We start from the raw sequence: 56,206 nt of genomic DNA, 5'->3' as shown, positions 1-56,206 counted from the left end.
TCGTGGGATATTCCTTCGGCTCGCGCGTGGGCCTCTCGCTGGCCATCAAGCACCCGTCGATGGTGCGCTCGCTGACGATGCTCGGCGGAACCCACGCCATCGAGGCCCAGCACATCAGCACGCTCTTCTTTGACGGCTACCTCGAGGCGCTCAAGACGGGCGACATGGACGCCTTCATCGCCGGCATGGAAGCCGACGGCGGGAGGCTCGACCCGGCGACACGCCTGGCCTTCGCGTCCAACGACGCGCTGGCGCTGGCGGCGTACTTCGAATCGACCGAGGCCGGAAGCGCGGTGAGCGAGCTGTTGCTGGCGCAGCTGGACACCCCGACGCTGCTGATGACCGGAACCCGGGACAGGCCGCGCATCGAGCACTCGCGCACCATGGCCTCGGTGATGCCCAACGCCCGGCTGGTTGAGCTGGAGGGCCGCACCCACGGAGGCACGCTCTTCCCGCCACAACCCATCCTGGAGCAGTTGCTGCCGTTCCTGCGGACCAACACCTAGGCTTCCCGGGCGTCAGGGCATGGGCAGATAAGGTGTGTCCGTTTTCCCGGGCGAGGGCTGCGGCGGAACCACCAGCACCGGCACCGTGCGGTGGGAAAGCAAGCGGGCCAGCGTGGAGGCACGCAGCCGGGCGGAAGTGCTGCCGAAGGGCCGCCGGATGGGGGATCCGAGGACCAAAAGCGAGGCCCCCAAAGCCGATGCACACTCCTCAAGCGCACCCGCGGGAGCGCCCACCAGTATGCGCAGGATCCAGCGCACGGGTGAATCCTGCAACGCCGCCCCGAGGCCGGCCTGGAGCTCGCGGACAACCGTGACGCCGATTTCCTCCTGCGCGTCCCGACCCAGCGTCTCGAAATCGATGATTGCCTTCGCCTTCCACTCGGAAGATTCCAACCCCGTGACGGCGTAGGCACACACCAGATCCAGTTTCAGGGCCACGGCCAGGCGTGCCGCGGTGGCGACCACCTCCGGATGCTGGTTCCGGCACACTCCCACGAGCACGGGATGCGGGGTGGGAATGGTTCCTTTTCCGCGCGGCTCGTTCATGGCGCGCTCCTGGAGGTGGATGGTGACAGTGGGCGGGCAGCAGCCTTTCACCCAGTATGCCCGGACCGCGCCGGTCAACGATAGGGCGGCGCCGTGTCCGGGTGCCCAACCGCCCCCTTGACCGGGGCCGCCGCAGGGGCAAGACTCAAGAAATGGAGGCTGACACGGCGGCAATCTCGATCACCGGGCTGAAGGTGTCGCGCGGGAAGAACCTGGTGCTGCCCGGCCTTGACCTGCTGGTTCCGCACGGCGAGGTCGTGGGGCTGCTAGGTCCCAGCGGCTGCGGCAAGTCGACCCTGATGCGTGCGATCGTGGGCACCCAGATCGTCACCGGCGGAGATGTGACGGTGCTGGGAGACTCCGCAGGCTCCGCGTCCCTGCGCCACCGCGTGGGCTACATGACCCAGGAAGCGGGCATCTACGACGACCTGCCGGTGATCGCGAACCTGAACTACTTCGCCAAGATCCTCGGCGCCCCGCCCAACCAGGTCGCCGAAACCATCGAGCGCACCGACCTGGGGTCGGTGGCCAGGTCCATGGCCGCGGAGCTCTCCGGGGGCCAGCGCAGCCGGCTCTCGCTGGCCATCGCGCTGCTGGGTTCCCCCGAGCTGCTGGTGCTGGACGAGCCGACCGTCGGGCTGGATCCGGTGCTGCGCGTGGCCCTCTGGGAGCTGTTCGCCGAGCTCGCCGCCGAGGGCGTGACGCTGCTGGTTTCCAGCCACGTCATGGACGAGGCCACGCGCTGCGACCGGCTGATCTTGATGCGCGAGGGGCAGATCATCGCCCAGGAAACCCCCGGATCGCTGCTGGAGCGCACCGGAACCGACAACGCCGAGGATGCCTTCCTGGCGCTGATCCGCGGGGCACAGGAGCCGGGGAACGACACGCCGCACGTCCCCAAGCACCGCGCCGGGTCGGAGGAACCATGAGCCTTGCCCGCACCCTTGCCACCACCGCCCGGGTGCTGAACCAGGTGCGGCACGACCACCGCACCCTGGGCCTGCTGCTGTTGGTCCCCGCACTGTTGGTGGGCCTGGTCGCCTGGATCTTCACCGACACCCCGGTGTTCGGGCAGATCGGCCCGGCCATGATCGCGCTGTTCCCCTTCATCGTGATGTTCCTGGTCACCTCGATCGCCACGTTGCGCGAACGGCGCAGCGGCACCCTGGAACGGCTGCTCTCCCTGCCGCTGGGCAAGGCCGACTTCATCCTGGGCTACGCGCTGGCCTTCGGGTTGCTGGCGATCGTGCAGACCGCGATCGCGGTGGGCTTCGCCGTGTGGGTGTGCGGGCTGGACGTGGGCGGGAACCTGGGGCTGCTGTTCGCGGTGGCGATCGTCGACGCGTTGCTCGGCACCTCGCTGGGGCTTTTGGCCAGCGCCTTTGCGCGCAGCGAGTTCCAGGTCGTGCAGTTCATGCCGGCCTTCGTCTTCCCGCAGGTGCTGCTCGGCGGGATCTTCCTGCCCCGGGACCAGCTTCCCGAGGCCCTGGAGAAGATCGGCGACTGGCTGCCGTTGAGCCACGCCATCGATGCGCTGAACGCCGTGGCCCGCGACGACCAGGACGCCGGCTACATCTGGCTGCGCATCGGCTTCATTGCCGCCTGGATCCTGGCCGCAATCGTCGTGGGCTCGATGACGCTGCGCCGCCGCACGCCCTGATCCCGTCAACCGGCGGCAACACTGGATAATGGGGCGGGTGAGCACGCAGCAGATCCGGCAGGAAAAACCCCTACCCACCCACGACTTCGACCTGGCAGCCATCGGGCACGGGCTGGTCTTTGCCCAATCCCTGCCCGAACTCGCCGAGGTGCTGGAAGCGGGAGGCGCCAGCGCGACGGCCGTCATCCAGGCCCCGCCGGGCACCGGCAAGACCACCCTGGTCCCGCCGCTGGTCGCCAACGCCGTGGCGGCACGCACCGGCAGGCCCGCCCGCATCGTGGTCACCCAGCCGCGCCGCGTCGCCGCACGCTCCGCCGCCCGCCGCCTGTCCTTCCTGGACGGCAGCGGCCTGGGCACCCGGGTGGGTTTCACGGTGCGCGGGGAACACAGCGCCGGTGCCCACACGCTGGTGGAGTTCGTGACCCCCGGGATCCTGCTGCGCCGACTGCTGGCCGATCCGGGACTGGAGTCCGTGGACGCGGTGATCATCGACGAGGTGCACGAACGCGGGCTGGAAACCGACCTGCTGCTGGGCATGCTGCGAGAGGTCCACGAACTGCGCGGGGACCTCACCCTGGTGGCCATGTCCGCCACGCTCGATGCCCCGCGCTTCGCCCAGCTGCTGGGGGATGCCACGGGCACCGGGGAAGCACCGCTGGTTGACTGCCCGGCGGCGCTGCACGGGCTGGAGGTGCGCTGGGAACCGGCAGCAGCCCCGCGGCTGACCGACCGCGGGGTCTCACGCACCTTCCTCACCCACGTGGCGGCCGTTGCCGCCGAGGCCCACTCCCGGGCACTGACCCAGGATCCGGGCATCGATGCGCTGGTGTTCCTGCCCGGGGCCTGGGAGGTCGCCGACGTCGCGGCCCAATTGCGCTCCAGGGCCGCCGGCACCGAGGTGCTCGAACTGCACGGCCAGGTGCCCGCCAATGAGCAGGACCGCGCGGTTTCCGGGCGCGAACCCGGAGGGAAGCCGCGGATCATCGTTTCCACCTCGCTGGCCGAATCCTCGCTCACCGTCCCCGGGGTGCGGCTGGTCATCGACTCCGGGCTGGCCCGCGAACCGCGCCGGGATGCGGCCCGCTCCATGAGCGGACTGGTCACGGTCTCCGCCTCGAGGGCCTCGTGCATCCAGCGTGCCGGACGTGCCGCCCGCTTGGGCCCGGGCACAGTGGTGCGCTGCTTCGAGGAAAAGAGCTTCGCCGCCGCCCCGGCACACCCGCGCGCCGAGATCACCGTGGCGGACCTGGCCTCCGCAGCCCTCATCCTGGCCTGCTGGGGTGCCCCCGGCGGGCAGGGGCTGGCGCTGCCCGAGGCGCCACCGGCCTCCAGCCTGCAGGCCGCCACCACGGTGCTCGAACACCTCGGCGCGATCGAGGGCAACGGACAGGCCACAACGCTGGGCCGGCGCCTGGCCTCGATCCCGGCGGACCCGCGGCTTGGGCGCGCACTGCTCGACGGAGCCCCGATGGCCGGGGCCGCCGCCACCGCACGCATCGTCGCGCTGCTGGCCGGTGACTACCGGGCCCAAGGCGCGGACCTCGGGGCGCTGCTGGCCTCCCTGCGCAACGGCCGGCATCCCGGCTCCGGTGCCTGGAAACGCGAAGCCGCCCGCCTCGAACGCATCGCCACGCAGGCTGCCGGCCAAGCGGACCGGTCCGCCGGCCCATTCACCGGCGACCCGCTGGGCCTGATCACCGCGTTGGCCTTCCCGGGCCAGGTGGCCCGGCGGGTGGAAGGCGCCGCGGGAACCACCTACCTGCTGGCCTCCGGCACCCGGGCCGGGCTGCCGGCGTCAAGCCCCGTGGCACACCACGCCTGGATCGCGGTGGCCGAGGTGGCCCGGGCCGCCGGCCGCGACGCGGCCGGCACCGGCGCGCTGATCCGCGCCGCGGCCCCGCTGGATGAAGCCACCGCGCTGCTTGCCGCAGCCCACCTGGAAACCGAGGACACGACCACCGTCTTTGCCCACGGGAAGCTCACTGCCAGGGACGTGCACCGGCTCGGTGCCATCGAGCTGGCCAGCACCCCGGTGGCACCCACCCGTGCCCAGGGACGCGCCGCGGTGCTTGTTGCGTTGCGGGCCAACGGCCTGGGCATGCTCAGGTTCTCCGCCTCCGCCACGGCATTGCGCAACCGGCTGGCCATTGTCCACCGCGAGCTCGGGGACCCGTGGCCGCCCATGGACGACGCCGCGCTGCTGGAAGCGGCCGAGACCTGGCTGGCCCCGGAACTCGAGGCGCTCGCCGGGGGCAAGTCCGCCGGCTCGCTGCACCTGGCCGATGCGCTGCGCCGGCTGCTGCCCTGGCCCGAGGCCACGGAGCTGGACGCGCTGGTGCCCGAACGCCTCGCGGTGCCCAGCGGCTCGAAGATCCGCATCGACTATCCGGGCGTCGATGCCCCGGACGCGCCGCCGGTGGTCGCGGTGAAGCTGCAGGAATGCTTCGGGCTCGCGACCTCCCCGGCACTGGTGCGCGGGAGGGTGCCGGTCCTGTTCCACCTGCTCTCCCCGGCCGGACGCCCGCTGGCCGTCACCGACGACCTGGCCTCCTTCTGGTCCGGGCCCTACACCCAGGTGCGGGCGGAGAACCGCGGCCGCTATCCCAAGCACCCGTGGCCCGAGGACCCATGGACCGCTCCCGCCACCCGCCACGTGAAAAAGCGCATGGGCCAGCCCTAGGCACCTCCATGGCACACTGGTGGGCATGAGCCCGCGCAGACCCATTCCCCTCGCCACCAGGCGCCGCCCGTCCGGGCTGCTGCTGATCTGCCTGGCCGGAATCGCGTGGGGGACCATCGGCCCGGCCGTCCAGCTCGCGCACCGGCCCTCAGGGCTCTCACCCTCGCTGCTCGGCTCCTACCGGGCCGCCGCGGCAGCCCTCGCATTGCTGGTGGCGGCCTTGGTTGCCGGTCGGCTGCGCGAGTGCTGGGTGCTGGGCCGGGCGAACCCCGGGCGCGCGGTGGCCGTGGGGTCCTTGACGGCGGTCTTCCAGTTCTTCTTTTTCCTGGCCGTGGTGTGGGCGGGGGTCAGCGTCGGAACGGTGGTGGCCCTGGGTTTGGCCCCGGTGTTGTTGCTGGTGCTCAAGTCCGTCCGCTCCAGGGCCTTGCCGCGGCCCGGGGCGCTGGCCACGGTGGCCGTGGCGCTGGCGGGGTTGTGCCTGGTGAGTCTCGCCGGTGCCGAGGTTTCCGCCGCACCGCACCCGGTGCCGGGAATCCTGGCCGCGCTGGTCTCGGGGACGGGGTTTGCGCTGGCTGCCGATGCGGCCGTGCCGATGGCCCGGGTGCTGGACCCCTTCGCGTTGACCGTCATCACCATGGTGCTGGCCGCCGCCTGCCTGGTCCCCGCCGGCCTCGTGCTGGCCTGGGTGAATGCCGAGCCGCTGGGTACCACCGATGCCGGATCGTGGTGGCTGGTCATCTATCTGGGTGTGGTGACCATGGCGCTGGCCTACGGCCTGTTCTATGCCGGGCTGCGCACCACCTCGAGCGCCAACGCCGTGGTGGCCACGCTGCTCGAACCTGCCACGGCAGTGCTGATCGCGGTGCTCTTCCTGGGCGATGAGCCAACGGTGGCCTCGACCATGGGGTTCTTGATGATCATCGCCGCCATTGCGACGCTCGGACGGGGACCCGGCACTGCCCGGGCCCGTGGACGGGATGCCGAAATCAAGGTGCCCGACTGACGGCGTTCGCCGGAGGGCAGACCGGGTGGCGGTGCCACCGAATCAATGCGCAACAGCCCTCAAGGCCCCGGGCAGCAAGGCGTTCGGAGCGAAGTGCCATGGTGCGGTGATGGTGAACGGGGTGTGGGTTTGCGATCCCGTTGACCGCGGCCATTTCCCTGGTTTCGCCCTCGGCGAGGGCCACCCGGATCGAGGTGGCGCCGAGCACGGCTCGGGTGCCGCGATAGCGCAAGCCGGCCGCCACCTCGTGGGTGCCCGCAGGCAGCCGAACCGTGCAGGGTTTGCCCCATGCCCCGGGATGCTCGATGCCATCAACAAGGACAACGGGCCGGGCCGCGGGGCGCAGGAAACATGCGGCCACCTGGTGCGGGCGGACGGTGAGGCCCAGGTAGACGGCAGGCTTGGCCGAAGCCTGGGTCCGGGACTATCCGCGGGTCGAATCCTCCGACCACATGGTCCGCTCTTGGCCGGGCCACAGCGGGGTCAAATGCGTCGGGCCTAGCGTGGGAAACCAACCCACCACACGCCGGCATCCGGCGCACGACCCGCCCCAAGGAGCACCCGACCATGGAGAACCAGACCCCCCACCGCACGCCGAGTTCCGGTCATCCCACTTACCGGGGCAGGACCCTGCCGCGGCCGGCCGAGGACCTCGAGGACCAGGGGCTCGGGTTCGACGTCCAGACGCTCCTGGGGCGCCGCAGTGCGCTGAAGGCCTTCGGCGTCGGCGCCCTGGCGCTGGGCCTGGCCGCCTGCAGCGCCACCGCGGACGCGGAAGCACCCGCCGGATCGGGCGGAACCTCCGCCGGGGAGATCCCCGATGAAACCGCCGGCCCCTACCCGGGCGACGGGTCCAACGGCCCGGACGTGCTGGAGCAAAGCGGCATCGTGCGCTCCGACATTCGCTCCAGCTTCGGGGACTCGACCACCACGGCCGCAGGCATCCCGATGACACTTGAGCTGAACATCAAGGACCTGGCCAACGCCTCGGCGCCCTTCGCCGGGGTTGCGGTCTACGTATGGCACTGCGACCGGGAAGGCAACTACTCCATGTACTCCGCCGCCGTGGAGAACGAGAACTACCTGCGCGGGGTGCAGATCGCCGATGCCAGGGGCACGGTGCGCTTCACCAGCATCTTCCCGGCCTGCTACACCGGACGCTGGCCGCACATCCACTTCGAGGTTTATCCCGACGCGGCCTCGATCATCGATTCGTCCAATGCCATTGCCACCTCCCAGATGGCGCTGCCCGCCGACGTTTCGGCGAAGGTCTACGCGGGCACCGGGTACGAGTCCTCGGTCAAGAACATGGCCCAGCTCTCCCTGGCGACCGACAACGTGTTCGGCGACGATTCGGGTGCCAGCCAGCTCGCCACCGTCACCGGGGATATCTCGAACGGGTACAAAGTGGTGCTGGACGTCGGGGTGGACACCCGGACCACGCCCGCCGCAGGCGGCGGTGCCCCGGGTGGCGGCCCGGGTGGAACCCCACCCGGTGGACCCGGCGGAACCCGTCCGAGCGGTGCACCCGGGGGTTCCGGCAGCTAGCCGGTCGGGTCCCCGGGCTCAGGGAAGGGTTAGGGCTGCAGCATACACGGCGCAGCCGACCACCAGACCGGCCAATACCTGTGTGGAGGTGTGGTCCTTCAGTTCGATGCGCGACCAGCCCACGGTTGCCGCCAGGACCAGCGCCAACGCGGCTCCAACCTGCCCCACGGGCGTCAGGAGTTCCAAACCCACAAAGGCCGCCACCGCGCTGTGGACCGAAAGCTTCCAGGCCAGGTTGGCCAGCAGGCACACGAGCAGACCCAGGAAGATGGTTCCCACGGCGCTGAAAAGCCCGGCGGGAGCATCAAGCACGAAGAGCAGGACGGCGCCAACCAGCAGGGACGTTCCGGCCATCATCATCACCGGTGCCCGTTGGCGGCGGTCGCCGACGTGGTGGTCGGTGACCTTGCCCCGGTGCTTCATCCACAGCAGCACCGCAAAGGGCAGCCCCGTCACGAAGAAGAAGGCCACCACGGCCTGGGGCCAGGTGGTGCCCGGGGTGAGAAACGGCTGCAGCAGCAACAGCACGCTCACCAGGATCGCCGGTGACAGGGTTTCGGTCACGTACCGGGCTGGGCGCAGCGTGGGGGTTTCACTCATCCAACGATCATACGAAAGATCGTCGATCGGCAGCGGGCCGGGGCGGGCGGTGCTGGCGGCCGGGGCGCCGTCGTGGTGCCCCGGCCGTTCGCCCGTCCCTAGGCGAAGGCGGAGATCCCGGTGATGGAGCGCCCGATGATCAGCGCCTGCACCGTTTCGGTGCCCTCGTAGGTGTGGATCGCCTCGATGTCGGCGATGTGCCGGGCCACGCGGTTCTGAAGCAGGATGCCGTTGCCGCCGAGCAGGTCGCGGGCGTTGGACGCGATGGTCCGGGCGATGCGCGTGCAGGTGAACTTGGCCAGCGAGGCCTGCACCGGACTCAGCGTGCCGGCTTCCTCGCGCTTGGTGGCCTGCATGACCGTCAGCTGCATGGTCGCCAGCTCCGAGTGCATCCGGGCCAGGCGTTCCTGGACGATCTGGCTGGCGGCCAGCGGGCGGCCGAACTGGATGCGCTGGGCAGCGTACTGCACCGCGGTCTCGTAGCAGGCGGTCGCGTGGCCGACGGCTGACCAGGCGACGCCCAGCCGGGTGGCGAAGAGGACCTTGGCGGTGTCCTTGAAGCTGTTGGCCCCGGGCAGCACGTGGGAGTCGGGAACAAAAACGTTTTCCATGCGGATGTGCGCCTGCCAGATGGCGCGCAGCGACAGCTTGCCCTCGATGGTGGTGCCGGTGTAGCCCTCCCACTCCTGCTGCACGATGAAGCCACGGACCTTGTCGTCCTCGTCGCGGGCCCACACGATGGTGATCCCGCCGGTGGAGCCGTTGCCGATCCACTTCTTCTCGCCGTTGATCCGGTAGCCGCCCTCAACCCGCACGGCGCGGGTTTCCAGCGAGACCGAGTCCGAGCCGTGCGTCGGTTCGGTCAGCGCGAAGGCGCCGAGCACCTCGGCGGTGGCAAGCTTCGGCGCCCAGTGGGCAATCTGTTCGGGGGAGCCGCAGTAGACGATGGATCGCAGCGCCAGCCCGGCCTGCACGGCGGCGATGGTGCCCACCGATCCGTCGGCGCGGGACAGTTCCATGTTCACCAGCCCCGCGGCCAGCACGCTCATCTCCGGGTAGCCCTCGAGGGCGAGTCCGTCGCGCAGCAGGTCCAGCTCGCCCAGGCGCGTGGCCAGGTCCAGCGGATAGTCGGAGTTGTCCCAGTATTCGTCGATGACCGGGCGCACCTCGTCGAGCCCGAACTTCCGGGCGCGGTCCCAGTATTCGCGGTCCGCCGCGTCGATGTCCTCGAAGAGCCCTGCCGGATCGACGTCCACCTCGCCCCAGAGTTCGTACTCGGGTTCAACGACCCCGGCGGGGAAATCGGTGCTGAGGCTGGCTTCGATGCTCATGGAAGGTGGTGCCCTTTCGTCGGCGGCGGGAATGTCGCTAGGGCACCAGCATACTGGAACTGAGTATCACGTCAAGAGACTGAGGTTCACCTGTGGTTGCGGTCCAGGGCCTCGCGCACCTGGGAGAGCACGGCCTCGGTGTCCGGGGTGCCGCCGGAAATGGTGATGACCACCGTCGTCGGCTGGGGTTCAGGGGCCGATTCCTGCGGCTCGAGCACCGGGGCGAACAGCGTGCCCAGCGCGGTCAGCTCGCGCTCCAGCTCCGGGCGGCGGGTGTCCTCCGGATGGCGCAGCCAGCGCCGCAGGTGGTCGTTGTGCACCGAGACGATCCCGGAGGCGAAGGCGATGCACATCGCCCGCCCGTTGGGCAGCGAGTACAGCCCGCGGTCGCGCAGGTGGTTGCGGAAGACCCGCTCGTAGCGGTGGATGGAGACCAGTTCGCGGTCGCGCAGCGAGGGCACATCCAGCAGCAGGCGGTGGCGCAGGCCCGCGGCCTCGGGCCGGGCGGTGTGCTGGTCGAAGACCGTCAGCCCCGCGTGGACCAGCGAAGCGACCGGTCCGGCCGAGGAGGTGGCCAGCACTGTTTCGAGGTGGTGGATGATCGTTTCCATGTCCGCGAAGACCATTTCTTCCTTGGAGCCGAAGCGCCGGAAGAAGGTGGAGCGCGAGATGCCCGCGGCCTGGGCCAGCGCATCGACGCTGGTGGCGTCGAAGCCCTTTTCGACGAGCAGGCGCAGTGCGGCATCGGGAACCGCAGAGGAGGTGATCATGCACGAGAATCTAGCACGCCGCCCGATTTCGGTGCCCCCTTGGTGACGCGTGATTTCGCGAATGTGCGACAAGCCACAGCCCGCGCGTGCGCCTGCAGCCGCCCCGCGCCACACCGGGGGAGCTATAGCCGTAGCGGAGGGCCAAACCATAGGGTGGGGTGAGAAGTAGCAAGACCGCGACCCACGACCAGGAGAAAACACATGGGCTTCAACATCGCCAACGCCGCACTACGACTTGTCTCGGGTGCCTACATCCTCAACAGCGGCATCGGGAAGCTGCGGCTGCCGGCAGAATCCGCCCAGGGCCTGCACTCCATGACAGCCAACGCCATCCCGCAGGTCGAAAAGCTGGAACCTGCCGTCTTCGGCAAAGCCGTTGCCGTCGGCGAGATCGGCCTGGGCGCCGCCCTGCTGACCCCGTTCCTGCCCTCGCGCCTGGTGGGCCTGGGACTGGGAGCCTTCGCCGCGGGACTGGTGGCGGTCTACCTGAAGACCCCGGGGATGACCGAGTCCGACGGCATCCGCCCCACCACCAACGGAGGAGCGATGGCCAAGGACTTCTGGCTTGCCGGCATCGCCGCCGCACTGGTCTTCGGCCGCGGCAAGGCCAAGACCAAGATCAAGGAAGTCGCCGCCAAGAAGTAGCGGGTGCAGCAACGGCGGGCCGGGCGCACGAACCATCGTGCGCCCGGCCCGCCGTGTTTCGCCCTGGAGGCTGTCCTACGGGGTCCGGTGCGCACCCTTGCGGAACATCAGGGCCACCAGGGCCGCGGCCATTGCCACGATGCCCGGCAGCAGCAGCGCCTGGCCCAGGGCCAGAGAGAACGCCTGGTGCAGGAATTCGGGCACCTGTGCCCCGGATCCCGGCTCCGCGCCGATCCCGGCCGGCGCCCCGGCGGCCCCGGCGGCCATGGACGCCACGACCTTCTCGGATTCCACGGCAATGCGCGATTCCATCATCAGCGCGATCAAGGCCGAACCCAGCACCGCACCGACCTGCCGGGTGGTGTTGTAAACGCCCGACCCGGCGCCGGCATTGGCCTGGCCCAGGTCGCGGGTGGCGGTCAGCGAGACCGAGGGCCAGATCATGGCCGAGCCCAGCCCCATGAACACCGGCGGAAGCAGCAGCACCCAGAACGGGGTGTCGGCACGCAGGATCAGCCCGTAGGCGGTGATCGAGGCGCCGAAGAGGAAGAATCCGGGGACCGCGAAGTACTTGGCCTCGATCTTCCCGACGTTCTTGCCGATGACCGGGGCCAGCACCCCGGCGACCACCGCCATCGGGGCGAGCATCAGGGCCGAGGCCGTGGGGGTCAGCCCGCGCACCGACTGCAGGTACAGGATCATCGGGAAGCTCATGGCGGTGATCGACAGGCCCATGAAGGCGATCGCGATGTTGGCCAGCGAGAAGTTCTTGTCCTTGAACAACCCCAGCGGCACCAGCGGCTCTGCCCGGGTGGCTGCCTGCCACCAGATGAACAGCCCCAGCAGCACCACGCCGCCGATGATCAGGTGCCAGGAGCCGATGGGGCCGATGAACAGTCCCCAGTCGTGTCCGTTGCCTTCCTGGATGCCGAAGACCAGCGCAAACATCGCAGTAGCGCTCAGGCCCACGCCGAGCCAGTCGAAGGAGTGCGAGTGGCGTTCGAGTTCGGGGACCTTCACCAGCACCCGCCAGATGGCCAGGATGCCGACCGGCACGTTGACGAAGAAGATCCATTCCCAGCCCAGGGTGTCGACGAAGATGCCGCCGGCGATCGGGCCCACCAGCGTGGCGATGCCCGCGACCGCGCCCCACACGCCCATGGCCGCGCCGCGGCGGGCGTAGGGGAACATGCGGGTAATGAAGGTCATGGTCTGCGGGCTCATCAGGGAGGCGCCCAGGCCCTGGACCACGCGCGCAACGATCAGCGTGTTGATGTCGCCGGCCAGCCCGCACCACAGCGAGGAGAGCGTGAAGACCACCAGGCCGACGAGGTAGATGGTGCGCGGGCCGAACCGGTCGCCCAGCCGCCCGGTGATCAGCAGCGGCACCGCGAAGGCCAGCAGGTAGGCGCTGTTGACCCAGATGACGCCGTTGATGTCGGTGTCCAGGCCGTTCATGATCGCCGGCATGGCCGTGGAGACGATGGTGGAGTCCACCAGGATCATGAAGAAGCCGATGACCAGCGCCCAGAGGGCACCCCATGCGCGCTTGTCCTCGGTCTTTGCCGCTATGTCCTGGTTCGCATCCACCGCCCGAGTGTACGCCGGGGCGCCGGGGTGCAACAGGGATTTGAGCCGCACCTCACAGTGAACCGTTTTTGGGTCCTAGGGCAGATTGACGAAGCCCTCGATGCAGGTGACCGACTGCCCGGCGATCCACACGCCGGCCGGGTCGCGGTTCACGTGCAGGATCGCGGAGCGGCCCAGCCGGGTGCCCTGGCGCACCGTGTAGGACTCCGGGGCCAGCCCGGAACCGGTCAGCCAGACCCCGAACCCGGCATTCAGCGACCCGGTGGCCGGGTCCTCGGGAAGCCCCTCGCCGGGGCAGAAGGCGCGGACCTCGTAGTCGGCCGGGACGCCGGTGACCACGTTGCGGAAGCGCTGGGAGCCGCGGCGCTCGTCGGCCTCGGAGACCGGGCGCAACTCCTCGCGCGCCCCGGAGGGCCGGTCGGTGGGCACGTTGGGGTCGTAGGAGCGTGCAGGGATGCCCGGGACGGTGTGCGGGCCGATGACCCCGACCTCCAGCCCGGCCAGGATCGAGTAGTCCGGTTCCAGGGAGAGCACCATTTCCGCGTCGCGCAGCAGCAGCCCGGCGAATTGCGGCCCGTTGGCCAGCCACTGGTGCCCCACGACGTCCTCTCGCGTGATGCCCAGCCCGGTAAGGGCCCAGTCCAGCACATCGTCCTCGAGCCCGCCGGTGCGCACCATGGGTGGTGCCTTGAACGCCAGCGACTCGGGATCGGACGGGTCCTCGCCCGGGACGCGGCGGACCTCGATGAGCCCGGCGTCGCATTGCTGGATCAGCGCGTCGGGGTTCTTGGGCACCCCTCCGGCCTCGAGCCACGCATGGGCCGCACCCAGGGTGGGATGGCCGGCGAAGGGCAGCTCGGTGGTGGTGGTGAAGATGCGCACGCGGTAGTCGGCCTCGGGGTGCGTGGCCGGCAGCAGGAACGCGGTTTCGGCCAGGTTGGTCCAATTGGCGAAGTTCAGCATCTGCGCATCGGACAGCCCCTCGCCGTCGAGCACCACGGCCAGGCCGTTGCCGGTGTAGGGGGAGGAGGAGAAGACATCGACTTGCTTGTACGGGCGGGCAATACTCATGAATGAATCGTGACACATCCGCCCGCCTGGCGCGCCGGATGACGCCGTTTTGTCATCCAACGACGCAATAAACCCCGGTGGGGGAACAGCGGGCACCAAGGCAGGGGCGCCGGCCGCACCCCACGGTTTCGTGAGGTGCCGCCGGCGCCCCTGCTGCCGGGAACGAGGCGGCCTACCAGCGGTGGGCCACATCGATCACCAGGCGGCTGGTGTTGTCCGGGCCCACCAGCACGAAGGTCCGGAACGGCAGCCGGGCGCGGACCCCCAGGCCGAAGGAGCTCTGGCCCTCGAAGCTGCCCAGGAAAGCCACCTGCCTGAAGGTGGTGTAGCCCGAGACGTTGCGCACGTTCAGCCGGTTGGCCGGGTAGTACGTCGGGGTCCCGGAGGTCGTGTAGGCCGGTGCCTTGACGATGATGCGCAGGTCGGCGGCCCCGGCAAGCGGAACGAGCTTGCCCTGGCCCTCGGTGTAGACGGCCGAGACGTAGCGGACGTCGTAGCCCTTCACCTTGCCCTTCAGGTCGATGACCATCCGGTCGAAGCAGTCGTGGCGGCCGGTGCGGACGTTGGTGACGGTGGCCGAGGAGTAGCCGGCGACCGAGTCGGCCAGCGAGCCCCAGGTGATGCCGCAGTAGGGTGCGGCCACCGCGGTGGGGGTTGCGGCGGGGGCGGCCGGTGCGATGCCGAGCCCCGCAATGAGCAGTGCGCCGGCCAGGCCGGCGGCGATCCTGGTTTTCATGGTGATCCTCGATTGGTGCGGTAAATCCGGGTGTGGGTGGATGGTGGAATCAGCATGCGCGCCGGGAAATCGGGCCGCAAGGGGGTATATCCACAATCCATTCCATTGCAATGCGCAGGAGATATGCCTTACGTCGACCGGTCATATCCAGCGTGCGCCCACGGGGGTGTGACAACCTTGTTGATATGCAGATCTTTGCCACCGGAACACTGGACGACGCCCTGAACGAGGTAGTGGAGAACACGAACGCATTACCGGATCCCATCCGACCATGGGTTGTGGTTGCGATCGGGTTACTGGCCGCGGTGCTCATCACCGTGGTCCTCTCCTTCATCTTCACCCGCATGCTCCGCCGGATCCAGGGGCACGCACCCGATCGCGCCCTGCGCCGCATGCCGCTGCTGCTGACCCTGGCCTTCGCGTTCACCAAGATCACCGTGGGGGTCTCGTTTGCCTCGAACCAATGGGTCACGGTCTGGCAGTTCCTGCTGCTGCTGGGACTGATCAGCTCCATTGCCTGGCTGCTGATCGTCGCCATGGGAATCCTCGAGGACATCCTCCTGGCCAAATACCGCGAGGACGACGGGAACCCGCGGCGGCTGGCGAAGATCCAGACGCAGGTCGGATTGCTGCGCCGGGTGGCCACCGCGCTGGTCATCACCCTGGCGGTTGCAGGTGCACTGCTCACGATTCCCGAGGTCAGGGCGCTGGGCGCGGGGCTGCTGGCCTCGGCCGGCCTGATCTCGGTGGTCGCGGCGCTCGCCGTGCAGTCCTCGCTGGCCAACGTGTTCGCCGGGCTGCAGATCGCCTTCACCGACGCGATCCGGGTCAACGACACCGTGGTGGTGGAGACCCAACGCGGCACCATCGAGGAAATCACCCTCACCTACGTGGTGGTGCTGTTGCTTGACGGGCGCCGGATGATCATCCCCTCGACGCACTTCACCACGGTCCCGTTCGAGAACTGGTCGCGCCGCAGCACCGAGATCAGCGGCTTCGTGCTGCTGGACCTGAACTGGAACGCGCCCATCGAGCACCTGCGCACGCGCACCGAGCAATTGCTCGCCTCCACGGATTTGTGGGACGGCCGCACCGGGTCCCTGAACGTGACAGATGCCATCGGCGGCATCCTCAAGGTCACGATTGCGCTCAGCGCCAGGAACCCCGGGGACCTCTACGACCTGCGCAACTACGTGCGCGAGCACCTGATTGCCGAATTGGGCAGGGACTACCCCGACGCACTGCCCAAGCCGATGATGCCGGGCGCCGCCCCGGCCTAAAGGCGCAGTGCCGCCGGCCCGTAGTCCTCGTAGGCCCGGGCCCGGGCGGTGCGTTCGCGCAGGATTGCCACCATCGCATCGGCCTTGGAGATCAGGTCGGCGATCTCGGCATCGTCACGGTCCACCCAGCGGGTCAGCGGCTCCCCGTGGACCGGGACGAAGTCCTTGTGCGGTTCCCACACAAAGAGCGTGCGCTCGGCGCCGAGCACATACTGCTGCCAGAACACCTGGCGCAGGTAGTTGCGCGGGATGGTCTTGAACGGCTTGTTGGTGGTCTTGATTTCCGCCAGCTCCACCCGCCCGTGCTCCCGGATGCCCAACCCGTCGGGGGTGGCCAGGTGGATGTGGTTCTCCGCGGCGTGGAAGAGCTGGGTGGAGGGCACGATCCCGTAGTTCTCCTGCACCCACGCGGCGATCACCGGTTCGCGGGCCCGCCCGTGGTCGGTGTACGGATTCCCGCCGAAGCCCGAGCCGTTCAGCTTGTCCCAGGCCGCGGACGCGATGGACTTCGGGGTGGAGAGCCTGGCCGCGTCGGTGGCCGTGATGCCCTGCGAGCGGGCCCGCAGCCAGGCGATTCGGTCCGAGGAATCGGCGACGATGCGCTGCAGGCAGGCGGCTGGGGCGGGGTCTAGCGGCGAGGGGATCACCTGACCCATTGTTCACAAAAAAACCGGGCACCGCGAACCGGCGGCGCGTCGGGAGCCGGTCCCCGCGGCCCGGCCGGACGAGAATGGATGCCATGAACGTCGAAGAACTCTTGTCCCAGGTGGAACGACTCAAGAAGGACCTGGTCGCCTACGCCACCTCGCCGGGGTTCGCCCAGCGGACCAAGGCACTGCTGGCAGCCAAGCGTGCCGAAGGCCCGGCCACCGAGGGCGATGCCATCATGGCCGTCGAATCGGTGATCTACGAACGCGATCGCCAGGGACGCGAACCGCTGCTCGAAAGGTTCCTGCGCGCCAACAATAACCTGGCCCCGGCGGACCGCGAGATGTATGGGCAATGGCTCGGGCGTTCCTTCCTCGAGGTGTTCAGCATCCGGGGGTACGACGGCACGCGGATGCTGTTGCACAACCTCATCGACGACATGGACTACGAGGTGTACCCCACCGTTGGCCCAGCGGAACTCGAACCGCTGCACCACGGCGATTTTGCCGTGGCCCGGCTGGTGCCCATGGGGCAGGCCTGGACCATCAGCGGAAACGTCACGAAGTTCCCCGCCAAGCACCGTGCCGAGATCTTTTCCATGGCGGCCTCCCTGGCCACGGGCAACCCGCTGCTCGTGCTGGCCAACCCGGACATCGCCGCCGAAAGCCGCGCACTGGTGGCCGACCAGCACCGGGTGTTCGTGAAACTTTTCGGGTCCCACATCGTGCGGGGCACCGGTGCGCAGGTCATTGCCGCCTACAGGCTCTTCCTCACCACCTACGCCGCCGAGGCCTCGTCCAAGAACCCCTCGGATGCGGGCGGGGAGCGAACCGGCGAGCAGCTGGCGCCGGACGCCATGTTCGCGGCGGAGATGTTCGGGAACGACGACGTCGCGATGCTGCACCACCGGTTGAAATCAGCGTCCTTCCTGCAGGGATACTCGGTGCTCGAAGACGCGCACAAGAACCCCGCGACGGATCCCGGCGACCCGAAGGCCGAGGCCATTCGGGCCTGCGTCCAGGAGCCCGGCAGCATCCCGGACATCCTGGAGGAACTGGCCGCACGCTTCCCCGGAACGGTCGACGCGGCCTACGAGGTGGCGTTCTCCCGGCCGGGCTTCTCCTGGGAGCGGGACGGCGAAGCGCTCTTGCGCAGGTACAAGCCCGAGGAGTTCCGCACCCGGGACCTTCCCTCGATCGCGGTGCTGCCGCCCTGGCTGAAGGATGCCGTCCGCGGCCGGGCCCAGGCCCCGCGGACCTGACGGGGCACCGCATCTTCGCCATCCCCGCATAATGTGCCTCGACAGCTGATGTGGATCCCCGGGGCACCTACCGGTTGATGCGACCGGGTTGGACACAGGCGTTGGATGTTGGCCTACGCCTTAGCGCCCGACCAGCGCGTCGATGCCCTCGGGGGACAAGGCGTGGTGCACCGCCAGGGCGCTGGCACCGAGCACCCCGGCGCGGGCCGCCGAGGTGGAGGGAACAATGTGCAGGTGTTCGGTGGCCAGCGGCATGGACCTGGAATAAACGACCTCGCGCACCCCGGCAATCAGGTGTTCGCCTGCCCTGGCCATGGAACCTCCAATGGCGATGACCGAGGGGTTCACCAGCGAGACGCAGGCGCTGAGCACCTCGCCGATGTCGCGGCCCGCCTGCCGCACGGCCTGGATCGCGAGCGTGTTGCCGGCCTTGACCAGCTCGATGACCTCCGTGCTGGAGGCGGCGTCGATGCCTTGGGTGCGCAGGGACGCGGCAATGGCCGGACCGGATGCCAGCGCCTCGAGGCAGCCGCGGTTCCCGCAGTGGCACAGCGTGTCCCCGCCGCGTCCCACCCGGATGTGCCCGATGTCCCCGGCGATGCCCTGGGCGCCGCGTTGCAGCCGCCCGCCGGAAATGAGCCCGGCACCGATTCCCGTGGCGACCTTGACCAGCATGAAGTGCTCGACGGTCGGGAAGTGCGTGGCGCGTTCGCCCAGCGCCATGATGTTCACGTCGTTGTCCACCAACACGGGAACCGACAGGTGCTGGCGCACCCAGCCTGGCACGTCGAATCGGTCCCAGCCGGGCATGATCGGCGGATTCACCGGCTGGCCGGTGTCGAAGTGCACGGGTCCGGGCACCCCGATGCCGATGGCCACCAGGTCCCGCTCGCTCAGCGAGAGCCGGTTCAACAACTCACGGGCGGTGTCCACCAGCCACGAAAGGATCGGCACCGGACCTGCGGCGATGTCCAGCGGCTCGTTGTGCTCGGCCAGCACCGTGCCGGCCAGGTCGGTGATGGCCACGGTGGCGTGGGAGGCGCCCAGATCCGCGGCGAGCACCACGCGGGCCTGCGGGTTCAGGGCGAACTGGGACGGCGGCCGCCCTCCGGTGGACAGCGCCTCGGAGACCGGAAGCACCAGGCCAAGGCCCATGAGTTCCTCCACTCGGGCGGTGATGGTGGAGCGGGCCAGGCCGGTCTCGAGCGCCAGCTGGGCACGCGTGCGCGGATTTCCGTCGCGCAGCAGCTGGAAAAGCTCCGAGGCTCCGGAAGCTCCAAGGGCCGACCCGCGGGTGTACTCGCTCATGGCTGTCAGTAAACCACAGCCACTTAGTGGAGCAAAACAACAGAAGGTGATTTTCAGCAATATACTTTTGTTCGTCTATTGACAGAAGTGGTGTGACCCATGCCACCATGGGGGCATGAGTCAGTCAGCGATGGCACCTCCGAGGATGTTGCAGGCAGCAGTGGTTGGCGCCGGTTTCATGGCAGCGGTCCATTCCCGTGCCATCCGCAACGCCGGCGGATCGCTGGCGGCAGGAACATCGTCCACCCCCGCAGGTGCCCGCGACGCCGCGGCACGGCTCGGCATCGCCACCGCCTACGACACGCTCGAAGACCTGCTGGCCGATGAATCCGTCGATGTCGTGCACATCTGCACGCCGAACACCACCCACCACGCGCTGGCCGCGGCCGCCCTGCGCGCCGGAAAACACGTCATCTGCGAAAAGCCGCTGACCACCACCTTGGCCGATGCCCTGGAACTGGACAGGCTTGCCGCCGAACGTGGCCTGCACGGCTCGGTCCCGTTCATCTACCGCTTCCACCCCATGGTGCGCGAGGCCCGCGCCCGGATTGCCGCAGGAACCACAGGCCGGCTGCTGACCCTGCAGGCCAGCTACCTGCAGGACTGGCTGCTGGGCGTTTCCGACGACGACTGGCGCGTGGACCCCAAGCGCGGCGGGCCCTCGCGGGCCTTCGCCGACATCGGCTCCCACCTCTGCGACCTCATCGAATTCAGCACCGGCCAGCGCATCACCCGGCTCAACGCCACCAAGCGCACTGTCCATGCCCAACGCGCCACGCACAGCAACATCGCCACCGAGGACGTGGTGGCGCTCGTGGCCGAATTCGACGGCGGGCTGCTGGGCACGCTGCTGGTCTCCCAGGTCGCCCCCGGCCACAAGAACGCCCTGGTCTTCGAGGTCGCCGGCACCGCCGAGTCGGTGCGCTTCGCCCAGGAAACACCGGAAGACCTGTGGATCGGCACCAAGGCCGGAAACCGGATCCTGCCCCGCGACGCGGCACTGCTCACCCCCGACGCCGCCCGGCTTTCCCTGGTCCCGGCAGGACACCCGATGGGATACCAGGACGCATTCAACGCCTTCGTCGCAGATTCCTACGCGGCAATCGCCGGGGAAACCCCCGACGGCCTGCCCACCTTCGCCGATGGGCTGCGTGCGGTGCGCCTGACCGAGGCGGTCCTGGAATCCGCGGCCACGGGGCACTGGGTCGAGGTGCCGGGATGACCACCAACATCTTCGATGCCCCGGTCCCCGACACCTCATCGAGCACCGCGCCGGTGCTGCGGGCCACGGACCTGTCCAAGGAATTCTTCGGTGTGCGCGTGCTGCACGGGGTCTCCATCGAGCTCTATCCCGGGCGGGTCCACGGCCTGGTGGGGGAGAACGGCGCCGGGAAGTCCACGCTCATGAAGATCCTCGCCGGGGTCTACCAGCGCGACGGCGGCACCGTGGAATTCAACGGGGAACCGGTCTCCTTCAGCCACCCCGTCCAGGCCATGGACGCCGGGCTGGCCACAGTCTTCCAGGAATTCAACCTGCTGCCCGAACGCACCGTGGCACAAAACGTGTTCATCGGACGCGAACCCCGCCGCGGCGGACTCGTCGACCAAAAGGGCATGGTCACCCGCACCGCCGCATTGCTCAAGGACCTGGGTATCGACTTCATCGACCCCGCCGCGCGGGTCTCGCGGCTCTCGGTGGCCGAGCAGCAGATCGTGGAAATCACCAAGGCCCTGTCCCACGACGCCAAGGTCATCTCCATGGACGAGCCCACCGCCGCACTGGCCGGGCACGAGGTCGAGCTGCTCTACGCCATCATCCGAAGGCTTGCCGCACGCGGGGTCGCCATCCTCTACGTCTCGCACCGGCTGCGCGAAATCTTCGATCTGTGCGACGAGATCACCGTGCTCAAGGACGGCGCGTTCGTCTCCCACACCCCCGCCGCCGAGCTGGACACCGCCGAACTGGTCCGCCTGATGGTGGGCCGCTCCATCAGCACCTACTTTCCCTCCGCGCTCGAGGGCACCGTGCCGGGGGACACCCGCCTGCAGATCCGCGGCGGCGGCAACGACTGGATCGACGGGATCGACCTTCAGCTGCGTGCCGGGCACATCACCGGTCTCGCCGGGCTCCAGGGCGCCGGGCGCACCGAACTGGCCGAGGCGATCTTCGGCGCTGCCCCCTTCACCCGCGGGACCCTGGCCATCGACGGGCGCGAAGCGCGCATCACCTCCATCCGCGCGGCGGTCCGCTCCGGCATCGCGCTGATCACCGAGGACCGCAAGGCCCAGGGCCTTGCCCTGGGCCAGTCGGTGCTCAACAACGCGCTGCTGGCGGTCCGCTCGGTCTTCTCCCGGCGCTTCGCCGCCGCTGCCGCCGCGCTGCCCGGGGTGCTGAACACCCTTGAACTCTCCTCCCGCGGCACCGACCAGGAGGTGCAATTCCTCTCCGGCGGCAACCAGCAGAAGGTCGTGCTGGCCAAGTGGCTGCTCACCAAGCCCCGGATCGTGGTGCTCGACGAACCAACGCGCGGCATCGACGTCGGCGCGAAGGTCGCCGTCTACCAGCTGATCCGCGAGCTCGCCCGCGACGGGGTCGCGATCCTGCTGATCTCCTCCGAACTGCCCGAGGTCATCGGCATGGCCGACACCATCCTGGCCATGCACGATGGACGCATCGTCGCGCAGCTCCCGGCCGGCTCCAGCGAACAAGACGTGCTGGCCGCCGCCGTGGCTGCACCGATCGGGGGAACGCCATGAGCACCGCAACCGGCCGCGGGCGCCGGCAACTGGACACCACCGCCATCGTCTTCATCGCCCTGGCCGCGGTCATGGCCATCGGCGCGATCCTGGTGGGAACCGTGGGACGGAACTTCCTGTCCCCGGGCAACATCCGCGACATCCTCACCTCCATGAGCGTGCTCGGATTCGTCGCCATCGGCCAGACCCTGGTCATCCTCGGTGCCTCCCTGGACCTCTCGGTGCCCTACGTCGTCTCGCTCTCGTCGCTGATCGCCGCCGACACGATGGCCGGATCCAACGCCAGGATCCTGCCGGCGGTGCTCGCCGCCCTGGGGGCGTGCGCGCTGATCGGGCTGGCCAACGGGCTGATCGTCACCAAGCTCAAGGTCCACGGATTCATGGCCACCCTGGGCATGGGCCTGGTCGTCAAGGGCTACCTCGACACCCAATACAAGGGCACCAGCGGAAACGTGCCCTGGAACTTCCAGCTCATCGGCGCCACCGGCATCGGACCGGTGCCGATCTCCACGCTGCTGATGCTCGGCTTTGCCGCGCTGGTCGCGCTGTACCTGGCCCGGACGCGCACCGGAAACCACCTCTTCGCCGTCGGCGACAACGTGGAGGTCTCCCGGCTCTCGGGCATCCGCACCGCCCGCCCGGTGATCGCCGCACACATGCTCTGCTCCGTCTTTGCGGGTCTGGCCGGGCTGCTGCTGGCCAGCCGGCTCGGCGTCGGCTCCCCGACCGTGGGCACCCAGGGCGGCTACGACCTGCTGTCCATCGCAGCGGTGGTGCTCGGCGGCACGCTGCTGATGGGCGGGCGCGGCTCGGTCTGGGGCACCATCGGCGGGGTGGCGATCTTCGCGGTGCTCGACAACGTCATGAGCGTGATGCAGCTGAACCCGTTCCTGAAGGAAGTGGTCCGCGGGGTGGTCATCGTGCTGGCCGTGGCCATCTACACCGGGCGAAGCATCGCCCGCCGGCGCGCCAGGTTCGGGCCCGACGCCCCGCCGCCCGCGCCCGGCCCGCGGGATTCCGCACGGGGCCCCGCTTCCGCGAGCGCCCCAAGCCCGGGCCACGATGCACGGGAGGCCCGGCGATGAACGTCATCCGCACCCTGCTCAGCCCGCGCGGCGCCGTCTTCCTGCTGCTGGCGGGCCTGCTCATCGCCGTCACCGTGATCAGCCCGTCCTTCGCCGAACCTGGCCAACTGATCCGCTTCATCCAGCGCGTGGCCCCCATCGCGATCGTGGCCATCGGGCAGTACTTCGTGATCGTCGGAGGCGAATTCGACCTGTCCATGGGCTCGCTGATCACCGCCCAGGTCGTGATCGCCGGCAACCTGATCGGACAGGACGCCGGCCGCATCTTCCCGGTGCTGGCCCTGATGCTGGTGCTCGGGGTGCTGGTGGGATTGGTCAACGGGCTGCTGGTCACCTTGCTGAAGGTCCCTTCCTTCATCGTCACCCTGGGGATGATGCTCGCGCTGCTGGGCGGGGTCATGTACTGGACCGGGGGAGCGGCCACCGGCAACCCGGTGGATTCCTTCCGGCAGCTGGGTCGCGGCGGAATCCGCGGCGTGCCGGTCATCGAGATCCTGCCCTACTCGGTGCTGGTCATGGCCGCCGTGTTGGCCGCGGCGATCTGGCTCACCCGCACCTCCTTCGGCCGCACCGTCATCGCCCTGGGTGACAACCCGCGGGCCGTCCGCTATGCCGGGGCAAGGTCCTGGTGGGTCACCACCTCCACCTTCGTGATCTCCGCACTGACCGCCACGATCTCCGGGATCCTGCTGGTCGGCTACGCCGGGGTCCATCCCAAGGTCGGGCAGGGCTACGAGTTCATCGCGATCACCGCGGTGGTCCTCGGCGGAGTGGTGCTCGGCGGCGGACGCGGCTGGGTGGTTGCCGCGATGGCCGGGGCGTTCGCGCTTGAGGCCCTGTTCACGCTGCTGAACTTCGCCGAGGTCCCCTCCACGCTGCGCGACGGCATCCAGGGCGTCATCATCATTGCCGCCGTCGCCTACTCCGCCTCCCCACTCGGCGGCGCCAAGCGCAAGGCCGCCCCGCCGGCCCCGCCACAGACTTCCCCGCCAGACGGGAAGGAGCCGGTCGCACCCGCGCACCTTGGCTCATGAAACACTCGCAACCCGGCCGGCACCACGCACCGGGACCAATCAACCTTTAGGAGGTTAGTGATGCGACGCAAAGCAGTAATGACCCTTGCGGTCGGTGCCGTGGCAGCTCTTGCCCTGGTCGGGTGCACCACGGATCCGACCGTCACCGGGCCCGGAGCCAGTACCACCCCGGCGACCACCGGCGCCGCGGCCGAGTCATCCACCGCGCCCAGCACCCCGTCGACCGAGTGGTTCGACCAGGCGGTCTACGACGAACAGTTCGCCCAACGCTCGGTCACCCCCGAAGGGCCCGCCGACAAGCCCTACCTGCAGCACATCAACGCGGAGATGGTCTCGACCGCCAAGTACAAGTCCACCGGCGCCAAGAAGGCCTGCTTCGCCAACGCCTCGATCTCCAACCCGTGGCGGCAGACCGGCTGGATCACCATGAACGAGCAGCTCAAGGAACTGCAGAAATCCGGTGCCATCTCCGAGATGGAAACCCGCGACGCCAAGGACTCCGACGACACCCAGATCGCCGACATCGACTACTTCATCAACGAGGGCGAGTGCGATGTCTTCATCATCTCCCCGAACTCCACCGCGGCGATGACCCCGGCGGTTGAACGCGCCTGCAAGACCGACAAACCGGTCATCGTCTTTGACCGCGGCGTGCAGACCGACTGCCCCGTCACCTTCATCCACCCCATTGGCGGCTTCGCCTGGGGCATCGACACCGCGGAGTTCCTCAACGACAACCTCCAGTCCGGCGACAAGGTCGTCGCCCTGCGCATCCTGCCGGGGGTGGACGTGCTCGAACAGCGCTGGGCCGCGGCGGAGAAGCTCTTCAAGGAATCCGGCGTCGAGGCCGTTGACTACTTCACCGGCGCCGACCCGGTGGAGATCAAGAAGATCATCTCCGACGAGCTGGCCAAGGGCGAGGTCAAGGGCATCTGGATGGACGCCGGCGACGGCGCCGTGGCGGCCATCGAGGCGTTCGAGGACGCCGGCAAGGCCCTGCCGGTGATGACCGGCGAGGACGAGCTTTCCTTCCTGCGCAAGTGGAAGGACACCGGCATCACCGCGCTGGGCCCGGTCTACTCCAACTTCCAGTGGCGCACCCCGCTGCTGGCGGCAGCCGACATCTTCGCCGGCAAGGACGTCCCGAAGGAATGGGTGCTGCCGCAGTCCCCGATCACCTCGGCCGACCTCGACTCCTACCTCACCGCAAACGACGGCATGCCCGACGGGCACTACGCCAAGTTCGGCGGCGAGGACCTGCCGGGCTACCCGCAGATCTGGCAGAAGCGCGTGATCCCGTAACCAACCACCCATCCGCACCGCCAACCCGCAGCACCAATCCACGGGACGCCACACCCGCGGTGCCACGCATGGAACCACCCTTCATGCGCGGCACCGCGGGTGCACGGCCCCCAGCCCTGGGCCGCGCACCCGCGCACAGCCCGGGGTATCGTCGAACACCACACAACACAAGGAGCAACGCATCGTAATGGAACGCAAGCTGGGCGTGAACACCTGGGTATGGACCTCCCCGCTGACCGATGACGCGCTGCCCGAACTCGCCGCCCGCATCTCGTCGCTGGGCTTCACCGCCATTGAACTCCCGCTGGAAAACCTCGGCGACTGGGACCCGAAACGCACCCGTGACGTGCTCGCCAAGCACTCCCTGGCCCCGGTCCTCATCGGCGCGATGTCCCCGGGACGCAACCTGGTCTCCGCGCCCGACGCCGAGATCGCAGCCACCCAAAACTACCTGCGCGGGCTCATCGACGCCGCCGCAACACTCGGGGCCACCACCGTCGCCGGCCCGTTCTATGCGGCCACCGGACGGACCTGGTCCATGAACGAGGTCCACCGCCGGGCCACCTACTCCCAGCTGCGCGAGAACCTCGCCCCGCTGGCCGCCCACGCCGCGGAGCAGGGCGTGGCACTGGCCATCGAACCGCTCAACCGCTACGAGACCTCGCTGATCAACACCGTGGACCAGGCCCTGGACGCGCTCGAGCCGCTGCTCGGGCCCGGGCTCGGCATCGCCCTGGACAGCTACCACCTGAACATCGAGGAACAAGACATCGCCGCGGCCGTCGCCCGCGCCACCGGGCACATCGCCCACGTCCAGGTCTGCGGGAACGACCGCGGCACCGTCGGGGCCGACCACTTTGACTGGCACGGGTTCATCCGCGCTCTTGACCTGGCCGGCTACGGAGGCCCGCTCTGCGTGGAATCCTTCACCCCGGACAACGCCTCGATCGCCGTGGCCGCCTCCATCTGGCGGCCGCTGGCCAGCACCCAGGACGCGCTGGCCGCCGACTCGCTGGGCTACCTGAAGAACCTGCAAATCGGAGGACTGCGCTAATGGCCACCCAACCAGCCACCCACCCGGTCACCCTGTTCACCGGCCAATGGGCGGATTTGCCCCTCGAGGAGGTCGCACGGCTCGCCGCCTCCTGGGGCTACGACGGGCTGGAAATCGCGGCCTCCGGGGACCACCTGGACCTGTTGCGGGCCGATACGGACGACGCCTACCTGCGCTCCCGCCTCGAGATCCTGGATAGGCACGGGCTAAGCGTGCACGCGATCTCCAACCACCTCACCGGCCAGGCGGTGTGCGACGACCCGATCGACTTCCGCCACCAAAACATCGTGCGCGACTACACCTGGGGCGACGGGGACCCCGAGGGTGTGCGGAAGCGCGCGGCCGAGGACATGAAGCGCGCGGCCCGGGTGGCCCGCAAGCTCGGGGTCGACACCGTCGTGGGGTTCACCGGCTCGAAGATCTGGCAGTACATCGCGATGTTCCCGCCCGTTCCCGCGGCGGTCATCGAGGCCGGGTACGAGGACTTCGCCGCGCGCTGGAACCCGATCCTGGACATGTTCGACGACCAGGGCGTGCGCTTCGCCCACGAGGTCCACCCGAGCGAGATCGCCTACGACTACCACTCCTCCATCCGCACCCTGGAAGCCATCGGGCACCGGGAGGCGTTCGGCTTCAACTGGGACCCCAGCCACATGATGTGGCAGGACATCGACCCGGTCGGCTTCATCTGGGACTTCAGGGACCGGATCTACCACGTGGACTGCAAGGACACCCGGATGCGCACCCCCAACGGCCGGGCCGGGGTGCTCGGCTCCCACCTGCCCTGGGGGGATCCGCGCCGTGGCTGGGACTTCGTCTCCACCGGGCGCGGGGACGTGCCCTGGGAGGACGCGTTCCGGGCGCTGCGCTCCATCGGCTACGCCGGCCCGATCTCCGTGGAATGGGAGGACGCGGGCATGGACCGGTTGCACGGGGCGAAGGAGGCGCACGACTTCGTGCGCTCGCTGCTCTGGGAAACCCCGGCAGCCGGCTTCGACGCGGCCTTCAGCAACCAGGGTTGAGTCCGGGACGGAGCAACGGCCCGGCCCGGGACGGCAATTCCCCCACGGCGCCCGCACCCGGTGCTCAGGTCCCGGATTCCAGCCTGTCGACGTAGCCCACCAGCGGGCTGGCCACGACGGTGACGGCCTGCCCGGGCCGCAGCCCGCGGGCCTTCTGCCGGTTCCGCAGGGTCCAGGCACGGGTCCCGTCTCCGGTGTCGATGACCAGCTCGTGGCGGACCCTGCGCCGCTCGGCCCAGGACTGCCCAACGTTGTTCTTCCGGTCCCACAGCGCGTTGTTCAGCGCATCGGGCAGGAAGTCCAGGAACTTGCGCTCGGAGATGCTCACGACGGTCCCGGGAACCGAGGTCCGCGGCACCAAATCGAGGATGCCCACGGCGACCTTCAGCAGCGCGGCCAGTGCCAGCACCACCAGCACGACCCCGGCCAGCACCAGGAATCCGCCCAGTTGGGCGGCCCCGGCATCCGCCGCCGCGAGCTGCCGCATCTCGGTGCGCATCCGGAAGCCCACCACCAGCAGCACGATGCAGATCGCCGCCTGGAGCGAGCCGCGCAGGACCAGTGAAAGGGGTGCATGCCCCGAAAACGGGCGCAGCGAAACCCCCAGGAACCGCGTCCACGACGTTGTTTTTTCCATCTCCAACCATTCCCCCTTGGCCATGCCCCGGCCGGGAGCGGACAACCACCCGCGGAACCGGAGCAGAACAGATGTTCACGCAGTGCGCCACACGTAAAATCCCCAAAACGCACTGGTCAGCACAGCATAGCCCGAAGCAGCAGGAAGGGGAACGGGTGCCCGCGCCGGCCTGGTGGGCGGGCTTCCAGCCTCCCCGGGCCCACGTGCCGACCGGCCCCGGACCCGGCGGCCGCTACTCCAGCGCGAGCGACGCCGCGGCCAGGACCTGGGCCACGCTGGGCACCCCCGAGGCGCGGAACACCTCGGCGCCGTCCCGGCGCACCACCAGCGTGGGCGTGGAGGAGATCCCCGCCTCCTCGGACTCGGCCAGGTGCGAAAGCACGTCGACCTCGCGGATGCTCGCCTGGGCCAGCAGCTTGCCCGCATCGCGGAGCACGGAGCGGGCGCGCACGCACGGCGCGCAGAAGGCGGAGGTGTAAAGGGTCAGTTCCATCACCGGGAGACAACCGCGCCCCGGCGCATTCGATTCCCCTTCGCCAAGCCACCCTGCTCCGGAAAGCTCCGATCGCCCCGCGCGGGCACCCCCCCCCGACGGCACCGGACCAACCAGGCATTGCGCAGGCGCGAAACGGGGAGGATCATCATTCCCACCACCGCACAGCGTGGTGCCTTGCCCAGGACGGAACACCCATGAACAAGCCACTACTCGGGGCGTCCGCCGGTCTGGCCTGGTCGGCGACCATGCGCGTCTATATGCACAACCTCGCCGGGAACCAGGCGGAGCTGGACCGGATGAAAACCGGGGTCGGCATCATGCTTCCCGGGGCGCTGACCGGCGCGCTGCTGGCCCGGGCTGCACAGCTGCGGGTGCGGGACCGGAATCGAAACCTCGACGCCTATGCGGCCGCCCCGCTGCTCTTCGCCGCGTGCACGCTGCCGCTGCCGGGCATGATGCGCAAGCTCATCGAGACCGGGGAAGGCTCCAACGCGGTGGCGATGCCACTGCTGGGCATGGCCGGCGGCATGGCACTGGCCGGCCGGGGACCGCGCTGGGCCCGACTCGCCTCCAACGCCGTCGTCATCGGGCACGTCCCGCTGATGGCGTTCCTGGGTCCAAAATTCTTCTTCCCTGAGCCCCCCACGGCGCGCCAGCGCGTCGGGTTCGCGCTGAACACGGTGATCTATGCCGCGGCGCTGGCCGTGCTCGCCGCCGGGTGCGCGGTCCCGCTGCGCCGGCAGGCATCCGAGCAACACACCGTGGTACCGGCGCAGGAGGCCGAACTCCACCCTGGGTAGGAGTCGGGCCGCAAACAGTTCATCACCTGCTCCGATGCCCCCGGGAACGGAAAAGGGAAAACTGGTTCCATGATCGACTCACATCCAGCACCCGGGACGGCCGCCGCCCTGGCCAACCACCCCTCCAACACCCCGGTGCTTTCCGCCCGGACCTTGCGCCGCGCCTATGGATCGACCTTGGCGCTGGACGGCGTGGACCTGGACATCCGCACCGGCGAGTCGGTGGCCATTATGGGTCCCTCGGGCTCCGGCAAGTCCACGCTGCTGCACACCCTGGCCGGCATCGAACGCCCGGACTCCGGCTCGGTGCTCTTTACCCCGCTCCAGGGGGCACCGCGGGAAATCACCGCGCTGGGGGAGTCCGAACGCTCCGGGCTGCGCCGCGGGTCCTTCGGCTTCGTCTTCCAGTCCGGGCTGCTGATCCCGGAACTCACCGCCGTGGAGAACGTGGCGATGGCGCTGATGATCAACGGGACCCCGCGCGCCGCGGCGCTGCTCCGGGCCACCGAATGGCTGGCCGCGCTGGGCCTGGGCGGGATGGAGGAGCGCCGCATCGGCCAGCTCTCCGGAGGCCAGGCCCAACGCGTGGCCATCGCCCGCGCCCAGGTGTCCGGCGCGCAGGTGACCTTTGCCGACGAACCGACCGGCGCCCTGGATTCGGGCACCGGGGCCGAGGTCCTGGCGATCCTCATGGATTCCACCGTCGGACGCGGGAACACCCTGGTCATGGTGACCCACGATGCCGAGGTCGCGGCACGCTGCGACCGGACCATCCGGCTGCGCGACGGACGCATCCTCGCCGAGCAGGCCGCGGCCCCTGCCGCCGGAAGCCCGCGGACCGCAACCCCGGGAACGATGAAGTGATGCACGCGCTGACCCTGGCCTGGATGCTGGGCCGGCCCGGCCACGGGCGCCGCGCCCCGCTGCTGCTGACCATGGGGGCCTATGCCCTGGTCTCCGCGCTGGTGCTCACCGTCACCGCCGGCGCCCTGTCCTTCACCCGCGTGCAAGACGAGTTGACCGGCATGTACCTGATGCTGGCCGGGCTCGCGGTGGTGCTGCTGCTGGTTCCGCTGGCGGTGCTCGGCGCGGCCGCGGCCCGGCTCTCGGCCCGCAGCCAGGACACCCGGCTGTCCACCGTCCGCCTGCTCGGAGGCATCCCGTCGCAGGTCGTGGGCATCACCATCATCGAATCCAGCGCCACCGCGCTGGCCGGTGCGGTGGGCGGGGTGCTGCTTTACGCCGCTGCCGCTCCGGCGGTCGGCCTGGTGCACTTCCAGGGCTCGGCCATCGGTTCGGCGATGTGGCTGGACCCGGGCATTGTCGCCCTGGTGGTGGCGGCCGTGGCGCTCATCGCCGCGATCTCGGCGGCCGTGGGCCTGCGCAAGGTCATCGTCTCCCCGCTGGGCGTGCGCAACCGCACCACCACCCCGAAGCCGCGCTGGATCCGTGCGGTGGTCGTTGCGGCCCTGATCCTGGTGGTTTCCCTGGCGTTCTCGATGCTCTCGGCCTTCGCGTCCATGGCCATCGTCCTTGCCGTGCTGCTCGGCGGCTTCGCGCTGGGCCTGGGCGCGTTGAACCTGGTGGGCCCGTGGGCGGTGCGGGTCATCGGCAACGCCAAGCTCAAGAAGGCCGAAGCCCCGGCCCAGCTGCTGGCCGCCCGGATGATCCTGGAAAACCCGGCGCAGGCCTGGCGGCAGGTCTCCGGCATCGCGATGACCAGCTTCGTCGCGGTGGTTGGCGGCAGCGGCGCCGCGCTGATGAACTCGGCGGGTGCCGAGTCCGACCCCGGCAGCCCGGACGCGCTGCTGGCCGCCGACGTGATGACCGGCGTGCTGATCACCCTGGTCGCCTCGTTCATTTCGGTGGCCTGCTCCACGGCCATCACCCAGGCCGCTGCCACCCTGGATCGGGCCGACCTGTACTCCGGGCTTCACCGGATGGGCATGGAGCGGGACACCATGGAAAAGGCGCGCGTCGGCTCCGTCATGGCCCCGGTCATCGGGGTCGGCGCCGGCGCGGTGCTCGTCAGCGGCGTGCTGGTCTTCCCGCTGGCCGGGATCGCCGTCATCGTCGCCCCGGTCTCGGTGGGCATCATCCTGCTGACGCTGCTGGCCGGGGTGCTGGCGGTGCGCGGGGCCGTGGCCCTGACGTCCCCCGGCGGCGTGCTGAAGCCGGGCAAGTCCGGCTAGGCGCGGCAAGACCCCACAAGAAACGCCGCTGCCCGGGCACCAGCCATTGGTGCCCGGGCAGCGGCGTGTGAGCGGCCGTGGCGCAGTGCCTACTTCCGGAGGCCGTCCCAGCCGGCGGCGAGCTTCGAGTGCCTGCGCCCGTAGCCCAGGTAGATGAAGGCGCCAACGACCATCCACACCCCGAAGACCACCCAGGTCGTCACCCCGAGGTTGGCCATCAGGTATCCGCAGAAGAGCATCGCCAGGATCGGGGTCAGCGGGTAGAGCGGCACCTTGAAGGTGCGCGGCAGTTCCGGCTGCGTGCGGCGCAGGATGATCACGGCCAGGGACACCAGCGAGAACGCGAAGAGCGTGCCGATGGACGTCGCGTCGGCCAGCTGGCCCAGCGGCACCAGGCCCGCGACCAGGGCCACGGCTCCGCCGGTGATCCAGGTGCCGGCCACCGGTGCGCCGTTGCGCGGGGAGATGCGCCCGAACACCTTCGGCACCATGCCGTCGCGGCTCATCGCCACCAGGATCCGGGTCTGCCCGTAGAGCACGGTGATCACGATGGAGACGATGGCCAGCACCGCGCCGGCGGCGAAAAGAAGCGCCACCCAGCCCTGCCCGGTGACCTCCTCGAGCAGCTGGACCAGCGCGGCACTCTTGCCCTCGAACCAGGTCCACTGGCGGGCGCCGATCGCGGAGATCGCCACCAGGATGTACAGCGAGGTGATGATGGCCATCGACAGCACGATGGCACGGGGCAGGTCCCGTTGCGGGTTCCTTGCTTCCTCGCCGGCGGTGGAGGCCGCATCGAAGCCGATGTAGGAGAAGAACAGGCGGGCGGCCGCGGCCGAGACCCCGGCGGTGCCCATGGGCAGCAGCGGGTCGAAGTTCCCGGAGGTGAACGCGCTGAAGGCTATCACGATGAAGAAGATGAGCACGGCGATCTTGATGAACACCAGCACGGTGTTGACCACGGCCGATTCGCGGGTGCCGCGCACCAGCAGCACCGTGGCAAACAGCACGATCAGCAGGGCGGGGATGTTGAACACCCCTCCGTCGGTGCCCGGGGGATTGGTCAGCGCCGCGGGCAGGTCGATGCCCAGCGAGCGGGCCATCTCGTTGAGGTATTCGCCGGCTCCCACCGCGATCGCCGCGACGGAGACCGCGTACTCGAGCACCAGGCACCAGCCGCAGATCCAGGCCAGGCCCTCGCCCATGGTCGCGTAGGTGTAGGTGTAGCTCGACCCGGAAACCGGGACCGCGCCGGCCATTTCCGCGTAGGACAGCGCGGCAAAAAGGGCGGCAAGCCCGGCGATGGCGAAGGAGATCCACACCGCGGGCCCGGCCATCGGCACCGAGGAGGAGAGCACCACGAAGATGCCGGTGCCCAGCGTGGCCCCGACGCTGATCATGGTCAGGTGCAGCAGCCCGAGGGTGCGGCGCAGCTTGGGTCCGCCGGTGCCGTTGCCGGCCTCGGCCATGAATGCCTCGATGGGCTTGCGTGCAAGCAGCTGTTGGCGCAGCGTGGGCTTGGATGTGCCCGTTGCAATGGTTTGCGTGGTCATGCATAAATCTTTGCATTTTTTGGCGGTCGGCCGCGCGCTGCGGAAGCCGCGGCAAGCCCACGAAATGCTCATGAAACTACAGGTCAAACGCACAGTTGTGCACCACCGGCACGGAGCGCACTGTGGCAAGACTTACCCCGGAAACCCGGAATCAGCACCCGGAAACATGCACGACGATGAATTGTTTTGCATCAGCGTGGCCGCCGCCGGGCAGCGCAACGAACCTCAGGCGAAGTACACGCCGATCCGGTTGCCGTCGATCTCCTCGATGCGGATGTCGATGTCGTAGATGTCGCGCAGCACCTCTTGGGTCATGATCTTCGACGGCGTTCCCTGGTGCACCAGCACGCCGCGGCGCATGGCCAGGATGGTGTCCGAGTAGCAGGAAGCGAAGTTGATGTCGTGGATGACGATCACCACGGTCTTGCCCAGGTCGTCGGCAAGCCTGCGGATCATCCGCATCATTTCCACCGAGTGCTTCATGTCCAGGTTGTTCAGCGGCTCGTCCAGCAGCAGGTAGTCGGTGTCCTGGGCCAGCACCATCGCGATGTAGGCGCGCTGGCGCTGCCCGCCGGAGAGCTCGTCGAGGAAGCTGTCGGCCATCTCGGCCAAATCCAGCTGGTCCATGGCGGCCTCGATGTGCGCCAGGTCCTCGGTGGTCGGGTGCCCGCCGGAGTGCGGGAAACGCCCGAAGCCCACCAGGTCGCGCACGCGCAGGCGCATGGTGATGTGGTTTTCCTGCCGCAGGATCGCCATCGAGCGGGCCAGGTCCTTGCTGGGGGTGCGCCCGATGTCCAGCCCGGCAATCGACACCGCACCGGAATCCATCGGGATCAGCCGCGAGATCAGCGACAGCAGCGTGGACTTGCCCGCACCGTTGGGCCCGATGATGGAGGTGACACCGCCGGCGGGGATGGTGGTGCTCACCGCGTCCACCACTGTCTTGCCGGAGTAGGACTTGGTCACCGAATCAATGCGGATCACTTCAGGGAACCCTTCAGGAGCAGGTAGAGGAACAACAGTCCGCCGGCGAACTCGATGATCACGCTCAGCGCGGTGGCGAAGCCGAAGACCCGCTCGAGCAGCAGCTGGCCGCCGATCAGCGTGATGGCCCCGAGCAGGCAGACAATGGGGATCAGGGCGGCGTGGGAGAACCTGCGGACCATCTGGTACGCCAGCGAGACCACCAACAGCCCGAAGAAGGTCACCGGACCCACCAGCGCGGTGGAGATCGCGACCAGGATCGAGCAGAGCACCAGCACCAGCGTGACGATGCGCCGGTGGTCCACGCCCAGGTTGATGGCCGTCTCGCGGCCGAGGGCCAGCACGTCGAAGCTCTTGCGCAGCTTCCACACCACGGCCGCGACCAGCACCACGATGACCGCGGAGATCCCCAGCAGCAGCGGCTCGACCTGGTTGAAGGAGGCGAAGAACAAATCCTGCAGCACGATGTACTCGCTCGGTTCCATCAATCGCTGCAGCAGCGAGGAGAACCCGCGGAAAAGCGTGCCGATGACGATGCCCACCAGCAGCATCAGGTGCAGCGACCCGGTGCCGCCGGTGAACAGCCAGCGGTAGAGCAGCGCGGAGAACACGATCATCAGCCCCACCTCCACCCCGAACTTCAGCGCGGGGGAGGCGGTGAGCAGCGTGGAGGAACCCAGCATGAACACCAGCGCGGTCTGGATCAGGATGTACAGCGCATCGAACCCCATGATCGAGGGGGTCAGGATGCGGTTGGCGGTCACGGTCTGGAACATCAGCGTGGACAGGCCCACCGCAACGGCGACCACCAGCATCGCGCCCACGCGGATGCCGCGGCGGGTCAGCGCGTAGGACATGTTCCCGCGCAGCTCGATCGTCATGAAGGCGGCGATGCAGCCCAGGGTGATCACGGCCATCACCGTGATCAGCGCGGCCGGGGAGATCCGCTTGGGCGAGAGCATGGCGGGGGAGAAGCTGCGCCGGGGCAGGGGCCGGCGGGTCCCGGCGAGGGCCGGCGAGGGTGTCTTAGGCATGTCGTTTCCTGGTTCGCAGCAGCAGGGCCAGGAAGATGGTGGCGCCGAGCACGCTCATCACCATGCCCACGGGGACCTCGTAGGGGAAGCGGATGGTGCGCCCGATGATGTCGCACACCAGTACGAAGCCGGCTCCGAAGAGCGCGGTCCACGGCACCGCGCGGCGCAGGTTGTCGCCGAAGAGCAACGAGACGATGTTCGGCACGATCAGCCCGAGGAACGGCACGGCGCCCACGGTGGTCACGACCACGGCGGAGATCAGCGAGACCAGCACCAGGCCCAGGCGCATGATCGCCTTGTGGTTCATCCCGAGGTTGGTGGTGAAGTCGGCGCCCAGGCCCGCGACGGTGAACCTGTCCGCGGCCAGGTAGCCGGCCAGCGTGAGCGCGGCGACGATCCACAGCAGTTCGTAGCGCCCGCGCAGCACCCCGGAGAAGTCCCCGATCATCCAGTTGCCCAGCGTCTGGAGCAGGTCGTACTTGTAGGCGAAGAAGGTGGTGACCGAGCCGATGACCCCGCCGAGCATGATGCCCACGATCGGCACCAGCAGCGTGTTGCGCGCCGGCAGCCTGCCCAGCACCGCCAGGAAGAGGGCGGTGCCGCCAAGCGCGAACACCGAGGCCACCCCCATCTTCATCATGATCGGGGCGGCGGGGAGAAGCACGGTGACGACCAGGATGCCCAGGGTCGCGGACTCAACGGTGCCCACGGTGGAGGGTTCGACGAAGCGGTTGCGCACCATCAGCTGCATGATCAGCCCGGCCACCGCCACCGCGGTTCCGGCCAGGATCACGGCCAGGGTGCGTGGCACGCGGGAGATCCACAGCAGGTCCCAGGCCTCCGGGTCGCCGGCCAGCAGCTGGGGAAGGCCGACGTCGGACACCCCGACGAACAGGCTCACGACGGCGAGCAGGCCCACCAGGACGGTGCCGGCGATCAGCCACGTGGTTTCGGAGGGCTTCTTGGAACGCCGTACGGCCACCGCGGGATCCTGCTCCGCGGCGGCCGAACGGCTGAGTACTGGTGCGCTCATGATGAGTTTGCGACTGTGGGCGGTGCCTACAGACCCGCAGCGACCTCGTCGATCATCTTTGCGGTGTTGTTCAGGCCGTAGCCGACCATGTACCAGGCGTTGGAATCCAGGTTCACGATCTTGTTGTTCTTGGCGGCGTTGGTCGAGGCGACCAGCTCGTTGTCCAGGACGGCCTTGGCAGCATCGCCCGAGGTGCCCATGGCCGAATCGCGGTCAATGACGTAGAGGGTGTCGGGGTTGTTCGTCTTGAGGAACTCGAAGGAGATCGACTCGCCGTGGGAGCCTTCGGACTTGATGTCGGCCACGGTGGCCACCCCGAGCACGTCGTGGATCAGGCCGAAGCGCGAGCCGGCGCCGTATGCGGTCAGTTCGCCGCCGGAGGTCATGATGATCAGGCCCTTGCCGGCGTCGGCGGTCTTGGCCTTGGTGTCGGCGATCTTGGTGTCGATGGCCGCGAGCTTCTCGGTGACCTTGGATTCGACGTCGAAGATTTGGCCCAGCTTGCCGGCCTGCTCCTTGAAGGAGTCCAGCGGCTTCTTGATGTCCACGGACAGGTCGACGGTCGGGGCGATCTTGGAGAGCTCCTCGTAGGAGGCGGCGGTGCGGCCGGTGATGATGATCAGGTCCGGGTTGCCGTTGGAGATGGCTTCGAAGTCGGGTTCCTTCATGGAACCGATCTTGGCGACCGAGGCGTCGTTGTACCTTGCCAGCGACTCGGGGTACTTGGTTTCCGGAACGCCGTCGGCTTCCAGGCCCAGGGCGGTCATCGAGTCGAGCACACCCAGGTCGAAGGTGTAGACGGTCTCCGGGTTCACCGGAACCTCGGTGGTTCCCTGCGCGTGGGCGATGCTCACGGTCTTGCCGGAATCGGCCTGGGCGCCTGCCTCGGTGGAGCCGCCGCAAGCGGTCAGGGCGAGCAGGGATGCGCCGGCGGCAAGTGCGCCAAGGACGACGCGAACGGGGGTCTTCACGATGATTTCTCCGATGGTGGGGCCGTTGCCCAAGGCCCGCTGTAATTAGCGAACGACCTTGTAGCGTAAATGAACTTAAGTGAAACGCTATAGATAAGGCGTGCCTATGTGCAAACCGAGCAACCTTGATAGGTTGTCGGCGCCGTCCGATTGCGAGGGTAGGGCTGCCTAAGAAACCCCTGCGACACGGGGAATCCGCGGCACCCTGGCCCATGGGGGTGATGTCGGTCACTCACGGTTTTGGGCGCGGTAAAAGGGCATGTCGTGACGATTCTTGACGTCCGGCGAAGGGTGGGTGGCCCGTGCGGGGTGGAAGGAATGCAGCGGCTGCGCGGCCGGCTCGGGGTGGGGCGGGCGGCTTGGCTAACGCCCGCGCCTGGCCAGGCGCTCCACCAGCGCATCGGGCGCGATCCGGGCCAATGCGGTAGCCAGCTTGTAGCGCACCGAGGGGATCGATACGGATTTGCCCGCGTCGCTGTCGGCCAGCGCCTGTCGCACCACGTTCGGGGCATCCAGCCACCCCCGGGCGGGGATCTTGGTCTTGTCCGCACCCATTCGGTCGTGGAACTCGGTGCGCACGAAGCCGGGGCACACGGCGGTGACGGAGATGCCCCGGCCGGCGTAGAAAACGTTGGCCCATCGGCTGAAGTTCACGATCAGCGCCTTGGCTGCCGAGTAGCTGCCGCGCGGGGTGAAGGCGGCGACCGAGGCGACGTTGATGATCCTTCCCCCGTCGCCGGAGCCCATGGCGTTCAGTGCCGCATGCATCAGTACCAGCGGGGCCTGGGTGTGGATCCGCAGGTGGTCAAGCTCCTCGCCGAGGTCATTGTCGGCGAAATTGCCGCGCAGGCCGTACCCGGCGTTGTTGACCAACAGATTGACGGGTCGCGCGGTTTGGGCCAGGCGGGCGGATACCCGTTCGGTTCCCTCGTCGGTCACCAGGTCCGCGGCCAACACTTCGACGTTGACGGCAAATTGTGCGTGCAGCCGCGCGGCGAGCTCCGCCAGTCGCTGCCCGTCGCGGGCCGTGACCACCAGGTCGTGTCCGCGGGCCGCCAGTTGCGCGCAGAATTCGGTGCCCAGCCCCGAGGTGGCGCCCGTGACCAGTGCCGTGCCCGGAGTGCGGTGCGGGTTTCTGGTTTCCGGCGGCAAGAAATCTCCCATGGTGTGAGCCTAGTCACCGAATGGCCGGATGGCCTGCGAAATGACGGGCATTTGTCATCCCCGGCCACGGAGGCGTGCGGACAATTAGGGCCGCGCCGTGTTGCGTAATCCGAATTGGTGAGGTTAGCCTTACTCGTCAGGTGTTGGCGTGACGGCCAATCCACAATTCCTGTCGACCGAGCACCTCCTCCTCCGTTTCCATCGCTTTCCACCGCTGAATCGCAAAGGATTCCACACCCACATGAAGTTCACTCGACGCGCCGGCCTCATCGCCGCAGCAACCACCGCCCTTGCCTTGACCCTCAGCGCCTGCGGCGGAACCGCCGACAGCGCCCCGGCCAGCAGCACCGCAACAGCAAGCGCCGCCTTCCCTGTCAGCATCAAGCACATCTACGGGACCACCGAGATCACCGAGAAGCCCGAGCGCGTGGCCACGGTTTCCTGGGTCAACGCCGATGCGGTGCTGGCACTGGGCGTCGTTCCGGTGGCCATGGCCGAGGACACCTGGGGAAACAACAAGCAGGGCTCCACCGATTGGAAGGATGCCAAGCTCACCGAGCTCGGCGCCCCGATCGGCAGCGAGAAGGCGCCGGTGCAGTACTCCGAGAAGGACGGCGTGAACTTCACCGCGCTGGCCGAGGCCCAGCCGGACCTCATCGTGGCTGGCTACTCGGGCCTGACGCAGGAGGAGTACGACAAGCTCTCGAAAATCGCCCCGGTCATCGGCCCGATGGCACCGAACTACACCTCCGGCTGGCAGGACGTGACCACCGCTGTAGGCCAGGCACTGGGGAAGGACGCCGAGGCCAAGGCCGTCATCACCGAGGTCGAGGGCAAGATCGCCGCTGCCGCCGAGGCGAACCCGGTCTTCAAGGACACCACTTTCATTGCCGGAAACCTGGAACCGTCGGACAACTCCATCAGCCTCTACGCCACCGGGGATTCGCGCCCGCGCTTCCTCACCGCACTGGGCATGACCCAGGCGGCAATCGTCGATGCGAACGCCAAGGACGGCGAGTTCTTCCTTCCATGGGCCGCGGAGCGCGCGAACGAGCTGGACTCCGACATCTTCTTCACCTGGGCCGCCGAGGGCACCGGCACCGATGCGATCGCCAAGAACAAGCTCTTTGCCCAGCTCCCCGCCGTCTCCAAGGGCGGGCTGGTGGCCGCGGCCAACGACATGGAGGTGCTCGCCATCTCGGCGGCGTCCCCGCTGTCGGTGCCCTACGCCGTCGACAAAGTCGTCCCGGCCTTCGCTGCGGCCGCGCAGGCGGCCGCCGGCAAGTAGCCGGCACGCACCACCCACGCACCGGCACCGATACAGGCGGGAACCACACGCAATGTCAGGAAGCTTCGGACTCCTCAAGGTAGCGCAATTGCGCTGCCACCGAGATCTCGGCTGCCCGTCGCACCCGCGGATCCACGTCGGCGTAGACCACGTCGGTGATCTGGGCGATGGTGGGCTCAACGGCGGAATCTGCCCGGATCTGCGCCAGGGCGGCGCGGATCTGGGCCAGCCGTTCGAACCGGTGCGCCCGGTATTCGCGCACGATCCCGTGCAGGGACCCCAGCACCGGACCGTGCGCCGGGAGCACCAGCGCATCGGGGCCGGCCTCCAGCTTGTCCAGCGAGGACAGGTAATCGCGCAGGGTCCCGTCGGGCGCATCCAGGATCGTGGTGCCGCGGCCCAGGATGGTGTCCCCGGTGAGCATCGAGCCCTTTGCCCCGTCGTCGGGCAGCAGGAAGCCGAGCGAGTCGGAGGTGTGCCCGGGGGTGGCCAACACGCGCAGCCGCAGGCCCGCCGCGTGGATCTCCTCCCCGTCGACCAAGACCCCGGCCTCGCGGCAATGCTCCGGCAGCGCCGCACGCACCGGGGCCCCGGTGAGCCGGTGCAGCGTGTCGATGCCCTCGGTGTGGTCGTGGTGGCGGTGCGTGACCAGGATCAGTTCGACGGATTCGGCGGCCAGCGCACCCAGGTGCCCGGCGTCGTCGGGACCCGGATCCACGACGATGGCATGCTCGGAACCCGGTGCGCGCAGGATCCAGGAATTGGTTCCCTCCAGCGACATCGGTCCGGGGTTCGGGGCCAGGTGGAAGGCTGCCTGCTCGGAGACGACGGTGGCTTGCTGCTTGCTCATGGCCCCCAGTCTAGGGCCATGACCCGCGCCTCCGCCCGGAACCGGGTGGACAATCCATGAGCGCTCCACCATCCGGATCACGAACGTCCGGGGCACTGCCGCTGTCCGCGCAGAAAACCGATTCCCCCGCGCCCGCCCGGCGCCCCGGACTCATGCCCGCGCCGGTGCTCGGACTGCTCCTGGCGGCGGCCCTGGCCCTGGGGCTCTTCCTGTCCCTGCTCATCGGTGCCCGGCCCATCGCCCCGTCCACGGTCCTCGATGCGCTGGTGCACCTGGACCCGGCCAACGGGGACCACGCGGTCGTCGCCTCGCGCATCCCGCGCACCGTTGCCGGGCTGCTCATCGGCGCCGCCCTGGGGCTCGCAGGAGCCGGGATGCAGGGCATCACCCGCAACCCGCTGGCGGACCCGGGCATCCTGGGCGTCAACGCCGGGGCCGCGCTGGCCGTGGTGGCCGGCATCCACTTCTTCGCCGTGACCACGCTGCACGGCTACATCCTCTTCGCCTTCGTGGGGGCCGCGGGCGCCTCGCTGCTGGTCTACCTGGTGGCATCGCTGGGCCGCGACGGCGCCACGGGGCTGAAGCTCGCCCTGGCCGGTGCGGCCATGGCCGCGGGCCTCGGCTCGCTGACCAACGCCGTGCTGATGATCGGCCAGGAGGCCCTGGACCGCTTCAGGTTCTGGCAGGTCGGCACCCTCGGCGCCCGCGAGGTGCCCGAGATGCTCTCCGTCGCCCCGTTCCTGGCGCTCGGCGCGATCGCGGTGCTGGCCGGTGCCAGGTTGTTCAATGCACTGGCCCTGGGCGACGACACGGCCGTGGGTCTCGGCTTCCGCGTGGGCCGCGGGCGTGCCATGTCGGCGGCGGGTGTGGTGCTGCTCTGCGGCGCGGCCACCGCGCTGGCCGGGCCCATCGGCTTCGTCGGGCTGATCGTGCCGCACGCGATCCGCGTGCTGGCCGGCGGGGACTACCGCTGGCTGCTGCCGCTGTCCATGCTGGCCGGCCCGGTGCTGCTGTTGGGTGCCGACGTGCTGGGCCGGGTCATCGCCCCGCCGGCGGAAATCCAGGTCGGGGTCATGACCGCGGTGATTGGCGCGCCGCTGTTCCTCTGGCTGCTGCGCCGCGGAAGGAAGGTCACGCTGTGAGCCGCCAGATGCTCTCCCGGGTTGGCGACACCGCCGAGGCTGCGCCGGCAATGAAGCGGGCCGAGGCTTCCGGCGCGCCATCCGGCGGACTGCCTCCGGGCGCGCCGCGGCCCAAGCCCCGGCGCATGCCCCGGGCCCCGCGCCAATCCACGCCCCGGACCAAGCGCCGCATTGGCCCGGTGGCCCGGGTGAACCTGCTGGCCACCGCCGGCATCCTGGTTGCGGTGCTCCTGAACCTGGTGGCCGGACGCCACCCCATCGCCCTCGACGAGCTGCTCGCCGCCCTGTCCGGCGAACGCGTTCCGGGGGTCTCCTTCATGCTCTGGGAGGACCGGCTGCCGCAGGCCGCCGTCGGGATCCTGGCCGGGGCCGCGTTCGGCGCCTCCGGGGCCATCTTCCAGCGCATGCTGCGCAACCCGCTGGCCAGCCCCGACGTGATCGGCGTCGGCTACGGGGCGTCCGCCGCCGCGGTGGCAGGGATGCTGTTCTTCGGCGCCCAGGGGATCGGGCTTTCGCTGATCGCCTGCGCCGGCGCCCTGGCCGTGGCGCTGCTGATCTACGCGATTGCCGACGCCGGGAAGCACACCGGGGCCCGGCTGATCCTGGCCGGAATCGCGGTCGCCGCGATGCTGCAGGGCATCATCTCCTACCTGCTCACCCGCACCGACATCCGCATGGCCTCCGACGCACTGCGCTGGCTCACCGGGTCGCTGTCCGCCAGCACCTGGGAGCGGGCCGGAATGCTTGGGGCGGCACTGGCGATCCTGCTGCCGCTGCTTCTGCCCGCCGCGGCGAAGCTGCGGATCCTGGAACTGGGCGACGACACCGCCGCCGGGCTGGGGCTGCGCGTGCGATCCACCCGGCTGGGGCTGATCCTGCTGGGGGTCGGGCTGTGTGCCGTGGCCACCGCGGTGACCGGCCCGCTGGCGTTCGTCGCATTCCTGGCCGGGCCGCTGGCGCTGCGCCTGTGCAATGGCCGCAGCCACCTGGGCTCCGCCGCCGGCATCGGCGCGCTGCTGGTCACCGCGGCGACGTTCATCGCCACCAACATCTTGCCCGACATACAATTACCAGTCGGCGTCGTCACCGGCGCACTGGGAGCACCATTCCTGATTTGGGTCTTGGTGCGCTCCAACAAGGAAGGAACCTGAGGGTTTCCATGGCACTTCTCGAAGCACAGGACCTCACACTCGCCTACGACGCGGTGAGCATCGTCGACGAGCTCTCGTTGCAGCTGCCCACCGGCGAGGTGACGATCATCGTGGGAGCCAATGGCTGCGGCAAGTCCACGCTGCTGCGCGGCTTGTCCAGGCTGCTGAAGCCCGCCGGGGGCAAGGTCCTGCTCAACGGCGAGGACATCCACACCCGCCCGGCCCGCGAGGTCGCCAAGATGCTGGGCCTGCTGCCGCAGACCCCGACCGCGCCCGACGGGATCACGGTGCGCGAGCTGATCGGCCGCGGCCGCTACCCGCACCAGGGCTGGTTCAAGCGATTCTCCTCCGAGGACGAGGCCGCGGTGGCCCGCGCCATGGCCGTCACCGGGACCACCGACCTGGCCGAGCGGCCCATCGACGAGCTCTCCGGCGGGCAGCGCCAACGCGTCTGGATCGCCATGGCGCTGGCGCAGGAAACCGAGCTGCTGCTGCTCGACGAGCCGACCACCTACCTGGATGTCGCCCACCAGCTGGAGGTGCTCGACGTGATCTCCGAGCTGAACCGCACCCGCGGCACCACCGTGGTGATCGTGCTGCACGACCTCAACCTCGCCGCCCGCTACGCCGACCACCTGATCGCGCTGAAGCACGGCAAGATCGTTGCCGCCGGACACCCCGCGGCGGTGGTCACCGAGGAGATGGTGAAAAACGTCTTCGGCATGCCGTGCCGGGTCATCCCGGACCCGGTGGCAGGCACCCCGCTGGTGCTGCCGATCGGCCGGCACCGGGTGCTGCGCGCCGAGTCGGTGCTGGCGGCCAAGGGCATCCACCGCACCACGAATCCCGACGCCCGGCTCGAAGCCGGTCCCGTGCCGTCAGAGGTGCCCGCGGCCGGTGCCGCCGCGGCCGCACCGGGAACCGCAGGCCCCGAGGCCGGCGGCGTTGCGGATGCCGCCACGGATTCCTTGGCCGAGGCAACCACCGGCACCGTGCCCGCAACCGCCGAAGCGGACACCCCGGCGCCCGCGGCACCGGATGTGCCCGAACGCGCCGAGGAGATCAGCGAGATGCTGGCCTTCGCCACGCACGTGGTCGCGGTGCAGGGCATCGGCGAGAACTTCAAGCGCATCACCCTGGCCGGGGCCGACCTGGCGCACTTCGGCGCCGGGGATTCCCCGCTGGATTTGCGCATCAAGCTGATGATCCAGCCGGCCGCCGAACCCGGTCTCCCGGCTGCCGGGCTGCCGGCCGAATTCGCATCGCTGCGCCCGGGCGCCTGGCTTTCCCGGGCGGAGGCCACGGGCTGGTACCGGCGCTGGCTCGCGCTGCCGGCCGAATCCCGCGGCGCCATGCGCACCTACACCGTCCGTGCCCTGCGCCCGGCGGGCCACCGGGACAACCGCGGCACGGAGGCGGAGATCGACATCGACTTCGTGCTGCACCTGCGCACAGAGAACGGCAAGCTGGCCGGCGGCCCGGCCACGGTGTGGGCGGCCCGGGCCAAGGCCGGGGACGAATTGCTGTTGCTGGGTCCCAACGCGGGCCTGTGCGGGCCCGACTACGGCGGCATCGAGTTCCGCCCCGGCTCGGCCAAGCGGATCCTGCTGGCCGGGGACGAGACCGCTGCCCCGGCGATCTGCTCGATCCTCGAATCGCTGCCGGCCGGGATCACCGGGCATGCGCTCATCGAGGTTCCCGACACCGGGGACATCCAGGGTTCCTCGACCCGCTCGGGCGTGTCCGTGCAGTGGCTGCCGCGCGGTTCCCACCCGCACGGCGAGCTGCTGGCGGCCGCGGTGTGCGACGTCGTGGCGATTCCCGCCGCCGGCGCGGTAATGCCCGGGGCCGACCCGGAGGACGTCGACGTCGACTCGCAGATCCTTTGGGAGACGGCCACCGCCTCCACCCAGCCGTTCTACGCCTGGCTGGCCGGCGAGGCGGAAATGATCAAGGGCATGCGCCGCTACCTGGTCCGCGAGGCCGGCATGGACCGCAAGCAGGTGGCGTTCATGGGGTACTGGCGCCGGGGCAAGTCCGAGAACTAGGATCCGGTCGCCGGGGAGTTCCCGCGCAACGCGTTCAGCGCTCCGGGTGGCCGCCGAGCTTTCCCAGGATGCGGGCCAGCTCGGCCCGTTCCTGCGCATCGATCCGGCCGAAGTAGCTCTCCGTGTGTTCGCGGCGTGCCGCACGGACTTCCTCGGTCAGCCTGAGCCCCTCGGCAGTCAGCGTGACCAGCGTGGCGCGGCGATCGACGGGGTCGGCGCTGCGGGCCACCAGCCCCTTGGCCTCGAGGTGGTCGATGACCTCGGTGGCCGAGCGCGGGGCAATGCGCAGGCGTTCGGCAACGTCCTTGAGCCGCATCCCCTCGGCGGACGCCGGATCCGCGGCATTGCGCGCGAGCGAGTGCAGGGCGCGGAACTGGTGCGGGGTCAGCTCGAAGGGGGCAAGGCGCTGCGACCAGGAATGGCGCAGCGAACGAAAAGCGCGGTGGAAAAGCTCCGAAAGGTCACCGGGAAGTGCCGGATTGTTGCTGGCTGGCATGCCCTCAAGACTACCGTCCGGCGGGTGGGGGATTTGACGGGCAGCCACATAGTGAGGTAACCTCATCAATGACGTGGTGCGAGTCCCGCACCCACGACCACCACGAAAGGTGGTGCATATGTTGGAATCGATTTCATCTTCCAGCACGGCCCGTTCGGGCCAGGGCCAATCGGCCGGGATTCCCGCCGGTGCCGATCGGGCACCCGGCGGCGGGGGAGGCCGCGGCGGTCCCGTCGCCCGCCTGAACCCCGCGGACCTCAAGCAGGTCAAGCTCCACCCGGTGCAACCGGCCCGGATCGCTGCGCTCTTCAAGCCGCACAAGTTCACCATCGCCGTCGTCGTGCTGCTCATCTCCGCAGCCTCGGTCATCGGACTGGCCCAGCCGTTCCTGATCCGCGCCATCATCGACGACGCGCTGCCGCACCAGGACACCGCGCTGCTCGCCTGGCTTGCCGGCGGGCTGGTGGCGGTCGCCGCCGCGACCGCGGCCATCGGCGTGGTCCAGACCTGGATGGCCACCAAGATGGGCCAGAAGGTCATGCACACGCTGCGGACCCGCCTCTTTGCCCACCTGCAGGCCCAGTCGCTGGGCTTCTTCACCCGCACCCGCTCCGGGGAGGTGCAATCGCGGCTGACCAACGACATCGCCGGGATGCAGTCGGTGGTGACCTCCACCGCCACCTCGGTGGCCTCCAACCTGACCACGGCGGTGGCCACCGCCATCGCGATGGCCGCACTCTCTTGGCGGATGAGCCTGCTCTCGCTGGTGGTGCTGCCGCCGGCGATCTGGCTTTCGCGCAAGGTGGCGTTGATGCGCCGCGACGTGACCAGTGCCCGGCAGGCCGAGCTTGCCGGGATGTACACGCAGATCGAGGAGGGGCTCTCGGTCTCCGGCATCCGCCTGGCCAAGACCCTGGGCACCACCGGGCGGGACGTGGAACGCTTCGCCGGGTCCTCGCACCGGCTCGTGGACCTGGAAATGCGCAGCCAGCTGGCCGGGCGCTGGCGCATGGCCACCATGGGCATCGTGTTCGCCGCGATTCCCGCGGTCATCTACCTGGCCGCCGGCTTCCCCGCCACCTCCGGGGGGATGACCATCGGCACGCTGGTGGCGTTCACTGCGCTGCAGGGCGCGATCTTCCGCCCCATCATGGGCCTGCTGAACGTCGGGGTCCAATGGGTCACCGCGATGGCCCTGTTCAGCCGCATCTTCGAGTACCTGGACATGGACCCGGAAATCAAGGCGCCGGCGAACCCGACGACGCTTGACCCGGAGACCGTTGCGGGGCGGGTGCGCTTCGAAGGCGTCTCCTTCGCCTACCGCGACGGGCCGAAGGTGCTGCAGGGGATCGACCTGGAGCTGGCCCCGGGCACCGCGACTGCCATCGTCGGGCCCACCGGATCGGGCAAGTCCACGCTGGGTTCGCTGCTGCCGCGCCTGCATGACCCAAGCCGCGGCCGCATCACCATCGACGGCATCGACATCCGCGAACTCGCCCCGGAAACCCTGAACAAGATCGTGGGCGTGGTGTCCCAGGAGACCTACCTGATCCACGCCTCGATCCGAGACAACCTGCTGCTGGCCGATCCCGAGGCCGACGATGCAACGCTGTGGAAGGCACTGGCCAGCGCACAGATCGCCGACCTGGTCGCCGGTCTGCCCGAGGGGCTTGACACGCTGGTCGGTGCACGCGGGCACCGTTTCTCCGGGGGAGAGCAGCAGCGCCTGGCCATCGCCCGCACCATCCTGCGCAACCCGAAGGTGCTGGTGCTCGACGAGGCCACCAGCGCACTGGACAACACCACCGAGGCGCTGGTGCAGGACGCGTTGGACCGCCTGGCCGTCGGGCGCACCACCTTGATGATCGCCCACCGCCTGTCCACCGTGGAAAACGCCGACCGGTTGGCGGTGCTCGAATCCGGAGCGATCGTCGAGCGCGGCAGGCCGGCCGAACTGCGCGAGGCCGATGGCCCCTTCGCCAGACTTGTGGCGGCCGGCGAGGAACGGGCCGCCGAACTGGTCCCCTGAACGGCGATTCCCGAGAGCCGACGGCACGCAAATCCAGGCCAAGGGGCCCCGCCTGCGGTGGGGGTCCCGTGGCAAACCCGGGCTCAAATCGGCCGATCCCCAGGCAGGCGATCTGGTCCTGAGGCGCCGAAGCCCGGGAGCGCCACGGTCACTTCGCGCGGAGCACGAAGAAGATGAAGCTCAGGAACGACTCCCGGTCCTTGAATTGCGGCGGGACGATGTCCGGGGGCGCATCGGTCGAGTACGGTGGTTCGCTGAGCACCTCGATCTGGAATCCGGCCCTGGCAAACGCGTCAGTCATGGCATGCAATGGCCGGTGCCAATACGTCAGGGTGGCCGGTTGGCCGTTGAAGGTGTGCTCATCCGAGTACTTCACGGGTTTGAAGTAGTCTGTGCCGGGGTTTGTCCAGGGATACAGGATCGGATGGTTGACGGACATGATGAGCCTGCCTTCCGGCCGCAGCACGCGCCGCATCTCGGTCAGCGGGCCCACCCAGTCTTCCAAGTAGTGGAAGACCAACGAGGCAACCACGTCGTCGAACGTGTCGTCGGCGAACGGAAGGGGCCGGCCAAGGTCGGCCACGAGCAGTTCCGCCCCTGCTCCCAGTCTTTTTCGGGCCAGCTTGACCATCGCTTCGCTGGAATCAAATCCCGTCACGGTGGCGCCGCGTTCACCGAGCGCCGCAGCCAGCGGCCCGGAACCGCAGCCGGCGTCAAGAATCCGGTGATTGCGGACATCTCCGGCGAGGTTGAGCATTGCCGGTCGTTCGTAGAATCCATTGAGCAGACTGGATTCGTTTTCGGCAGCGTACGCCTCGGCAAAGGTGTCGTAATTGGTGTCCTGCGGCATCTGGCAATTCCTCCGGATTTCAGAATGGGAACACGCATTTACCCGAGGCTAGCAGCCCTCGTTCCCTCCCACGGGGAGGAACCGCTGCCCTCACCGGCACGTTGCCCGCCGGGACGACTCGACGTATAACGGCCCGGAACGTCGTCTCCAGCGGGGACTCCCCATGCGTCCGTGGGGGGCGGCCCTGGGATCCGGATCCGAAGAGTGCCGATGGATCACCGAGCAGTGGCGTCGGCTGTCAGGAGTATCATCCGACAGGTTCCACGCCCTGAGGGGCCCAAGGCTCCGTTCACGGCAGAGGACACCGCACGACTCACCCTCGCTGCAACAGCTCCAGCACTTGTTCGACGACCAGATCGGGTCGGGAAATGAACGGATGGTGCCCGGTCGGCAGTTCGACGGAGTGCGTCGCCCGGCTCGCGTGGAAGCGTTGCAACTCGACCGACGTGCTGCGGTCCTGCCCGCAGACGATGTACGTTGAATCGATTCCCTCCCAGCCGGCAGCACTCGTCGGGGTCATGAATGCCCCGGCAGCCTGTGACGTCACCCGCTCCCACGCCTGGTGCTGGGTCTCGTCGTCTGCGTCCTGAAGGAATCGGGCTCCAAACGACGTTGCGTCGTAGCCGGACACGCTCAGCGTGCCGTCACTGTTGTCGCCGATGGATACCGGGTCGCCTTCGCCGCTCATGATCGCACCCTGGGACTGCCCGACCTCGGGCAGGTACGACGACACATAGAGCAGGTGCGCAATGGCCGGATGCTGGCCGGCTTCGGCGATGACGGTGCCGCCGTAGGAGTGGCCGACAACGATTGCGGAGTCCACCTCGGCCAATGCGCCGCGCAGCACCGCCGCGTCGGCAATGAGGCCGCCAGCAACCTCTTCAGGTGCTCCCTCGCCACAGGAGGGCAACGCAATGGCCCTGCTCCGGATCCCGGTGTGTTCGTGGAGCAGCTCTGCGGTCCGCTGCCACCACCACTGCCCGTCACGCACCAAAGCGCCATGCACAAAGATCAGTTCCATGTAGAGCTCCTCACCTGGACTATTCGTTGGGTCGGTCCGCATTGGACGCCCGGACCGGGACGCTGTCGTCCTGTCGGGTCTGCTGGCCGCAGCCGTGCAGGATATGCGCAACCGTACCTTGTGAGAGCTGGTGGTTGATAGGTAACCGCGGTCCGTTTCATGAACGGCATCCCCCGGTCTGCCGAAATGTTTTCAACGGAACTGCGATATCTTCGACTTGCCTTCGTGACCGTCCGCGCAGTTGCACCGGCGGCCCGTAAACGCAAAACGCCGATGGCGTGGGCCCCAGGCCATTCGGCTCGGGATCCACGCCATCGGCGGTGGTCGACGCGGTTGGCTAGACGGCGTCCAGGTCCGTTTCGAGCAGGGCCACCAGGGAATCCAGTGCGGCCTCGGCGCCATCCCCGGATGCGCGCAGCACCACTTCATCGCCCTTGGCCGCACCCAGCGTCATCAGCGAGAGGATGCTCGAGGCGTCGAGGGCATCGTCCTCCGGGGCTCCCTTGGGCGCGATGGTGACCTCGATGTCCAGGGCGCCGGCTGCTTCGGCGAAGAGCGCGGCGGGACGGGCATGCAGGCCGGAGGCGCTGGCGATGGTGGCAAGACGTTCGGACATGTGTTTTCTCCTGTGTACGAAGGTATTTGGGAAACAATGGGGGGCAGGCAGGATCAATCCTACGGTGCCGGGGTGTTGGCTACAGGCCCAGTTCGGCCAGTGCCGGCAGCGCCTCGCGCACCGCGGTGCGTGCTGTCTCGGCGCTCGGTGCGGCCAGGGCCAGCTGCGCCAATTCGCCGGCGCGTTCCAGCGTGACGGTCTTGAGCACCGCGGCCACGGAGGCCAGCGAGCGGGCGGACATCGACAGGGTCGAGACGCCCAAACCCACCAGCACCACGGCCAGCGCCGGATCCGCCGCGGCCTCGCCGCAGACGCCCACGGGCTTGTGGTTGCCCTCGGCCCGGGAGCCGGCAACCGTCAATTCGATCAGGCGCAGCACCGCAGGCTGCCACGGGTTGTTCAACGCGGCCAGCGGGCCGAGCTGCCGGTCCGCGGCCATGGTGTACTGCGTCAGGTCGTTGGTGCCCAGGGACGCGAAGGACACCTGGCCCAGGATGGCCTCGGAGCCCAGTGCCGCGGAGGGGACCTCGACCATCACCCCGGGGGTGGCCAGTCCGGCGTCGGCGCACATCGCGGCGAAGTCGGCGGCCTCGGACGGAGTGGAAATCATCGGGGCCATGACCCAGACCTCGGCCTCGGAGCCGGCCGATGCGGTGGCGATGGCGGAGAGCTGGCGGGCCAGCACCCCGGGGGAGGTGGTGTCGGTGCGGTAGCCGCGCACGCCCAGGGCCGGGTTGGGCTCCGAGGCGTCGGTGAGGAAGGGCAACGGCTTGTCGGCGCCGGCATCCAGCGTGCGCACCACGACCTTCTTGGACCCGAAGGCGTCGAAGACGGCCTTGTACTCGGCGACCTGCTCCTCGATGGACGGCTCGGTGTCGCGACCCAGGAAACAGAATTCGGTGCGCAGCAGCCCCACGCCCTGGGCTCCGGCCGCAGCGGCCTTCACCGCGTCCTTGCCGCCGCCGACATTGGCAAGCAGCGGGACCAGGTGCCCATCGGCCATCACGCCGTTGCCGTCGAAGACCGAGAGCAGCGCGGCGTTCTTCAGCCAGGCGTCCACGGCCGTGCGCTCGGTGTCGCCGGGGGAAGTGGAAATGGTTCCGGCGGCTCCGTCGACGAAGATCTCGGTGCCGGATTCCAGTGCCTCCAGGCCCTTGGCGGCGACGATGGCGGTCAGGCCCATGGCGCGGGCGATGATGGCGGTGTGCGACTGGGGCCCGCCGCCGGTGGTCAGCAGCGCGATGACCTTGGCCGGGTCCAGCGTGGCGGTGTCCGCCGGTGCCAGGTCCTCGGCCACCAGGATGAACGGGTCCGTCGAATCGGGGATGCCGGGGGCCGGGACCCCGCGCAGCGCGGCCACGATGCGGGCGCGCACGTCCAGCACGTCGGTGGCGCGTTCGGCCATGTAGCCGCCGAGGGTGATGAGCATCTGGGCGACGGTTTCGCCGGACTCCCAGATCCCGCGTTCGGCCGAAAGGCCGGTGTTGATCAGCTTGTTGGCACCCTTGAGCAGCATCGAGTCGGTGGCCATCTGCGCGGTGGCCTCCAGCACGGCCTTGGCCTCGGGGCTGGCGGTGGCGGCGCGGGTGCGCAGGTCCGCCTGCACGGACGCCGCGGCCTCCTTGAGTCTGGCGATGGCCTGCTCCGCGGTGACCGATGCATCGAGCTTCTCGCCGGCCGGCGGTTCGGAAAGCGCCGGGGGCATGTGCCGGATGGTTCCGATGACGCGTCCGGGCATGACGCCCACTCCGGAGAAGTTTTGCACTTGAGTTCCTCGTTCCCGTGGGTTGCTCTTGGGTTGTCCGTTGCGCGATGCAGACGATGATCACGCAGGACTCGAGCATAAACTCAAGCTGTGATCCCCTTCATATAGCAATGCTATAGGTGCTAGGGTAGCAGTCATGAGTCTAGACATCCAGCTTCCGCCGAGGGAGCGACTGCTGCAGGCAGCCGTCGAGCTCTTGGCCAATTCGGACGGGGCTCCGGTCTCCACCCGGAAGATCACCGAGCTGGCGGGGGTCACGGCGCCGACGCTGTACCACCACTTCGGGGACAAGGAAGGCCTGTTCGACGCGGTCGTTGCCGTGGGTTTCGAGCAGTACGTGGCCAGTGAAATGGACCTTGAGCCCACCGGGAAGCCGCTGGACGACGTGCGGCGCATGTGGGACCAACACGTGCGCTTCGGCATCGAGAAACCGCACCTCTACCTGGTGATGTTCGGCAAGGTCAGGCCCGGAAACCGATCCAACAGGGTCTCGGAGGCGGAAGCGCTGCTGCGCGGGAAGCTCGACCGGGCCGCAGAAGCCGGGCACCTGAACGTGCCCCCGGCCGACGCGGTGCGCAGCATCATGGCGGCGAACATCGGGGTCACCCTGATGCTCATCTCCGAGCCGGAGAAGGAGCGGAACTTCGAGCTGTCCGACATGACGCGCGATGCCGTGATCACCGCGGTGTCCTCGGAGGCCGGCATTGCCGACTCCGCCACCCCGGTGGGTGCCTCCTCGGTCGTCGTGGCCGCCATCGCGCTGAACGCCGCGTTGGAGTCCTCGAACCCGCAGCAACTTTCCAACACCGAAATGAAGATGTTCCTCGAATGGCTGCATCGCATCTCCAAGACGACATAACCGTCTTCACACGTCGGTTCCTTCCCTGCGACGGCGCAGGACTAACGATTAGGAAGAATCATGGCAACACAAACTGAGGCTGCCACCCGCGGCGGCCTGCGGGTCGGGGTGCAGAAGTTCGGCACCTTCCTCTCGGGGATGATCATGCCCAACATCGGGGCGTTCATCGCCTGGGGGTTGATCACCGCATTGTTCATTCCCGACGGGTTCCTGCCCAACGAACAGCTTGCCTTGCTGGTGGGCCCGATGATCACCTACCTGCTGCCGCTGCTGATCGGCTATACCGGCGGCAAGATGATCCACGGGGTCCGCGGCGGCGTGATCGGTGCGATCGCAACGATGGGCGTGGTGGTGGGCGCCGACATCCCGATGTTCATCGGCGCGATGATCATGGGCCCGCTCTCGGCATGGGTCATGAAGAAGCTCGATGCCGCTTGGGAAGGCCGGGTCAAGCCGGGCTTCGAGATGCTTATCGACAATTTCTCCTCCGGCATCGTCGGGGCGATCATGGCGATCTTCGGCATGCTGCTGGTCAACCCGCTGGTGGTCGCGTTCTCCAACGGTGCCGGCGCGGTGGTGCAGTTCCTGGTAAACCACGGACTGCTGCCGCTGACCAGCATCTTCATCGAACCGGCCAAGGTCCTGTTCCTGAACAACGCCATCAACCACGGCATCCTCACTCCGCTGGGCACCGAACAGGCCCTCGAGCAGGGCAAGTCCATCCTCTTCCTGCTTGAGGCCAACCCCGGCCCGGGTTTCGGCATCCTGCTGGCCTACGCGATCTTCGGCAAGGGCCTGGCCAAGGCCTCGGCACCGGGCGCGGCGCTGATCCAGTTCGTCGGCGGCATCCACGAGATCTACTTCCCGTTCATCCTGATGAAGCCGGTCATGATCCTGGCCGCCATCGGCGGCGGCATGAGCGGGATCTTCATGCTGGTGCTCACCGGCGCCGGCCTGCGCGCCCCGGCCGCACCGGGCAGCATCTTCGCCGTGTTCGCGATGACCTCCTCGGACAGCTACCTGGGCGTCGCGCTCTCGGTGGTTTCCGCAACGGTGGTCTCCTTCCTGATCGGTTCGTTCCTGCTGAAGATCTCCAAGGCCCCCGAGGGCGACGAGCTCGGCGAAGCCGCGGCCAAGATGGAAGCGATGAAGGGCAAGAAGAGCTCGGTGGGCTTCGCCTTCGCCGCAGATGCCGCCTCCGGCCCGGTGAACAACGTGGTCTTCGCGTGCGACGCGGGCATGGGATCGAGCGCCATGGGCGCCTCGGTGCTGCGCAATATGTTCAAGAAGGCCGGATTGGTCGACGTGAAGGTCACCAACTCGGCCATTGCGAACTTGACCGACACCTACGACATCGTCGTCACACACCAGGACCTCGCGGCCCGTGCCACGCCCGTGACGGCCAGCGCGGTGCACGTATCGGTGGACAACTTCATGAACAGCCCGCGCTACGAGGAAATCGTCGAGCTGGTGCGCACCCGCAACGCCGCACCGGCGGAATCCGTTTCCGTGGGCGCCGCGGCAGCAGGTGCCGGAGCCTCGGCAACCGACGAACACGCCGGTGCCGCGGCCCACGCGGCCAAGCATGCGGCCGCCCCTGCCGAAACCGGGGCCGCCGTTTCCGGTTCCCCGGAGCAGGAACCCGCGGCCCCGGCACGCGAGGTGCTGGTCGCCGACAGCGTGGTGCTCACCGGCACCGCCGCCTCGCGCGATGCCGCCATCGAGGAGGCCGGCGCCCTGCTGCTGGCACGCGGTGCGGTCAACGCGGAATACGTGGCCTCGATGCACACCCGCGAGGCCTCGGTGTCCACCTACATGGGCAACTTCCTGGCCATCCCGCACGGCACCAACGAGGCCAAGGGCGATATCGCCAGCTCCGCGGTGTCGATCATCCGCTACCCCGAGGGCATCGACTGGAACGGCAAGGAGGTCAAGTTTGTGGTCGGCATCGCCGGGTTGAACAACGAGCACCTGGCCATCCTGTCCTCGATCGCCCGGGTCTTCACTGACAAGGCACAGGTGGCACGGCTGGAAACCGCCACCACCCGCGAGGAAATCCTGGACATCTTCGGAAAGGTCAACGCATCGTGAAGGTAGTACATTTTGGGGCCGGGAACATCGGCCGGGGATTCGTCGGGCTGCTGCTGCACGACGCGGGCTACGAGATCGTGTTTGCCGACGTGGCCGACGCGCTGATCAGCGCGCTGGATGCGGCCGACAGCTACCAGGTGCACGAGGTCGGGCAGGATCCGAAGGTGCGCACCGTGGAGAACTTCCGCGCGCTGAATTCCTCGACCCAGGCCGATGCGGTCATCGACGAGATCGCCACCGCCCAGATGGTCACCACCGCCGTGGGACCGCACATCCTGAAATTCGTCGCCCCGCTAATTGCCGCCGGCATCGCCAAGCGCGATGCCGCGCTGGCGCCGCTGCAGGTCATGGCGTGCGAGAACGCCATCAATGCCACGGACATCCTTGAAGCGGCGGTGCGCGCCGACGGCGCCGCCGCTGCGGAGGCCATCGACGCCAACGCGATCTTCGCCAACACCGCGGTGGATCGCATCGTGCCGAACCAGGCGCCGGGCCAGGGCCTGGACGTCACGGTGGAAACCTTCTTCGAGTGGGTCATCGACAAGACCCCGTTCGGGGATGCCGTGCCTCAGATCGGCGGCGCGACGTTCGTGGAGGACCTGGGTCCGTACATCGAGCGCAAGCTCTTCACCGTGAACACCGGGCACGCCGCAACGGCATACCTGGGCTTTGCCGCCGGCCTGGAGAAGATCTCCGAGGCGATGGCCGACCCGCGGGTCTTTACGAAGGTTGCCGCGGTGCTGGCGGAAACCAAGTCACTGTTGGTGTCCAAGCACGGCTTTGCCGAGGGCGACCAGGAGGCCTATGTGCAAAAGATCCTGGCCCGGTTCTCCAACGAGTACCTGCCCGACACCGTGGTGCGCGTGGGCCGGGCGCCGCTGCGCAAGCTCAGCCGGCACGAGCGGTTCATCGGCCCGGCCGCCGAGCTGGCTGAGAACGGCATCAAGCCGGTGGCGCTGCTCGAGGCCATGGCCGCCGCATTGCGGTTCAACGACCCGGAAGACGCCGAGGCCGCCGAAATGGCTGTGATCCTGGCGGGAAACACGAGTGAAGCAGCCACCGAGAAGATCACCGGGCTGGCTGATGGGCACCCGCTCTTCGGATCGGTGAACGAACTGGTCAAGGCCGCGCAAGCAGGCTGATTCCACATCCGGGTCCGGGCCATGGCAAGGACCCTTGAACGGCCACGCATAGGGTGCCGGTTCCCTTCTCCAGCGGAGAAGGGAACCGGCACCCTATGCCGTTGGTGGACCATCGGGGAGCGGGCCGGATGCGAGGGACGGCATGGGCCGACCCGGCCGCGGGCAGCTGCCGGGGAAGCAGATATGCCCGAACCCCGGGTCACCGAGGCGTAAAGCAATGCAGCGCATGTCGACGTCGGTTGGAGACCCGCACCGAAGCGGTTACACGTTGGAGTGGTGGGGGCGGCAACTGCCGCGAGGGCCCCGATTCCGAGGATGCCGCCCGCGACCGCAAGAACACGTCCCAGGTAGGCGATGGGGGCTTGCATTGCGTCATCGAGTGCGGGCAGCAGCCTACTGCGGCATCACGGACTTCCCGCCGCGGGTGGGACCGCGTTTTCCTAGAAGAGGCTGGTTTGGTTTTAGAAGAGGGTGGTTTGGTTTTGCGGCCAGTAGGCGTTGCGGCGGGGGATCTGCTCGGGATCCAGGTGCCGGGGCAACAGGACGTGGGGGAGCCC

The 56,206-nt window shown here is 68.8% G+C and carries 50 protein-coding genes (1 of these 50 cut by a window edge); 27 read left to right on the top strand and 23 right to left on the bottom strand.

Translation table 11 applies throughout. The features are described 5' to 3' along the window. Positions 1–506 carry the 3' portion of an alpha/beta fold hydrolase gene (locus J2T21_RS10210; protein ID WP_307581068.1) on the top strand. Its footprint begins 286 nt before the window's first position, so 506 of the gene's 792 nt are visible here — the last part of the coding sequence; the start codon falls outside the window, past its left edge; it ends in the stop codon at positions 504–506. Positions 507–518: 12 nt separating this feature from the next. Here the strand turns inward: J2T21_RS10210 and J2T21_RS10205 are convergent, their stop codons facing one another. Beyond that, positions 519–1,052: a universal stress protein gene (locus J2T21_RS10205; RefSeq protein WP_307581066.1), complete on the bottom strand. Its 534-nt coding sequence runs from the start codon at positions 1,050–1,052 to the stop codon at positions 519–521. A 152-nt stretch (positions 1,053–1,204) separates the two neighbouring features. Between J2T21_RS10205 and J2T21_RS10200 the strand changes: the two genes are divergently transcribed. The 5 genes from J2T21_RS10200 (at position 1,205) to J2T21_RS10180 (ending at position 7,943) form a co-directional block, all read left to right on the top strand. After that, positions 1,205–1,981 carry an ABC transporter ATP-binding protein gene (locus J2T21_RS10200; RefSeq protein ID WP_307581064.1) on the top strand — a complete coding sequence of 259 codons (777 nt, stop codon included), beginning with the start codon at positions 1,205–1,207 and terminating at the stop codon, positions 1,979–1,981. Further along, positions 1,978–2,712 (top strand): ABC transporter permease, encoded by a 735-nt coding sequence (locus J2T21_RS10195; RefSeq protein ID WP_307581062.1) that lies wholly within the window; start codon positions 1,978–1,980, stop codon positions 2,710–2,712. Before J2T21_RS10200 ends, J2T21_RS10195 begins: the two co-directional genes overlap by 4 nt. Before the next feature lie 37 nt (positions 2,713–2,749). Continuing rightward, positions 2,750–5,392 (top strand): ATP-dependent helicase HrpB, encoded by a 2,643-nt coding sequence (gene hrpB, locus J2T21_RS10190; RefSeq protein WP_307581060.1) that lies wholly within the window; start codon positions 2,750–2,752, stop codon positions 5,390–5,392. A 25-nt stretch (positions 5,393–5,417) separates the two neighbouring features. Continuing rightward, positions 5,418–6,395, top strand: a complete 978-nt coding sequence (locus J2T21_RS10185; protein ID WP_307581057.1) for a DMT family transporter — start codon at positions 5,418–5,420, stop codon at positions 6,393–6,395. Positions 6,396–6,962: 567 nt separating this feature from the next. Continuing rightward, a complete protein-coding gene (locus J2T21_RS10180; protein ID WP_307581055.1) occupies positions 6,963–7,943 on the top strand; it encodes an intradiol ring-cleavage dioxygenase in 981 nt (326 codons plus the stop codon). Positions 7,944–7,961: 18 nt separating this feature from the next. Here the strand turns inward: J2T21_RS10180 and J2T21_RS10175 are convergent, their stop codons facing one another. The 3 genes from J2T21_RS10175 to J2T21_RS10165 form a co-directional block, all read right to left on the bottom strand. Further along, entirely contained in the window at positions 7,962–8,543 is a 582-nt protein-coding gene (locus J2T21_RS10175) for a phosphatidic acid phosphatase (RefSeq protein ID WP_307581053.1), read from the bottom strand. 98 nt (positions 8,544–8,641) lie between these two features. Beyond that, positions 8,642–9,874, bottom strand: a complete 1,233-nt coding sequence (locus tag J2T21_RS10170) for an acyl-CoA dehydrogenase family protein (protein ID WP_307581051.1) — start codon at positions 9,872–9,874, stop codon at positions 8,642–8,644. Between the two features lie 86 nt (positions 9,875–9,960). After that, complete coding sequence (locus J2T21_RS10165) at positions 9,961–10,644, bottom strand: TetR/AcrR family transcriptional regulator (protein ID WP_307581049.1); 684 nt, start codon at positions 10,642–10,644, stop codon at positions 9,961–9,963. A gap of 201 nt (positions 10,645–10,845) precedes the next feature. On the opposite strand from J2T21_RS10165, the gene J2T21_RS10160 reads away from it, so the two are divergent. Beyond that, complete coding sequence (locus J2T21_RS10160; protein ID WP_307581047.1) at positions 10,846–11,289, top strand: DoxX family membrane protein; 444 nt, start codon at positions 10,846–10,848, stop codon at positions 11,287–11,289. A gap of 75 nt (positions 11,290–11,364) precedes the next feature. On the opposite strand, the gene J2T21_RS10155 is transcribed toward J2T21_RS10160, so the two are convergent. The 3 genes from J2T21_RS10155 to J2T21_RS10145 form a co-directional block, all read right to left on the bottom strand. Further along, positions 11,365–12,879, bottom strand: a complete 1,515-nt coding sequence (locus J2T21_RS10155; protein WP_307581045.1) for a DHA2 family efflux MFS transporter permease subunit — start codon at positions 12,877–12,879, stop codon at positions 11,365–11,367. 75 nt (positions 12,880–12,954) lie between these two features. Continuing rightward, the gene (locus J2T21_RS10150; RefSeq protein WP_307581043.1) at positions 12,955–13,950 is read right to left on the bottom strand and encodes a PhzF family phenazine biosynthesis protein; all 996 of its coding nucleotides are present in this window, start codon (positions 13,948–13,950) and stop codon (positions 12,955–12,957) included. A gap of 172 nt (positions 13,951–14,122) precedes the next feature. After that, on the bottom strand, positions 14,123–14,686 hold the full coding sequence (locus J2T21_RS10145; protein ID WP_307581041.1) for an AMIN-like domain-containing (lipo)protein: 564 nt from the start codon (positions 14,684–14,686) through the stop codon (positions 14,123–14,125). 185 nt (positions 14,687–14,871) lie between these two features. Here J2T21_RS10145 and J2T21_RS10140 point away from each other — a divergent pair, with 185 nt between their 5' ends. Beyond that, positions 14,872–15,966: a mechanosensitive ion channel family protein gene (locus J2T21_RS10140; protein ID WP_307581038.1), complete on the top strand. Its 1,095-nt coding sequence runs from the start codon at positions 14,872–14,874 to the stop codon at positions 15,964–15,966. Here the strand turns inward: J2T21_RS10140 and J2T21_RS10135 are convergent. Further along, positions 15,963–16,622, bottom strand: a complete 660-nt coding sequence (locus J2T21_RS10135) for a YqaJ viral recombinase family protein (protein ID WP_307581036.1) — start codon at positions 16,620–16,622, stop codon at positions 15,963–15,965. The genes J2T21_RS10140 and J2T21_RS10135 overlap by 4 nt on opposite strands. A gap of 83 nt (positions 16,623–16,705) precedes the next feature. On the opposite strand from J2T21_RS10135, the gene J2T21_RS10130 reads away from it, so the two are divergent. Further along, positions 16,706–17,875: a hypothetical protein gene (locus J2T21_RS10130; protein WP_307581034.1), complete on the top strand. Its 1,170-nt coding sequence runs from the start codon at positions 16,706–16,708 to the stop codon at positions 17,873–17,875. 120 nt (positions 17,876–17,995) lie between these two features. Here the strand turns inward: J2T21_RS10130 and J2T21_RS10125 are convergent, their stop codons facing one another. Next, positions 17,996–19,183, bottom strand: coding sequence for an ROK family transcriptional regulator (locus J2T21_RS10125; RefSeq protein ID WP_307581032.1), 1,188 nt, complete (start codon positions 19,181–19,183; stop codon positions 17,996–17,998). A 115-nt stretch (positions 19,184–19,298) separates the two neighbouring features. On the opposite strand from J2T21_RS10125, the gene J2T21_RS10120 reads away from it, so the two are divergent. The 7 genes from J2T21_RS10120 to J2T21_RS10090 all read left to right on the top strand — a co-directional run bounded on the left by J2T21_RS10120 (position 19,299) and on the right by J2T21_RS10090 (position 27,437). After that, complete coding sequence (locus tag J2T21_RS10120) at positions 19,299–20,405, top strand: Gfo/Idh/MocA family protein (RefSeq protein WP_307581030.1); 1,107 nt, start codon at positions 19,299–19,301, stop codon at positions 20,403–20,405. Beyond that, entirely contained in the window at positions 20,402–21,940 is a 1,539-nt protein-coding gene (locus J2T21_RS10115) for a sugar ABC transporter ATP-binding protein (RefSeq protein WP_307581028.1), read from the top strand. The genes J2T21_RS10120 and J2T21_RS10115 overlap by 4 nt, the downstream gene beginning before the upstream one ends. After that, positions 21,937–23,025: an ABC transporter permease gene (locus tag J2T21_RS10110; protein ID WP_307581025.1), complete on the top strand. Its 1,089-nt coding sequence runs from the start codon at positions 21,937–21,939 to the stop codon at positions 23,023–23,025. Before J2T21_RS10115 ends, J2T21_RS10110 begins: the two co-directional genes overlap by 4 nt. After that, entirely contained in the window at positions 23,022–24,059 is a 1,038-nt protein-coding gene (locus tag J2T21_RS10105) for an ABC transporter permease (protein ID WP_307581023.1), read from the top strand. Before J2T21_RS10110 ends, J2T21_RS10105 begins: the two co-directional genes overlap by 4 nt. Positions 24,060–24,119: 60 nt before the next feature. Beyond that, positions 24,120–25,361: a substrate-binding domain-containing protein gene (locus J2T21_RS10100; protein WP_307581021.1), complete on the top strand. Its 1,242-nt coding sequence runs from the start codon at positions 24,120–24,122 to the stop codon at positions 25,359–25,361. Between the two features lie 187 nt (positions 25,362–25,548). Further along, positions 25,549–26,415: a sugar phosphate isomerase/epimerase family protein gene (locus tag J2T21_RS10095; RefSeq protein WP_307581019.1), complete on the top strand. Its 867-nt coding sequence runs from the start codon at positions 25,549–25,551 to the stop codon at positions 26,413–26,415. Next, on the top strand, positions 26,415–27,437 hold the full coding sequence (locus tag J2T21_RS10090) for a sugar phosphate isomerase/epimerase family protein (protein ID WP_307581017.1): 1,023 nt from the start codon (positions 26,415–26,417) through the stop codon (positions 27,435–27,437). The genes J2T21_RS10095 and J2T21_RS10090 overlap by 1 nt, the downstream gene beginning before the upstream one ends. Before the next feature lie 64 nt (positions 27,438–27,501). On the opposite strand, the gene J2T21_RS10085 is transcribed toward J2T21_RS10090, so the two are convergent. Both J2T21_RS10085 and J2T21_RS10080 read right to left on the bottom strand, forming a co-directional pair. Continuing rightward, a complete protein-coding gene (locus tag J2T21_RS10085; RefSeq protein ID WP_307581015.1) occupies positions 27,502–28,074 on the bottom strand; it encodes a hypothetical protein in 573 nt (190 codons plus the stop codon). A 232-nt stretch (positions 28,075–28,306) separates the two neighbouring features. Continuing rightward, the gene (locus J2T21_RS10080) at positions 28,307–28,567 is read right to left on the bottom strand and encodes a glutaredoxin family protein (protein ID WP_307581014.1); all 261 of its coding nucleotides are present in this window, start codon (positions 28,565–28,567) and stop codon (positions 28,307–28,309) included. A gap of 197 nt (positions 28,568–28,764) precedes the next feature. Here J2T21_RS10080 and J2T21_RS10075 point away from each other — a divergent pair, with 197 nt between their 5' ends. From J2T21_RS10075 to J2T21_RS10065, 3 genes are all read left to right on the top strand, one after another. Further along, complete coding sequence (locus J2T21_RS10075) at positions 28,765–29,370, top strand: hypothetical protein (protein WP_307581012.1); 606 nt, start codon at positions 28,765–28,767, stop codon at positions 29,368–29,370. Between the two features lie 69 nt (positions 29,371–29,439). Then, on the top strand, positions 29,440–30,234 hold the full coding sequence (locus J2T21_RS10070) for an ABC transporter ATP-binding protein (RefSeq protein ID WP_307581010.1): 795 nt from the start codon (positions 29,440–29,442) through the stop codon (positions 30,232–30,234). After that, the gene (locus J2T21_RS10065) at positions 30,234–31,562 is read left to right on the top strand and encodes a permease (protein ID WP_307581007.1); all 1,329 of its coding nucleotides are present in this window, start codon (positions 30,234–30,236) and stop codon (positions 31,560–31,562) included. The genes J2T21_RS10070 and J2T21_RS10065 overlap by 1 nt, the downstream gene beginning before the upstream one ends. A gap of 89 nt (positions 31,563–31,651) precedes the next feature. Here the strand turns inward: J2T21_RS10065 and J2T21_RS10060 are convergent, their stop codons facing one another. From J2T21_RS10060 to J2T21_RS10035, 6 genes are all read right to left on the bottom strand, one after another. Then, positions 31,652–33,115, bottom strand: a complete 1,464-nt coding sequence (locus tag J2T21_RS10060) for an amino acid permease (RefSeq protein ID WP_307581005.1) — start codon at positions 33,113–33,115, stop codon at positions 31,652–31,654. Between the two features lie 225 nt (positions 33,116–33,340). Beyond that, positions 33,341–34,099, bottom strand: coding sequence for an iron ABC transporter ATP-binding protein (locus J2T21_RS10055; protein WP_307581002.1), 759 nt, complete (start codon positions 34,097–34,099; stop codon positions 33,341–33,343). Then, on the bottom strand, positions 34,096–35,133 hold the full coding sequence (locus tag J2T21_RS10050; RefSeq protein ID WP_307581000.1) for an iron chelate uptake ABC transporter family permease subunit: 1,038 nt from the start codon (positions 35,131–35,133) through the stop codon (positions 34,096–34,098). Before J2T21_RS10050 ends, J2T21_RS10055 begins: the two co-directional genes overlap by 4 nt. Further along, positions 35,126–36,166 (bottom strand): ABC transporter permease, encoded by a 1,041-nt coding sequence (locus J2T21_RS10045; RefSeq protein WP_307580998.1) that lies wholly within the window; start codon positions 36,164–36,166, stop codon positions 35,126–35,128. The genes J2T21_RS10050 and J2T21_RS10045 overlap by 8 nt, the downstream gene beginning before the upstream one ends. A 26-nt stretch (positions 36,167–36,192) precedes the next feature. Continuing rightward, positions 36,193–37,137, bottom strand: a complete 945-nt coding sequence (locus J2T21_RS10040) for a siderophore ABC transporter substrate-binding protein (RefSeq protein WP_307580996.1) — start codon at positions 37,135–37,137, stop codon at positions 36,193–36,195. Between the two features lie 363 nt (positions 37,138–37,500). Continuing rightward, a complete protein-coding gene (locus J2T21_RS10035) occupies positions 37,501–38,301 on the bottom strand; it encodes an SDR family NAD(P)-dependent oxidoreductase (protein ID WP_307580993.1) in 801 nt (266 codons plus the stop codon). A gap of 241 nt (positions 38,302–38,542) precedes the next feature. Here J2T21_RS10035 and J2T21_RS10030 point away from each other — a divergent pair, with 241 nt between their 5' ends. Then, positions 38,543–39,589 (top strand): iron-siderophore ABC transporter substrate-binding protein, encoded by a 1,047-nt coding sequence (locus tag J2T21_RS10030; RefSeq protein WP_307580991.1) that lies wholly within the window; start codon positions 38,543–38,545, stop codon positions 39,587–39,589. 55 nt (positions 39,590–39,644) lie between these two features. Here J2T21_RS10030 and J2T21_RS10025 read toward each other — a convergent pair whose 3' ends face one another. Beyond that, positions 39,645–40,439 carry an MBL fold metallo-hydrolase gene (locus J2T21_RS10025; RefSeq protein WP_307580989.1) on the bottom strand — a complete coding sequence of 265 codons (795 nt, stop codon included), beginning with the start codon at positions 40,437–40,439 and terminating at the stop codon, positions 39,645–39,647. A gap of 56 nt (positions 40,440–40,495) precedes the next feature. Here J2T21_RS10025 and J2T21_RS10020 point away from each other — a divergent pair, with 56 nt between their 5' ends. From J2T21_RS10020 to J2T21_RS10010, 3 genes are read left to right on the top strand one after another with little or no spacing between them, the layout of a single operon-like run. Then, on the top strand, positions 40,496–41,581 hold the full coding sequence (locus tag J2T21_RS10020) for a FecCD family ABC transporter permease (protein WP_373457915.1): 1,086 nt from the start codon (positions 40,496–40,498) through the stop codon (positions 41,579–41,581). Next, positions 41,578–42,732, top strand: a complete 1,155-nt coding sequence (locus J2T21_RS10015; protein WP_307580987.1) for a FecCD family ABC transporter permease — start codon at positions 41,578–41,580, stop codon at positions 42,730–42,732. The genes J2T21_RS10020 and J2T21_RS10015 overlap by 4 nt, the downstream gene beginning before the upstream one ends. An 8-nt stretch (positions 42,733–42,740) precedes the next feature. Further along, complete coding sequence (locus J2T21_RS10010) at positions 42,741–44,780, top strand: SIP domain-containing protein (RefSeq protein ID WP_307580986.1); 2,040 nt, start codon at positions 42,741–42,743, stop codon at positions 44,778–44,780. Positions 44,781–44,814: 34 nt separating this feature from the next. Here J2T21_RS10010 and J2T21_RS10005 read toward each other — a convergent pair whose 3' ends face one another. Then, the gene (locus J2T21_RS10005; RefSeq protein WP_307580985.1) at positions 44,815–45,276 is read right to left on the bottom strand and encodes a MarR family winged helix-turn-helix transcriptional regulator; all 462 of its coding nucleotides are present in this window, start codon (positions 45,274–45,276) and stop codon (positions 44,815–44,817) included. Between the two features lie 118 nt (positions 45,277–45,394). Here J2T21_RS10005 and J2T21_RS10000 point away from each other — a divergent pair, with 118 nt between their 5' ends. After that, positions 45,395–47,305 carry an ABC transporter ATP-binding protein gene (locus J2T21_RS10000; RefSeq protein WP_307580983.1) on the top strand — a complete coding sequence of 637 codons (1,911 nt, stop codon included), beginning with the start codon at positions 45,395–45,397 and terminating at the stop codon, positions 47,303–47,305. A gap of 148 nt (positions 47,306–47,453) precedes the next feature. On the opposite strand, the gene J2T21_RS09995 is transcribed toward J2T21_RS10000, so the two are convergent. The 4 genes from J2T21_RS09995 to ptsP all read right to left on the bottom strand — a co-directional run bounded on the left by J2T21_RS09995 (position 47,454) and on the right by ptsP (position 51,557). Then, entirely contained in the window at positions 47,454–48,155 is a 702-nt protein-coding gene (locus J2T21_RS09995) for a class I SAM-dependent methyltransferase (protein WP_307580981.1), read from the bottom strand. Between the two features lie 313 nt (positions 48,156–48,468). Continuing rightward, on the bottom strand, positions 48,469–49,176 hold the full coding sequence (locus tag J2T21_RS09990) for an alpha/beta hydrolase (RefSeq protein ID WP_307580979.1): 708 nt from the start codon (positions 49,174–49,176) through the stop codon (positions 48,469–48,471). 337 nt (positions 49,177–49,513) lie between these two features. Further along, positions 49,514–49,792, bottom strand: coding sequence for an HPr family phosphocarrier protein (locus J2T21_RS09985; protein ID WP_071216729.1), 279 nt, complete (start codon positions 49,790–49,792; stop codon positions 49,514–49,516). A 79-nt stretch (positions 49,793–49,871) separates the two neighbouring features. Continuing rightward, complete coding sequence (gene ptsP / locus J2T21_RS09980; RefSeq protein ID WP_307580977.1) at positions 49,872–51,557, bottom strand: phosphoenolpyruvate--protein phosphotransferase; 1,686 nt, start codon at positions 51,555–51,557, stop codon at positions 49,872–49,874. A gap of 136 nt (positions 51,558–51,693) precedes the next feature. On the opposite strand from ptsP, the gene J2T21_RS09975 reads away from it, so the two are divergent. Genes J2T21_RS09975 through J2T21_RS09965 form a run of 3 tightly spaced genes read left to right on the top strand, consistent with a single transcriptional unit; the run spans position 51,694 to position 55,649 of the window. Beyond that, positions 51,694–52,416, top strand: a complete 723-nt coding sequence (locus J2T21_RS09975) for a TetR/AcrR family transcriptional regulator (protein WP_307580974.1) — start codon at positions 51,694–51,696, stop codon at positions 52,414–52,416. Positions 52,417–52,476: 60 nt separating this feature from the next. Continuing rightward, a complete protein-coding gene (locus J2T21_RS09970) occupies positions 52,477–54,507 on the top strand; it encodes a PTS mannitol transporter subunit IICBA (protein ID WP_307580972.1) in 2,031 nt (676 codons plus the stop codon). Next, positions 54,504–55,649, top strand: a complete 1,146-nt coding sequence (locus J2T21_RS09965; protein WP_307580970.1) for a mannitol-1-phosphate 5-dehydrogenase — start codon at positions 54,504–54,506, stop codon at positions 55,647–55,649. Before J2T21_RS09970 ends, J2T21_RS09965 begins: the two co-directional genes overlap by 4 nt. The last annotated feature ends 557 nt before the right edge of the window (positions 55,650–56,206 follow it).

It is taken from the genome of Paeniglutamicibacter psychrophenolicus (assembly GCF_030812255.1).
GTDB lineage: Bacteria > Actinomycetota > Actinomycetes > Actinomycetales > Micrococcaceae > Paeniglutamicibacter > Paeniglutamicibacter psychrophenolicus_A.
This window is presented reverse-complemented; position numbering and strand designations above follow the sequence as displayed.

Excerpts from the sequence above, each read along its gene's own strand:
- J2T21_RS10090 (WP_307581017.1), top strand. The coding sequence starts at position 26,415 with ATGGCCACCCAACCAGCCACCCACCCGGTCACCCTGTTCACCGGCCAA.
- J2T21_RS10175 (WP_307581053.1), bottom strand. The coding sequence starts at position 8,543 with ATGAGTGAAACCCCCACGCTGCGCCCAGCCCGGTACGTGACCGAAACC.
- J2T21_RS10030 (WP_307580991.1), top strand. The coding sequence starts at position 38,543 with ATGAAGTTCACTCGACGCGCCGGCCTCATCGCCGCAGCAACCACCGCC.
- J2T21_RS10165 (WP_307581049.1), bottom strand. The coding sequence starts at position 10,644 with ATGATCACCTCCTCTGCGGTTCCCGATGCCGCACTGCGCCTGCTCGTC.
- J2T21_RS09970 (WP_307580972.1), top strand. The coding sequence starts at position 52,477 with ATGGCAACACAAACTGAGGCTGCCACCCGCGGCGGCCTGCGGGTCGGG.
- J2T21_RS10020 (WP_373457915.1), top strand. The coding sequence starts at position 40,496 with ATGAGCGCTCCACCATCCGGATCACGAACGTCCGGGGCACTGCCGCTG.
- J2T21_RS10170 (WP_307581051.1), bottom strand. The coding sequence starts at position 9,874 with ATGAGCATCGAAGCCAGCCTCAGCACCGATTTCCCCGCCGGGGTCGTT.
- J2T21_RS09975 (WP_307580974.1), top strand. The coding sequence starts at position 51,694 with ATGAGTCTAGACATCCAGCTTCCGCCGAGGGAGCGACTGCTGCAGGCA.
- J2T21_RS10195 (WP_307581062.1), top strand. The coding sequence starts at position 1,978 with ATGAGCCTTGCCCGCACCCTTGCCACCACCGCCCGGGTGCTGAACCAG.
- J2T21_RS10105 (WP_307581023.1), top strand. The coding sequence starts at position 23,022 with ATGAACGTCATCCGCACCCTGCTCAGCCCGCGCGGCGCCGTCTTCCTG.
- J2T21_RS10000 (WP_307580983.1), top strand. The coding sequence starts at position 45,395 with ATGTTGGAATCGATTTCATCTTCCAGCACGGCCCGTTCGGGCCAGGGC.
- J2T21_RS10080 (WP_307581014.1), bottom strand. The coding sequence starts at position 28,567 with ATGGAACTGACCCTTTACACCTCCGCCTTCTGCGCGCCGTGCGTGCGC.
- J2T21_RS10180 (WP_307581055.1), top strand. The coding sequence starts at position 6,963 with ATGGAGAACCAGACCCCCCACCGCACGCCGAGTTCCGGTCATCCCACT.
- J2T21_RS10050 (WP_307581000.1), bottom strand. The coding sequence starts at position 35,133 with ATGCCTAAGACACCCTCGCCGGCCCTCGCCGGGACCCGCCGGCCCCTG.
- J2T21_RS10100 (WP_307581021.1), top strand. The coding sequence starts at position 24,120 with ATGCGACGCAAAGCAGTAATGACCCTTGCGGTCGGTGCCGTGGCAGCT.
- J2T21_RS10045 (WP_307580998.1), bottom strand. The coding sequence starts at position 36,166 with ATGAGCGCACCAGTACTCAGCCGTTCGGCCGCCGCGGAGCAGGATCCC.
- J2T21_RS09990 (WP_307580979.1), bottom strand. The coding sequence starts at position 49,176 with ATGGAACTGATCTTTGTGCATGGCGCTTTGGTGCGTGACGGGCAGTGG.
- J2T21_RS09995 (WP_307580981.1), bottom strand. The coding sequence starts at position 48,155 with ATGCCGCAGGACACCAATTACGACACCTTTGCCGAGGCGTACGCTGCC.
- J2T21_RS10160 (WP_307581047.1), top strand. The coding sequence starts at position 10,846 with ATGGGCTTCAACATCGCCAACGCCGCACTACGACTTGTCTCGGGTGCC.
- J2T21_RS10070 (WP_307581010.1), top strand. The coding sequence starts at position 29,440 with ATGATCGACTCACATCCAGCACCCGGGACGGCCGCCGCCCTGGCCAAC.
- J2T21_RS10125 (WP_307581032.1), bottom strand. The coding sequence starts at position 19,183 with ATGAGCGAGTACACCCGCGGGTCGGCCCTTGGAGCTTCCGGAGCCTCG.
- J2T21_RS10075 (WP_307581012.1), top strand. The coding sequence starts at position 28,765 with ATGAACAAGCCACTACTCGGGGCGTCCGCCGGTCTGGCCTGGTCGGCG.
- J2T21_RS10120 (WP_307581030.1), top strand. The coding sequence starts at position 19,299 with ATGAGTCAGTCAGCGATGGCACCTCCGAGGATGTTGCAGGCAGCAGTG.
- J2T21_RS10110 (WP_307581025.1), top strand. The coding sequence starts at position 21,937 with ATGAGCACCGCAACCGGCCGCGGGCGCCGGCAACTGGACACCACCGCC.
- J2T21_RS10140 (WP_307581038.1), top strand. The coding sequence starts at position 14,872 with ATGCAGATCTTTGCCACCGGAACACTGGACGACGCCCTGAACGAGGTA.
- J2T21_RS10150 (WP_307581043.1), bottom strand. The coding sequence starts at position 13,950 with ATGAGTATTGCCCGCCCGTACAAGCAAGTCGATGTCTTCTCCTCCTCC.
- J2T21_RS10010 (WP_307580986.1), top strand. The coding sequence starts at position 42,741 with ATGGCACTTCTCGAAGCACAGGACCTCACACTCGCCTACGACGCGGTG.
- J2T21_RS10205 (WP_307581066.1), bottom strand. The coding sequence starts at position 1,052 with ATGAACGAGCCGCGCGGAAAAGGAACCATTCCCACCCCGCATCCCGTG.
- J2T21_RS10060 (WP_307581005.1), bottom strand. The coding sequence starts at position 33,115 with ATGACCACGCAAACCATTGCAACGGGCACATCCAAGCCCACGCTGCGC.
- J2T21_RS10085 (WP_307581015.1), bottom strand. The coding sequence starts at position 28,074 with ATGGAAAAAACAACGTCGTGGACGCGGTTCCTGGGGGTTTCGCTGCGC.
- J2T21_RS10025 (WP_307580989.1), bottom strand. The coding sequence starts at position 40,439 with ATGAGCAAGCAGCAAGCCACCGTCGTCTCCGAGCAGGCAGCCTTCCAC.
- J2T21_RS10200 (WP_307581064.1), top strand. The coding sequence starts at position 1,205 with ATGGAGGCTGACACGGCGGCAATCTCGATCACCGGGCTGAAGGTGTCG.
- J2T21_RS09985 (WP_071216729.1), bottom strand. The coding sequence starts at position 49,792 with ATGTCCGAACGTCTTGCCACCATCGCCAGCGCCTCCGGCCTGCATGCC.
- J2T21_RS10130 (WP_307581034.1), top strand. The coding sequence starts at position 16,706 with ATGAACGTCGAAGAACTCTTGTCCCAGGTGGAACGACTCAAGAAGGAC.
- J2T21_RS10185 (WP_307581057.1), top strand. The coding sequence starts at position 5,418 with ATGAGCCCGCGCAGACCCATTCCCCTCGCCACCAGGCGCCGCCCGTCC.
- J2T21_RS10005 (WP_307580985.1), bottom strand. The coding sequence starts at position 45,276 with ATGCCAGCCAGCAACAATCCGGCACTTCCCGGTGACCTTTCGGAGCTT.
- J2T21_RS10095 (WP_307581019.1), top strand. The coding sequence starts at position 25,549 with ATGGAACGCAAGCTGGGCGTGAACACCTGGGTATGGACCTCCCCGCTG.
- J2T21_RS10035 (WP_307580993.1), bottom strand. The coding sequence starts at position 38,301 with ATGGGAGATTTCTTGCCGCCGGAAACCAGAAACCCGCACCGCACTCCG.
- J2T21_RS10145 (WP_307581041.1), bottom strand. The coding sequence starts at position 14,686 with ATGAAAACCAGGATCGCCGCCGGCCTGGCCGGCGCACTGCTCATTGCG.
- J2T21_RS10115 (WP_307581028.1), top strand. The coding sequence starts at position 20,402 with ATGACCACCAACATCTTCGATGCCCCGGTCCCCGACACCTCATCGAGC.
- J2T21_RS10065 (WP_307581007.1), top strand. The coding sequence starts at position 30,234 with ATGCACGCGCTGACCCTGGCCTGGATGCTGGGCCGGCCCGGCCACGGG.
- J2T21_RS10135 (WP_307581036.1), bottom strand. The coding sequence starts at position 16,622 with ATGGGTCAGGTGATCCCCTCGCCGCTAGACCCCGCCCCAGCCGCCTGC.